The sequence below is a fragment of the Lysinibacillus sp. NPDC093190 genome (assembly GCF_050280425.1).
Lineage (GTDB): Bacteria > Bacillota > Bacilli > Bacillales_A > Planococcaceae > Lysinibacillus.
On the sequence record NZ_JBNNVG010000014.1, the window covers coordinates 57,672 to 115,342 of the forward strand.

At 37.8% G+C, this 57,671-nt stretch carries 53 protein-coding genes, 1 other RNA gene and 1 pseudogene (2 of these 55 cut by a window edge); 45 read left to right on the forward strand and 10 right to left on the reverse strand.

What is annotated here, in order from left to right:
• Both ACQKOF_RS12675 and ACQKOF_RS12680 read left to right on the forward strand, forming a co-directional pair.
• On the forward strand, positions 1 to 331 hold the final stretch of the coding sequence (locus tag ACQKOF_RS12675; protein ID WP_427557393.1) for an efflux RND transporter permease subunit. Its footprint begins 896 nt before the window's first position; only the last 331 of its 1,227 coding nucleotides appear in the window; the start codon falls outside the window, past its left edge; it ends in the stop codon at positions 329 to 331.
• Positions 309 to 848: an efflux RND transporter permease subunit gene (locus ACQKOF_RS12680; protein WP_427557396.1), complete on the forward strand. Its 540-nt coding sequence runs from the start codon at positions 309 to 311 to the stop codon at positions 846 to 848. Before ACQKOF_RS12675 ends, ACQKOF_RS12680 begins: the two co-directional genes overlap by 23 nt.
• 90 nt (positions 849 to 938) lie before the next feature.
• Here ACQKOF_RS12680 and ACQKOF_RS12685 read toward each other — a convergent pair whose 3' ends face one another.
• Positions 939 to 2,969, reverse strand: a complete 2,031-nt coding sequence (locus ACQKOF_RS12685; RefSeq protein WP_427557399.1) for a multicopper oxidase family protein — start codon at positions 2,967 to 2,969, stop codon at positions 939 to 941.
• A gap of 788 nt (positions 2,970 to 3,757) precedes the next feature.
• Here ACQKOF_RS12685 and ACQKOF_RS12690 point away from each other — a divergent pair.
• The 6 genes from ACQKOF_RS12690 to ACQKOF_RS12715 all read left to right on the forward strand — a co-directional run bounded on the left by ACQKOF_RS12690 (position 3,758) and on the right by ACQKOF_RS12715 (position 8,651).
• Positions 3,758 to 4,240 (forward strand): DUF5590 domain-containing protein, encoded by a 483-nt coding sequence (locus ACQKOF_RS12690; RefSeq protein WP_427557402.1) that lies wholly within the window; start codon positions 3,758 to 3,760, stop codon positions 4,238 to 4,240.
• A gap of 16 nt (positions 4,241 to 4,256) precedes the next feature.
• Positions 4,257 to 5,450, forward strand: a complete 1,194-nt coding sequence (locus ACQKOF_RS12695; protein WP_427557405.1) for a pyridoxal phosphate-dependent aminotransferase — start codon at positions 4,257 to 4,259, stop codon at positions 5,448 to 5,450.
• A 28-nt stretch (positions 5,451 to 5,478) separates the two neighbouring features.
• Positions 5,479 to 6,774, forward strand: coding sequence for an asparagine--tRNA ligase (gene asnS, locus ACQKOF_RS12700; RefSeq protein ID WP_427557408.1), 1,296 nt, complete (start codon positions 5,479 to 5,481; stop codon positions 6,772 to 6,774).
• A gap of 162 nt (positions 6,775 to 6,936) precedes the next feature.
• On the forward strand, positions 6,937 to 7,665 hold the full coding sequence (locus ACQKOF_RS12705) for a DnaD domain-containing protein (protein WP_427557410.1): 729 nt from the start codon (positions 6,937 to 6,939) through the stop codon (positions 7,663 to 7,665).
• 12 nt (positions 7,666 to 7,677) lie between these two features.
• Positions 7,678 to 8,340, forward strand: a complete 663-nt coding sequence (nth, locus tag ACQKOF_RS12710; RefSeq protein WP_427557413.1) for an endonuclease III — start codon at positions 7,678 to 7,680, stop codon at positions 8,338 to 8,340.
• The gene (locus tag ACQKOF_RS12715; protein WP_427557415.1) at positions 8,337 to 8,651 is read left to right on the forward strand and encodes a YpoC family protein; all 315 of its coding nucleotides are present in this window, start codon (positions 8,337 to 8,339) and stop codon (positions 8,649 to 8,651) included. Before nth ends, ACQKOF_RS12715 begins: the two co-directional genes overlap by 4 nt.
• A 71-nt stretch (positions 8,652 to 8,722) precedes the next feature.
• Here the strand turns inward: ACQKOF_RS12715 and ACQKOF_RS12720 are convergent, their stop codons facing one another.
• Together ACQKOF_RS12720 and recU are read right to left on the reverse strand one after the other, a co-directional pair.
• The gene (locus tag ACQKOF_RS12720) at positions 8,723 to 11,437 is read right to left on the reverse strand and encodes a PBP1A family penicillin-binding protein (protein ID WP_427557418.1); all 2,715 of its coding nucleotides are present in this window, start codon (positions 11,435 to 11,437) and stop codon (positions 8,723 to 8,725) included.
• Positions 11,434 to 12,084: a Holliday junction resolvase RecU gene (gene recU, locus ACQKOF_RS12725; protein ID WP_427557421.1), complete on the reverse strand. Its 651-nt coding sequence runs from the start codon at positions 12,082 to 12,084 to the stop codon at positions 11,434 to 11,436. Before recU ends, ACQKOF_RS12720 begins: the two co-directional genes overlap by 4 nt.
• 423 nt (positions 12,085 to 12,507) lie before the next feature.
• Between recU and ACQKOF_RS12730 the strand changes: the two genes are divergently transcribed.
• The 25 genes from ACQKOF_RS12730 (at position 12,508) to mdh (ending at position 38,145) form a co-directional block, all read left to right on the forward strand.
• Positions 12,508 to 12,702 carry a hypothetical protein gene (locus tag ACQKOF_RS12730; RefSeq protein ID WP_053482465.1) on the forward strand — a complete coding sequence of 65 codons (195 nt, stop codon included), beginning with the start codon at positions 12,508 to 12,510 and terminating at the stop codon, positions 12,700 to 12,702.
• Positions 12,703 to 13,356: 654 nt separating this feature from the next.
• The gene (locus ACQKOF_RS12735) at positions 13,357 to 13,743 is read left to right on the forward strand and encodes a YppE family protein (RefSeq protein ID WP_427557424.1); all 387 of its coding nucleotides are present in this window, start codon (positions 13,357 to 13,359) and stop codon (positions 13,741 to 13,743) included.
• Positions 13,715 to 15,979: a DEAD/DEAH box helicase gene (locus tag ACQKOF_RS12740; RefSeq protein ID WP_427557425.1), complete on the forward strand. Its 2,265-nt coding sequence runs from the start codon at positions 13,715 to 13,717 to the stop codon at positions 15,977 to 15,979. The genes ACQKOF_RS12735 and ACQKOF_RS12740 overlap by 29 nt, the downstream gene beginning before the upstream one ends.
• Positions 15,980 to 16,493: 514 nt before the next feature.
• Positions 16,494 to 17,750: a ribonuclease H-like domain-containing protein gene (locus ACQKOF_RS12745; protein ID WP_427557428.1), complete on the forward strand. Its 1,257-nt coding sequence runs from the start codon at positions 16,494 to 16,496 to the stop codon at positions 17,748 to 17,750.
• 118 nt (positions 17,751 to 17,868) lie between these two features.
• Positions 17,869 to 18,162, forward strand: coding sequence for a cell division regulator GpsB (gene gpsB, locus ACQKOF_RS12750; protein ID WP_370043473.1), 294 nt, complete (start codon positions 17,869 to 17,871; stop codon positions 18,160 to 18,162).
• A gap of 59 nt (positions 18,163 to 18,221) precedes the next feature.
• An RNA gene (gene rnpB / locus ACQKOF_RS12755) (RNase P RNA component class B) lies at positions 18,222 to 18,602 on the forward strand.
• Positions 18,603 to 18,895: 293 nt separating this feature from the next.
• Positions 18,896 to 20,635 carry an EAL domain-containing protein gene (locus ACQKOF_RS12760; RefSeq protein WP_427557431.1) on the forward strand — a complete coding sequence of 580 codons (1,740 nt, stop codon included), beginning with the start codon at positions 18,896 to 18,898 and terminating at the stop codon, positions 20,633 to 20,635.
• Positions 20,636 to 20,638: 3 nt separating this feature from the next.
• Positions 20,639 to 21,775, forward strand: coding sequence for a THUMP domain-containing class I SAM-dependent RNA methyltransferase (locus ACQKOF_RS12765; RefSeq protein ID WP_427557434.1), 1,137 nt, complete (start codon positions 20,639 to 20,641; stop codon positions 21,773 to 21,775).
• Positions 21,776 to 21,860: 85 nt separating this feature from the next.
• Positions 21,861 to 23,768 carry an ATP-dependent DNA helicase gene (locus ACQKOF_RS12770; protein WP_427557437.1) on the forward strand — a complete coding sequence of 636 codons (1,908 nt, stop codon included), beginning with the start codon at positions 21,861 to 21,863 and terminating at the stop codon, positions 23,766 to 23,768.
• 257 nt (positions 23,769 to 24,025) lie between these two features.
• Positions 24,026 to 25,456 carry a sensor histidine kinase gene (locus tag ACQKOF_RS12775; RefSeq protein ID WP_427557440.1) on the forward strand — a complete coding sequence of 477 codons (1,431 nt, stop codon included), beginning with the start codon at positions 24,026 to 24,028 and terminating at the stop codon, positions 25,454 to 25,456.
• Positions 25,449 to 26,027, forward strand: a complete 579-nt coding sequence (locus ACQKOF_RS12780; protein WP_427557443.1) for an ANTAR domain-containing response regulator — start codon at positions 25,449 to 25,451, stop codon at positions 26,025 to 26,027. The genes ACQKOF_RS12775 and ACQKOF_RS12780 overlap by 8 nt, the downstream gene beginning before the upstream one ends.
• 294 nt (positions 26,028 to 26,321) lie before the next feature.
• Positions 26,322 to 27,584, forward strand: a complete 1,263-nt coding sequence (eutH, locus tag ACQKOF_RS12785) for an ethanolamine utilization protein EutH (protein ID WP_427557445.1) — start codon at positions 26,322 to 26,324, stop codon at positions 27,582 to 27,584.
• Positions 27,581 to 27,922, forward strand: a complete 342-nt coding sequence (eutS, locus tag ACQKOF_RS12790; protein WP_053482454.1) for an ethanolamine utilization microcompartment protein EutS — start codon at positions 27,581 to 27,583, stop codon at positions 27,920 to 27,922. The genes eutH and eutS overlap by 4 nt, the downstream gene beginning before the upstream one ends.
• A gap of 10 nt (positions 27,923 to 27,932) precedes the next feature.
• Entirely contained in the window at positions 27,933 to 28,430 is a 498-nt protein-coding gene (locus ACQKOF_RS12795; protein ID WP_427557448.1) for a EutP/PduV family microcompartment system protein, read from the forward strand.
• A 20-nt stretch (positions 28,431 to 28,450) separates the two neighbouring features.
• Positions 28,451 to 29,875 carry an ethanolamine ammonia-lyase reactivating factor EutA gene (locus tag ACQKOF_RS12800; RefSeq protein WP_427557451.1) on the forward strand — a complete coding sequence of 475 codons (1,425 nt, stop codon included), beginning with the start codon at positions 28,451 to 28,453 and terminating at the stop codon, positions 29,873 to 29,875.
• Between the two features lie 5 nt (positions 29,876 to 29,880).
• Positions 29,881 to 31,251: an ethanolamine ammonia-lyase subunit EutB gene (locus ACQKOF_RS12805; protein ID WP_427557454.1), complete on the forward strand. Its 1,371-nt coding sequence runs from the start codon at positions 29,881 to 29,883 to the stop codon at positions 31,249 to 31,251.
• Positions 31,252 to 31,260: 9 nt separating this feature from the next.
• Positions 31,261 to 32,292 carry an ethanolamine ammonia-lyase subunit EutC gene (gene eutC, locus ACQKOF_RS12810; RefSeq protein WP_427557457.1) on the forward strand — a complete coding sequence of 344 codons (1,032 nt, stop codon included), beginning with the start codon at positions 31,261 to 31,263 and terminating at the stop codon, positions 32,290 to 32,292.
• 11 nt (positions 32,293 to 32,303) lie between these two features.
• A complete protein-coding gene (gene eutL, locus ACQKOF_RS12815; protein WP_427557459.1) occupies positions 32,304 to 32,954 on the forward strand; it encodes an ethanolamine utilization microcompartment protein EutL in 651 nt (216 codons plus the stop codon).
• Between the two features lie 14 nt (positions 32,955 to 32,968).
• Entirely contained in the window at positions 32,969 to 34,459 is a 1,491-nt protein-coding gene (locus ACQKOF_RS12820) for an aldehyde dehydrogenase family protein (protein WP_427557462.1), read from the forward strand.
• A 16-nt stretch (positions 34,460 to 34,475) separates the two neighbouring features.
• Positions 34,476 to 34,754: a BMC domain-containing protein gene (locus ACQKOF_RS12825; RefSeq protein ID WP_053482447.1), complete on the forward strand. Its 279-nt coding sequence runs from the start codon at positions 34,476 to 34,478 to the stop codon at positions 34,752 to 34,754.
• A 295-nt stretch (positions 34,755 to 35,049) separates the two neighbouring features.
• Positions 35,050 to 35,643 carry a phosphate propanoyltransferase gene (gene pduL, locus ACQKOF_RS12830; protein WP_427557464.1) on the forward strand — a complete coding sequence of 198 codons (594 nt, stop codon included), beginning with the start codon at positions 35,050 to 35,052 and terminating at the stop codon, positions 35,641 to 35,643.
• 12 nt (positions 35,644 to 35,655) lie between these two features.
• On the forward strand, positions 35,656 to 36,522 hold the full coding sequence (locus ACQKOF_RS12835) for a phosphate propanoyltransferase (RefSeq protein WP_427557467.1): 867 nt from the start codon (positions 35,656 to 35,658) through the stop codon (positions 36,520 to 36,522).
• Between the two features lie 33 nt (positions 36,523 to 36,555).
• Entirely contained in the window at positions 36,556 to 36,840 is a 285-nt protein-coding gene (locus ACQKOF_RS12840) for a EutN/CcmL family microcompartment protein (protein ID WP_427557469.1), read from the forward strand.
• Positions 36,833 to 37,198, forward strand: coding sequence for a BMC domain-containing protein (locus tag ACQKOF_RS12845; RefSeq protein WP_427557470.1), 366 nt, complete (start codon positions 36,833 to 36,835; stop codon positions 37,196 to 37,198). Before ACQKOF_RS12840 ends, ACQKOF_RS12845 begins: the two co-directional genes overlap by 8 nt.
• Positions 37,198 to 38,145, forward strand: a complete 948-nt coding sequence (gene mdh / locus ACQKOF_RS12850; protein ID WP_370043493.1) for a malate dehydrogenase — start codon at positions 37,198 to 37,200, stop codon at positions 38,143 to 38,145. Before ACQKOF_RS12845 ends, mdh begins: the two co-directional genes overlap by 1 nt.
• Before the next feature lie 343 nt (positions 38,146 to 38,488).
• On the opposite strand, the gene ACQKOF_RS12855 is transcribed toward mdh, so the two are convergent.
• Entirely contained in the window at positions 38,489 to 39,643 is a 1,155-nt protein-coding gene (locus ACQKOF_RS12855; RefSeq protein ID WP_427557472.1) for an MFS transporter, read from the reverse strand.
• Positions 39,644 to 39,706: 63 nt separating this feature from the next.
• Entirely contained in the window at positions 39,707 to 40,303 is a 597-nt protein-coding gene (locus tag ACQKOF_RS12860) for a TetR/AcrR family transcriptional regulator (RefSeq protein ID WP_427557474.1), read from the reverse strand.
• Between the two features lie 194 nt (positions 40,304 to 40,497).
• On the opposite strand from ACQKOF_RS12860, the gene ACQKOF_RS12865 reads away from it, so the two are divergent.
• The 4 genes and pseudogenes from ACQKOF_RS12865 to ACQKOF_RS12880 form a co-directional block, all read left to right on the forward strand.
• Entirely contained in the window at positions 40,498 to 41,322 is an 825-nt protein-coding gene (locus ACQKOF_RS12865; protein WP_427557477.1) for a MerR family transcriptional regulator, read from the forward strand.
• A 24-nt stretch (positions 41,323 to 41,346) separates the two neighbouring features.
• Positions 41,347 to 42,351 (forward strand): serine hydrolase domain-containing protein, encoded by a 1,005-nt coding sequence (locus ACQKOF_RS12870; protein WP_427557480.1) that lies wholly within the window; start codon positions 41,347 to 41,349, stop codon positions 42,349 to 42,351.
• Between the two features lie 219 nt (positions 42,352 to 42,570).
• Entirely contained in the window at positions 42,571 to 43,011 is a 441-nt protein-coding gene (locus ACQKOF_RS12875) for a DUF1453 domain-containing protein (protein ID WP_427557483.1), read from the forward strand.
• Positions 43,012 to 43,125: 114 nt separating this feature from the next.
• Positions 43,126 to 43,344: pseudogene (locus ACQKOF_RS12880) on the forward strand (transposase); the annotation flags it as partial.
• A gap of 114 nt (positions 43,345 to 43,458) precedes the next feature.
• Here the strand turns inward: ACQKOF_RS12880 and ACQKOF_RS12885 are convergent.
• Positions 43,459 to 43,836 carry a hypothetical protein gene (locus ACQKOF_RS12885; RefSeq protein WP_427557486.1) on the reverse strand — a complete coding sequence of 126 codons (378 nt, stop codon included), beginning with the start codon at positions 43,834 to 43,836 and terminating at the stop codon, positions 43,459 to 43,461.
• Between the two features lie 148 nt (positions 43,837 to 43,984).
• Here ACQKOF_RS12885 and ACQKOF_RS12890 point away from each other — a divergent pair, with 148 nt between their 5' ends.
• The 8 genes from ACQKOF_RS12890 (at position 43,985) to ACQKOF_RS12925 (ending at position 54,187) form a co-directional block, all read left to right on the forward strand.
• Complete coding sequence (locus tag ACQKOF_RS12890; protein WP_427557489.1) at positions 43,985 to 46,054, forward strand: hypothetical protein; 2,070 nt, start codon at positions 43,985 to 43,987, stop codon at positions 46,052 to 46,054.
• Positions 46,051 to 46,920, forward strand: coding sequence for an ATP-binding cassette domain-containing protein (locus tag ACQKOF_RS12895; RefSeq protein WP_427557492.1), 870 nt, complete (start codon positions 46,051 to 46,053; stop codon positions 46,918 to 46,920). Before ACQKOF_RS12890 ends, ACQKOF_RS12895 begins: the two co-directional genes overlap by 4 nt.
• Positions 46,917 to 47,570: a hypothetical protein gene (locus ACQKOF_RS12900; RefSeq protein ID WP_427557495.1), complete on the forward strand. Its 654-nt coding sequence runs from the start codon at positions 46,917 to 46,919 to the stop codon at positions 47,568 to 47,570. The genes ACQKOF_RS12895 and ACQKOF_RS12900 overlap by 4 nt, the downstream gene beginning before the upstream one ends.
• A 91-nt stretch (positions 47,571 to 47,661) precedes the next feature.
• Positions 47,662 to 49,158: a carboxypeptidase M32 gene (locus ACQKOF_RS12905; RefSeq protein WP_427557497.1), complete on the forward strand. Its 1,497-nt coding sequence runs from the start codon at positions 47,662 to 47,664 to the stop codon at positions 49,156 to 49,158.
• A 423-nt stretch (positions 49,159 to 49,581) separates the two neighbouring features.
• Positions 49,582 to 50,256: a response regulator transcription factor gene (locus tag ACQKOF_RS12910; protein WP_427557500.1), complete on the forward strand. Its 675-nt coding sequence runs from the start codon at positions 49,582 to 49,584 to the stop codon at positions 50,254 to 50,256.
• On the forward strand, positions 50,253 to 51,620 hold the full coding sequence (locus ACQKOF_RS12915) for a sensor histidine kinase (RefSeq protein ID WP_427557503.1): 1,368 nt from the start codon (positions 50,253 to 50,255) through the stop codon (positions 51,618 to 51,620). Before ACQKOF_RS12910 ends, ACQKOF_RS12915 begins: the two co-directional genes overlap by 4 nt.
• Before the next feature lie 240 nt (positions 51,621 to 51,860).
• Positions 51,861 to 52,811 carry an alpha/beta fold hydrolase gene (locus tag ACQKOF_RS12920; protein ID WP_427557537.1) on the forward strand — a complete coding sequence of 317 codons (951 nt, stop codon included), beginning with the start codon at positions 51,861 to 51,863 and terminating at the stop codon, positions 52,809 to 52,811.
• Positions 52,812 to 53,248: 437 nt separating this feature from the next.
• Positions 53,249 to 54,187 carry an alpha/beta fold hydrolase gene (locus ACQKOF_RS12925; RefSeq protein WP_427557506.1) on the forward strand — a complete coding sequence of 313 codons (939 nt, stop codon included), beginning with the start codon at positions 53,249 to 53,251 and terminating at the stop codon, positions 54,185 to 54,187.
• 268 nt (positions 54,188 to 54,455) lie between these two features.
• On the opposite strand, the gene ACQKOF_RS12930 is transcribed toward ACQKOF_RS12925, so the two are convergent.
• The 4 genes from ACQKOF_RS12930 to ACQKOF_RS12945 form a co-directional block, all read right to left on the reverse strand.
• A complete protein-coding gene (locus ACQKOF_RS12930) occupies positions 54,456 to 56,117 on the reverse strand; it encodes a b(o/a)3-type cytochrome-c oxidase subunit 1 (protein ID WP_427557509.1) in 1,662 nt (553 codons plus the stop codon).
• Positions 56,104 to 56,595: a cytochrome B5 gene (locus ACQKOF_RS12935; protein WP_427557539.1), complete on the reverse strand. Its 492-nt coding sequence runs from the start codon at positions 56,593 to 56,595 to the stop codon at positions 56,104 to 56,106. The genes ACQKOF_RS12930 and ACQKOF_RS12935 overlap by 14 nt, the downstream gene beginning before the upstream one ends.
• A gap of 285 nt (positions 56,596 to 56,880) precedes the next feature.
• The gene (locus tag ACQKOF_RS12940) at positions 56,881 to 57,003 is read right to left on the reverse strand and encodes a hypothetical protein (protein ID WP_255505077.1); all 123 of its coding nucleotides are present in this window, start codon (positions 57,001 to 57,003) and stop codon (positions 56,881 to 56,883) included.
• A gap of 358 nt (positions 57,004 to 57,361) precedes the next feature.
• A protein-coding gene (locus tag ACQKOF_RS12945) for a chemotaxis protein CheX (RefSeq protein WP_049666545.1) crosses the window boundary here: on the reverse strand, positions 57,362 to 57,671 show its 3' portion. The gene runs 146 nt beyond the window's last position; the window shows 310 of its 456 coding nt (coding positions 147-456); the start codon falls outside the window, past its right edge; its stop codon occupies positions 57,362 to 57,364.

Consider the following 57,671-nt stretch of genomic DNA (forward strand, 5'->3'; position numbering starts at 1 on the left):
TGTTGATCAAGTGAAAAAAGAAATAAATAATTTAGCTATTCCCGAAGATTATAAAGTCGAAATCTTACGTGATCAATCCATCGAAATTAATCAATCGGTCCATTCTATGTTACGTGAAGTATTTTTAGGGGCATTAATGACAATGCTCATCACCTTATTATTTTTAAAAAATATTCGTTCAACTATTATTGCCGTCATTTCCATCCCGGTCTCAATTTTTGCATCTTTTCTTTTGTTGAAAGCAATGGGATATACATTAAATATTATGACACTGGCTGGTATTGCAGTAGCAGTGGGACGAGTGGTAGATGATTCAATTGTCGTCATATAAGGAAGGTGTATCTGCTTCAATGGATGATGGTTTCAAAGATTTGTCTATTGCCATTGGAATTAGTGTTTTCTTAGTTTATTTGACTATGGTTTTTACCTTCAAAGAAGGAAAAGCACCGTTTGTTATTTTGTTCGCTATTCCATTTTCTATTATTGGTGCATTAATTGGACTTTATATAATGAAGGAACCAATCGGTATGCCAGCAATGATCGGTTTACTCATGTTAAATGGAATTGTCGTAACGAATGCTATCGTTCTAGTTGATAAGGTGAAGCAGTTTGAAAGATGCGGAATGCCCAAGCAAAAAGCTTTAATTGAAGCAGGGGTCGTACGTATTCGTCCGATTTTGATGACTGCTATTGCCACAATGGGCGCATTAATCCCGATGGCTATTTCGAATGAAATTGGGATGATATCAAAGTCTCTTTCTGTTGTAGTTATAGGTGGACTATCTACTTCTACTTTTTTAACATTATTTATCGTACCTATTCTTTATAGTTTAATTAAAAAGAATTAAAAAATCATAAAAACCACCCCGTAAAAATTAGATTTTGTGTCTAACTTTTACGGGGCAGTTCATTTAAAAGGTGGTTTTATATTTGTGACATTAGTACCATCTTCTCCGACGCCTAGCAGGTATCCTTTGTCGAGGTTGAAACTCAGTAGAGGGGAAAACTGGTTGAGGAATGCTTTCACTATCAGTAACTTTATGAACATTTTGATGTTCCGGGAGTTCTACATTTGAAAAAGTGATATTTTGAGTATTATTCAAAAACGGTGAAGATAGCTGATTATATTCCACATTGTCTTCTAAATAAGCTGTTTCAGTAGAGCGAATAATGTTTTGAGTACTAGTTAAGAGAGGAGTAGTTTGCGGATTATATTCTATTTCGTCTTCTAAATACGTTGTTTGCAAAGAAGCTTGAGAGTATTCTACTATTTCTTCAGTTGGAGTGATGTGTGGAGTATTGATTAAGAGTGGTACAGTATGCTCATTATTGCCCATAACAATAGTCGTGTCTTCGTGATGCTGTTCTGGCGAATGCTCTATTTCATGCTGGATTTCAGCATGTGGCTCTTGCACAGGGTGAACGTCCTTCATGACGAGTATTGGTCGCATCATGTCATGATCTTCATGCTCTAGGGAATGACAATGCCACATATAATGGCCGACATGATCTTTCCAATGCATAATAATTTTCGTAACCTTCCCTGCTTCCGCTTTTACAGTATCCTTCCAACCTTGCTCATAGTTATGCGGTTTTTCAGAGGGACCTGTAAATTCCAGCCTACCTTTATTTTGATATAGCTCCATATCGAAAGGGCGTCGTTCTAGTATTTTAAATTGAATTAAATGTAGATGAATGGGGTGATCAAACTGTGTGGCATTCATAAAATTCCATATTTCTATACTGTCAAGTGCAGGCTTTTCAGTAGCAGGGTCATGATACATACGATTATTTAATAATAACATTGGCCGACCAAAATCATCTGTCGTAGCCGTTAATGGTAAATGTCTCTCGATATGTGCATCGTGTGGATGTAAATCCATTGATACTGCAAGCCTTTCTGGTATTTCACTAGTGTCCTCACACTTTAGAGGAAGACACACTTTAAACTGCATGATTTCTCTTGTATGTTCATCTGTGAAATCTTCATCAGAATTGACTAACGTTATTTCCTGACCTTCATATTTTGAAAAATCGACAATGATATCAGTTCGTTCTGCCGGCAATAACTCAACAGATTGAATTTCTTGAGGAGCTGTTAAAAAGCCCCCGTCTGTTCCGATTTGTATCATAGGCTCACCATTTGAAAGGCTAATGACATAACCTCTTCTATTGGAGCCATTAAGAAAACGAAATCTATATTTACGAGGTTCAACATTTAAATAAGGCCAGACCTTCCCGTTTACAACGATGGTATTACCAACAAAGCCAGGTGTAATAGATGGGTGTACGGGAACTGGGAATGGTGGTTCATCAGGATAGAAAAGAGAGCCGTCTTCATTAAAGGATTTATCTTGAATTAAGATAGGGTACTCATAGTCACCACTAGGTAGGTTAGAACGCTCCTCAAGTGTATCCCGAAGTAAATAAAAACCAGCTAATCCCGCATACACATTTAAACGAGTTAGCGCCATTGCATGATCATGATACCACAGTGTAGTGCCGGGTTGATGATTGGTATATTCATGTATTTCTTTACTGAATTTTGGACCTGTTTGCGCATAATTTCTTGTATACCATGCCTCGGGGTGGCCGTCACTTTCCCAATCTACATTTGCGCCATGTAAATGTGTAACAGTTCTTACTTCCTTTGAATCGTTTGCCGCATGAAGTGTAAAATCTACGGGTAAGAAGTGCTTTAAGGGCAATTGGTTTGTATATCTAACATAAATGCTTTTATCTTTTGTTGCTTCAATTGTCGGTCCGGGATAAAGCCCGTTATAGCCCCAAATGATTGATTTTGGGAAATCTTTATGAAAACAATGCTCTGCTTGCATCATTTTAAGTTCATAATAATCTTTTCTCTGTTGGCCCTTATAGTATTTAGGTTTAGCGGTAACCGGTTTTGGCAGCTCATCCACAAATTTTGGTATTGTTGCTGGATCTGTAGGATTAACTTCTTTAGTCAAAACATCACGTCCCTTTTTCAATTCTTAAAAATTGCTAATTACCTCATCATATGGGTAAAAACACTGGGCAACAAGGACAATAATGTAGATAATTTTTCTAATAAAAAATTATCTACATTCAATAATCTGCAGGAGATCGATATTCAAAGTAAAACAAAGGGTTATCGATTATTAATTGCCAAATGAAACTTTAACGCGAAGATATGTCAATTACAAAAAATATCAATATAAAAATTTATATGAGCACGCAGATTGATACTTGTACCGAGCTAAAAATGACGGTCGTGCGAACTATGTTATTCGTGTATAATCATAGGTATTTTAGCAGTGAATTTTACTTCCTATTTGCAATTGTGAATAGGAATTTTTCCATTGAAAGAGTTATCATTTTTAACTTCTTTCAGCAGGTGTCCAAACACTCGATGAAATAGAGGAACTCAGTCTAAGAACGCCACGTCCTGTGGCAACGACTGAGTGACCAACTTAATGTTGGCCTAAAGCCTCCGGCCGATTCCGGACGCAATTATGCAGAGGCATAATTGATGGACTGAACTAAAAAGCAATAAATTACTACCCGAATCATTTGAAAACGTTATTCTATCAACGTACAATATATGAAATTAAGAAACACGACAGCACAAAATTGTTGTATAATGTTGTGGTATGAGGAAAGAAAGCAGGTTGACAAAAATGGAAAGCAAAATGAATGTATACGCAGTTATAGACATGCAAAAGCATCAGGCGTTCGTGTTAAAGAATACGCTAGATGTGAAACATAAGGTGAATATATGAAAAACTGGTTGATTTTCATTTCTGTCTTTATGGTTTCATTGTCACTTGTCATTTGTATTTTAGTACTCTGGAAAGCCGAGGCTCCATTCCGTTCAATTGAAGAGAAGGCTGAACAGTTGGCACTCGATGCCAAAGCCCTCGCAATTGTCTCGGAGTCTTACACATATAATGGCAAACATTCGTATGTCACTGTGTTCGGGGTAGATGAATATGGTGATAAAAAAGCTGTCTTTGTTCCGACGAATTTAGAAGCTGATTCAATTAAGGACGTACTTTTAAAAGATGGTATTACGGAAAAGCAGGCATTATCGGTTTTAAAAAAAGAAGGCAATGTACAAAAAGTCCTCAATATCAAATTAGGCTATGAGGAGCCAGGTGCTGTTTGGGAAATTACATACCTAAACGATCACGATAAGCTCAACTATGTCTATATTATGTTTAAGGACGGCGACTGGTGGAAGCGCATTACGAATTTATAAGAGGAGTAGATCCCGTATGAAAAATTTATTAGCAAACCGTGTAAAAACTTTAACACCTTCTTCAACTTTAGCAATTACTGCGAAAGCAAAGGCATTAAAAGAGCAAGGTATTGATGTTATTGGTCTAGGTGCTGGTGAGCCAGACTTCAACACGCCACAAAATATTTTAAACGCGGCCATTGACTCAATGGAAAAAGGTTTAACAAAATATACACCTGCTGGCGGTCTTCCAGTACTTAAGAAAGCGATTATCGATAAACTTCAACGCGACAACAATCTTACATACAAGCCGAATGAAGTAATTGTAGGTGTTGGAGCAAAACATATTCTTTATACTTTATTCCAAGTTATTTTAAACGAGGGCGATGAAGTTATTATACCGATTCCTTATTGGGTATCTTATCCTGAGCAAGTAAAATTAGCGGGTGGTGTACCTGTTTATGTGGAAGGCACACGTGAGCAAGGCTATAAAATTACTGCGGATCAATTAAGAGCTGCTGTGACAGATAAAACAAAAGCAGTTATTATTAACTCTCCTAGCAACCCATCAGGTATGATTTATTCTCGTGAAGAGCTTGCTGAAATTGCTGCTGTTGCAGAAGAAAAAGATATTTTAATCGTGTCAGATGAAATTTATGAGAAGCTTGTATACAATGGTATTGAGCATTTTTCAATTGCACAGTTATCTGATGCAGTGAAGGCACGTACAATCGTTGTAAATGGTGTTGCAAAATCTCACTCTATGACAGGCTGGCGTATCGGGTATGCTGCAGGGGATGCAGACATTATTAATGCAATGACTGACCTTGCATCACACTCTACATCAAACGCAACAACAACTGCACAATATGCAACAGTGGAAGCGTATAATGGATCACAAGACGCTGTAGAAGAAATGCGTCAAGCATTCGAATCTCGTCTTGAAAAAATTTACCCACAGGTAAGTGCAATTCCTGGCTTCAACGTTTTAAAACCTCAAGGTGCATTCTACTTATTACCAGATGTAGCAGAAGCTATGGCTCATACTGGCTATGATTCAGTAGATGCATTCGCTGCGGATATTTTAACAGAAGCAAACGTAGCAGTGATTCCAGGTTCTGGCTTTGGTGCACCAACTACAATGCGATTATCTTATGCTACATCTTTAGACTTATTAGAAGAGGCAGTCCGTCGAATTGATACATTTGTAAAATCAAAATGGCAAGACTAATCCTTTTAACCAACTTTGGAGGATTTCTATGAAAAAAATTATGATTCAAGATATGCCAAAGCATATCGGTGAAACCGTCAAGCTAGGTGCTTGGCTAGCGAACAAACGATCAAGTGGTAAAATTGCCTTCTTACAATTACGTGATGGTTCTGGCTTTGTACAGGGCGTTGTTGTAAAAGAAGAAGTAGGCGAAGAAATTTTTGCCATTGCAAAAGGCATGTCCCAAGAAACTTCTATGTACATTATAGGAGAGGTTAAAGCAGATGAGCGTTCAAGCTTTGGCTGTGAGCTTGTTGTAACTGGTATTGAAGTACTACATGCTGCAACTGACTTTCCGATTACGCCAAAAGAACACGGTCCTGAGTTTTTAATGGATAACCGTCACTTATGGCTGCGTTCTCGTAAGCAACATGCGATCATGAAAATCCGTAACGAAATTATTCGTGCAACTTATGAGTTTCTTAACAACACTAGCTTTACAAAAATGGATCCGCCAATTTTAACTGGATCAGCTCCTGAAGGTACTTCTGAGCTATTCCATACAAAATATTTTGATGAAGATGCTTTCCTTTCGCAATCTGGTCAGCTTTACTTGGAAGCGGCTGCGATGGCTTTAGGTAAAGTATTCTCATTCGGCCCAACATTCCGTGCTGAAAAATCTAAAACACGCCGTCACTTAATCGAGTTTTGGATGATTGAGCTGGAAATGGCGTTTGTTGAATTTGAAGAAAACCTAGAAGTGCAAGAACAATACGTGGAGCATATCGTGCAATCAGTTCTGGCAAATTGCAAATTAGATTTAGAGCGTCTTGGCCGTGATACATCTAAACTTGAAAATATTAAAGCACCATTCCCTCGTATTTCTTATGACGATGCCATTAAACTATTGCATGAACAAGGATTTGACGATATTGAATGGGGCGATGATTTCGGTGCACCACATGAAACTGCAATTGCTAATTCATTTGACAAACCTGTATTCATCACTTGCTACCCAGTAGGCATTAAGCCATTCTACATGCAACCACATCCTGACCGTGATGATGTAGTATTATGTGCAGATTTAATTGCACCAGAAGGTTACGGTGAAATAATTGGTGGTTCTGAGCGTATCCATGACTATGATTTATTAAAATCTCGTCTTGAAGAACATCATTTATCTTTAGATGCTTATGCATGGTATTTAGAGCTACGTAAACAAGGCTCTGTACCACATTCAGGCTTCGGTCTAGGATTGGAGCGTACAGTGGCATGGATTTCTGGCACGGAACACATCCGCGAAACGATTCCATTCCCACGTTTACTAAACCGTTTATATCCATAAGCAATAGCTCTCACTGAAAGTTGTGATGGGAGACTTGTACCTGGCGCTTCGCTTTCGGTACAGATAAAATACTGCCCTTTAAAGCAGTTAAAATTAAAAGTCGCGTAGTTATATGTCTACGCGGCTTTTCTACTTACGATGGAAAAAGGAGTCAAGTATAATATGAGCACAAATAACAATCGACTCCGTACATGGACTGAGCAGAGAATGATTCAAATTCCTCAGCTTTTTTTTCAGTTTTATAAGGAGTTAAATATAGAGGATGATGAGGCACTTATTGTTATGCATTTACTTGCGTTCCATATGGAGGGTAATGATTTTCCAACGCCTAATGATTTGATGAATCGTCTCACAATGCCTGGCAATGACATTACTTCACGTCTACAGCGATTAATGCAAAAAGGTTTCCTAGAAATAACAAGCGACGTTGATGCAAGTGGCAAATTATATGAAAAATATTCGGTATATCCACTTTGGGAGCGTATAATGCAGATGATTGAAATGAAGGAACATCAAAAATCAGCAGCATCACTTCGACAAGAAGAGGGTGAAATTTTCCGGTTATTTGAAGAGGAAATGGGGCGTCTTTTATCTCCTTTAGAGCTAGAAAAAATCGGGTCTTGGCTAGATGAGGATAAGCACAGTCCAGCGCTTATTAAGGAGGCGCTTAAAGAGGCTGTGTTTGCTGACAAGCTAAGTATTCGTTATATTGATCGAATATTATTAGAGTGGAAAAAGAAAAATATTACGACACCTAAGGCTGCACAGAAGCAAAGCGAGCAGTTCCGTGAAAAACAAACATTTAACAGACCACCAGTCCGTACAATGCAGCAAGAAACGCAGTCGACAAATAAAGTACCATTTTATAATTGGTTAGAAGAAAGAGAATAGGGGGCTTCCGATATGTTAACAAAAACACAATGGGAGCATTGTCTAGCGGAAATGGATCGTATGTTTCCTGATGCACATTGTGAGCTAGTGCATGACAATCCGTTTGAGCTGACTATTGCTACGTTATTATCGGCACAGTGTACGGATGTACTTGTAAACAAAGTAACGAAAACATTGTTTCAAAAATATAAAAAGCCAGAAGATTATTTAGCTGTATCCTTAGAGGAGCTGCAACAGGATATTCGTTCCATCGGCTTGTATCGAAATAAGGCGAAGAATATTCAAGCATTATGTCAACGACTATTAGAAGAGTACAACGGTGAAATACCAGCAAGCCGAGAAGCACTAGTCACTTTGCCCGGTGTAGGTCGTAAGACGGCTAATGTCGTGTTGTCTGTAGCTTTTGATATTCCTGCACTTGCAGTGGATACACATGTAGAGCGCGTGTCTAAACGATTAGGGCTTTGTCGCTGGAAGGATACAGTGCTAGAAGTCGAAGAAACAATTATGAAAAAAACACCGATGGACAAGTGGTCGAAAACACATCATCAGTTAATTTTCTTCGGTCGTTATCATTGTAAAGCTCAAAACCCTAACTGTCACACATGCCCTTTACTTGATGATTGTAGAGAAGGACAGAAGCGTTTAAAAAAAGGGCTGGTGAAGGAAGCGTGAATGTAGAGGTAATTGCGAAGGAAAAAATAGATGCTTGGTTTGCAGAGTGGACAGAACTAGAAGCCAAAATTCATGCAGCTCATGATGCAAGGAATGGTGAAGCAAAAGGATTGATGGAAATGGCCATTTTATTGTTTGAGCGCTTAGTGCAAGAAGCAGGCGATGAAGTGTTGCCCATCAACGGTATTGAACGATTAACCTTTATAAAAGCAAAGCCTGGCCAATATGCCTGTTATCGTCAGCTCGATGAATTATTTAAGGAAACAAAAAAACGTGCAGCACGGTTACGCTTGCAGGCTGCAAAAAAGTAATACAGAACGGATAGACTCAGCAAATTGAAAGACATAAAAAAACAGAGTAGCGTTATGCTACTCTGCTTTTTTTATTCAGTACTACCGGTACCATCATCCGGTGTGGTTGGTTCAGTTGGCGTTGTTGGTGGCTTGCTACCATTATTGTCGCCATTGTTACCTGGGGGGGTACCGTTATTTCCTGTATTGCCGCTGTTACCATTCCCAGCATTACCATTGCCATTGTTGCCACTGTTGCCGTTATTATCACTGTTGCCATTGTTACCATTGTTACCATTTCCGTTACCGTTGTGGTTACCGTTGTCTCCGTTATTGCCATTTTGATCAGGTGCCGTTGGTTCCTCAACATCAGGCTGATCCGGAGTATCTGGCTCTTTATCTTCATCAGTCGTACCTGTTACTTGGAAGGAAGTTGTTCCAGGTTTACTACGTGTACCATCTACAACTGCTACGACAGAAATCGTGTATTTGCCATCTTCCAGTTGTTTGTTGCTAATTGTTAAGCCTTTGCTTTCCGTTTTACCAAGAGAAATAGTCTCTCCACCTTCTCGTGTAGCGGATACTTCGAAGGTTGTTGGTAGCGGTTCATCTGTTTCCGGATTAAGCATTGCATCATGCTCCCATGAAATATTAATAGATTGACCTTCTGTATCAGGGCTTGCACTTACATTGTATGGTGAAGAAAGTTCTGGCATTGCGTATTCATTTGAAACTTCCTTAGGCTCTGTACCACGTACAAATAGCTCTGTTCGACGTTTCTCACTTGGTGTAAAATTACTTGCTAATTTAAGCGGCTTTGTGCCTACTTCAATTGTAGCTTCCACAACTGAGTTTGGCTTTTTGAAACGTGGTGTTTCAACGTTCGCCGAAATTTCTTTCATAATTTGTTTAAATAAATGTTGTGGTAAACGACGTTCATCCCAAGTTGTAATTGGATCAAAGTGTTTTTCATAACCACTCCAAATAGCGATTGAATAGTTTGTAGTGTACCCAGCAAACCATGAATCCGGTACACTTGTATCCGGTAAATTATGCTTGCTAAAATCAGCAGCTGCGTAGTTTGTTGTACCTGTTTTACCTGCGATATCTAATCCAGATACATTGGCAACAGTACCTGATGCATCAGGCTTATTGCCGACAACGTCACGTAACATATCTGTTACCATATAAGCTGTATAATCGCTCATTGCTACATTAGACTCTGGTGTATAGTCTTTTGTTGTTTTACCATCACGGTAAACGATTTTTGTAATCGCATAAGGATCAGTGTAAACACCATTATTCCCAAATGCTGCATAGGAAGCAGCCATTTGCGTAGGAGACATCGTAATATCTCCACCACCGATTGCATCAGATTCATAAACATTTTTAGCATTAATACCTAAACGACCAACAAATTCTTTAGCTTTATCAATACCAACTTCTTGTAATGCTTTAACAGCTGGAACGTTACGTGAAGCATATAAAGCTTTACGTGCTGTCATTGCACCCATATATTTATTATCCCAGTTTGTAATGTTTTGTTTCGAATTAGAGTAGGTCATAGGTTCGTCCACAAGTGTTTGACCTGTTGACCATTTTAAATTCTCGATTGCTGGTCCGTAATCTATTAATGGCTTCATTGTTGACCCTGGTTGATGATTTAAGTCAAATGCATAGTTAAAACCACGTTCAACCCCGTAATTGCGTCCTCCACCGATTGCTTGAATTTGACCATTTTTCGTATCAACAACAGCCACACCCGATTGAATCTTTTCGGACGGGAAGTTACTGTCATCATTCATAATGTTTTCAACAATTTGCTGTGCATTCGGATCAAGTGTTGTGTAAACTTTAATTCCTTCCGCCATTGCACTACCATCACCGTTTTTCTCTAGTTCATTAATAACGACATCAAGGAAGGCATCGTATTTAGAGCCAGCAAATGGTTGGCGAGTTTCATCGTCAGCGAGGCCGACTTTAACATCTACTTTTTTCGCTTCTTCCATTTCCTCTTTTGAGATTTTACCATGCTGATACATTAGACCTAAAACAGTGTTCCGACGTTTCTCGGCAAGCTCTGGGTATTTTATTGGATTGTATGCATTTGGACGTTGTACTAAACCTGCAAGTAATGCTTCTTCATCTAAAGTTAAATCTTTTAGCTCTTTACCATAGAAATACTGAGCTGCTGTTCCAAAGCCATAAACACGACCGGACATTAGCATTTTGTTAAAGTACATTTCAAAAATTTCTTCTTTTGAATATTTACGTTCTAATTGGAAGGCAAGCCAAGCTTCCTGTGCTTTACGTTTTAATTTTTTCTCATTTTGTAAAAATGAGTTTTTAACAACTTGCTGTGTTAATGTAGAGGCCCCTTGCGCCCCAAAGCCATCACGGAAGTTAGCGAGTATTGCCCCACCAAGACGATAAAAATCCATACCACCGTGCTCGAAAAAGCGTGCATCTTCGGTTGCAAGGATTGCGTTCACCATATCCTTAGGTATATCTTCATATTTTACATATTTACGGTTTTTTGCACCGATTGTAGCAAATAATTCACCGTTTTTATCATAGAACTCTGAAGAAACGGGGTCCTTCAGTAAACTTTCATCTAATTTAGGTGCGGTACTTGCGTAATAGGCGAATATTCCAGCACCACCAATAAAACATGCAGCCATTATTGCTACAAGTGTTAGCGTAATGCGCTTAAACCATTTTTTCTTCGATGGTTTCGGATCGCTTTTTTTATTTTTTTGAGCGAGAGCCTTTTGATGCTCACCGCGTGTCGGACGACGTTCAGTCATTCTACTATCTCCTCACTTTCAGAACCATGGCTTTTTGCTTCAATTAGCTTTTGGACAATCGGTAAATAATCGATACGTGGATAATAGCTCGTAGGAATTTCAAAAGCTTCCTTTTCTATAGTTAAAAAGGGTATCGATTTACGTTCACCGTTTTCCATCGCTAGCCAGGCCTTTTGTAAAACATCGTATGGCACAATAAAATATCGTTCAAAAGCTGAGAAACGAACAATAATAAATGCCACACCATTTTGTTCCGTCACTTGCTGCATATGTGTCATTTGATGTACGTGAATATTCTTTAAGGGAAAACTGGTTTTTGAAGCAGTTTCCTTTGCATCAAAATCAATATAATGCCCGTTCCAAACACCATTGTAATCTGTTGTCGAGGGTGTTCGGAAATAAGCCTCACGAATAACTGCAGCACTTCGTGATGGGTACTCTACTTTGACGATTTGCACGGGAACAGGTTTCTTATGAATGATAGCAAATCGCCTTTTTACATAATAATCGTTTGCTTCATTAATTTCATCTTCTAGTGTTTTTCCTCGATTACTAAAAGAATAATCCTTGTCCTTTCCCTTTTTCACTGTTTTTTGAACAGCTGGATTAGGGGAATACATTTTCCCATTCGGATAACGAATTGTCACTTAGTTCACCCTCTATAATACTGCTATTATACAATAGTTTACCATGATTAAGTAGCAGTTCTCCACTTCTATAGATAGTATGATTGATGCTAGATTAGCAATAGCTAAAATTACCAAAAAATAACCGATCTTTGGGCAATTTTCTATTTTTAAAGTCGAAAAATATCATGTTGCATAATTTATTCTATAACGCGAATCGTCAAAATAACTGATGAAATTTCCACACGAATTTATAAAAAAAACTGGTCTCTACGTTAGTTTCTCTACTTGATAGATGATATTGAAGACAACGAAAATAGATTAGTTCAATTAAATTTTATCGAAATACTTCTTCTTTCAGCTAACTTACGCTTATTTTGTCACGCATGAAGGTAATTTTATACATGCGAGGAATACATAAATTAAAGCAAAGGAGGCGTTATTTTGAACAAGTTAAAACAATTAGTTGCGCAGTTAGATCTAGTCAATCAATTACTGTTAACGAGAGTGTCTTTGGAAAACAATGCTCAAAGCATGAATTTTTTTATGCAGCTCAAATCTGTTAGCCAGAAAGTAAGCTTAGCAGAAAAGAACTGGCAAGTAAAGAATGCTTGTTCGCCTATTAGTAGTGAAAAATGATAGACTTTGGTACACTTATCTCATATGCGATATAAATAACCCAATATGAGCATTTTTCATACATTATTTGCCACCGAGAGTGATATACCTTGAATAAACCTCATCGCCAAAAGTTTGGGATGTCATTTTCTTGAAAGATATGCCATTTAACTAAGCTGATTGGAGAGGTGAGTGGGCGTCTCCCAGGTCACAGATGAGACCTTGAAGAGAACCAGTAAAGGAATGAAGGCAAAAAGTATCATGTCCTGTGATAATGTCTTTATGACCAATATCATGCGCTGTCGTTACGTTTTCATATAGTCGGAACGGAAATTAAATCCCACGTTATGGTGATGAGCCATAAATAAAGGCTGTTTTACATCATTGGAGTAAAATTACTCATATAGCATAAATAATTTTCAATTTTAAAATAGCAGGTTCGAAAAATTAGCTTAAAATGATACTATGCGTTTACGGTAATGTAGATGATTCTTCATTTAAAGGATGGATCCAACCTAAATACAAAAATATTTAAAGGCCCATCACCAAAGTTGGGAAGTTCATTGGGGATCAGGTTATGGATGAACCTTGGAGCGAGGGAGAGTGGAATGAATGCCAACGTAGCCAATCCCACGTTATGGTGATGAGCCTTCATTAATGAAATGAGGTGCGAAATTGTTGTTAATACAGCAAACTTCCAAATTAATAGATGAATGTGAAAAATGTGTTGCACGCTTCTGGCAAATGCGTGAGGAGAATCGTACTCCCGACTTTTTTGAGGAGGTTAAGCCACACGCAGATATCATTCACCAACTTTTAAAGGAATGGCAACAAGAGGCGAATGTGTGGATTCAAAAAAATCGACCAAAATATATGCATACACAACAAATTGCTTCAGCGGTCGAATCGATGGAGCAATTTGTTGTGCAATCCTTTTATAAAGAAACAAGTAAAAAGCGTTTTTTAGATGCGATTCATTCAACCTCGTATACGTTGGAAATTTTCGAACGGGTAGTGAAGGAGACACAAATAGATGTTATCGAAAAAAAGGACCATCAGTGAACTGTTAAACGAGTGGAGATATGATGAAGAACTGAAGGAACGTATTTTACACTGGCAAACGCTTGAAGGGCGTGAAGCTAAATATGCTCCATTCCCAGGAAATTTACATCCTTCACTTGTAAAGGCTCTCCAAACAAGAGGGATAGAACAACTGTATACCCATCAACGTCAGGCATTTGATTACGCTATGGAGGGGGTTTCCTTTACTGCCGTTACACCAACAGCGTCTGGAAAATCATATTGCTACCATTTACCGGTACTTCAAAAAATACTAGAGGATAAAAACTCACGCGCTATTTATTTATTTCCAACGAAAGCTTTAGCGCAAGATCAAAAAAATGATTTAAATGAATTAATCGAACAAAGCGGTGAAGAAATTTTAAGCTATACGTATGATGGGGATACTGCGCCAGGCATACGCCAAAAGGTACGTAAGGCAGGGCATATTGTGATGACAAATCCGGATATGCTTCATTCGGGGATTTTGCCACATCATACGAAATGGGTTTCACTATTTGAAAATTTGCAGTATATCGTCATTGATGAGTTGCATACATATAAAGGTGTGTTTGGCTCACATGTTGCGCATGTTATTCGAAGGTTGAAGCGTATTTGTGAGTTTTATGGGAGTAAGCCAATTTTCATTTGTACATCAGCAACCATTAAAAATCCGAAAGAGCTAGCGGAAGCTTTAACGAATGAAAGTCATGCCTTAATTAGTGATTCAGGGGCGCCTGTTGGGAAAAAGACATTTCTTTTTTATAACCCACCTATCGTCCATAAAACATTTGGCGTGCGTCGTAGTGCTGTTTTGGAGGTGAGTGACCTCGCTAAAAGATTATATACAGCAGGTATTCAAACCATTATTTTTGCTAAAAGTCGTGTACGAGTAGAAATGATTGTGACGTATTTAAAGGAACTTACACGCAATAAGCTTTTAGATGAGTCGGTGCGAGGTTATCGAGGTGGTTATTTACCCTCTGAGCGACGTGTTATTGAACGAGGGCTTCGTGATGGTACTATTCAAACAGTAGTTAGTACAAATGCACTGGAATTAGGCGTCGATATTGGCCAATTACAAGCATGTATCATGACAGGGTATCCGGGAAATATCGCGAGTGCTTGGCAGCAAGCAGGTCGTGCTGGCCGTCGCCAGGACGAGGCGTTAATCATTTATGTAGCGCAATCGGCAGCACTTGACCAATACGTAGTGAACCATCCACTCTTTTTACTTGGCAGTGCACCAGAGGAAGCGCGTATTTATCCTGAAAATATGCTGATTTTAATGGATCATTTAAAATGTGCAGCGTTTGAGCTACCATTTTCCACGCATGATACGTATGGTGAATATGAGATTCAGGAGTTACTGGAATATTTAGCGGAGGAAGGCGTTGTGTTTAAAACGAGTGAGAAGTGGCATTGGATGAGTGATCGTTTTCCGGCACATGATATTAGTCTTCGTTCTGCTTCACAAGAAAATGTTGTAATTATTGATATGACTGTCCCTGCACAAACAAAGGTTATTGGTGAAATGGATCGCCATAGTGCGATGACATTGCTACATGAAGAGGCTATTTATTTGCATCAGGGCATTCAATTTCAAGTAGAAAAGCTTGATTGGGAAGAAAAGAAAGCATTTGTACGAGAAGTAGATGTCGATTACTATACTGACGCTAATCTTGCAGTTGAGATGAAGGTGCTAGAGGAAGATCGGAGTCGAGATTATAAAGGTGGTATTATTGGCTTCGGTGATGTTGGCTTGGTCGCACAGGCAACGATATTTAAAAAAATACGCTTCGGTACACACGATAATATCGGTTCTGGCCCTATTCATTTACCACCAGATGAAATGCACACAAGCTCTTCGTGGCTATCATTCTCTGCGCTAGAAAAATGGTCGGAGGCGGAGCTAACAGACGCCATGACGGGAGCTGCATATGCGATGAATGCGTTCATACCATTGTTTATTCAATGTGATAGTAGCGATGTAGCAGTTGTCCCACAGGTAAAGGCAACTCATAATGAGCAACCGACATTTTTTGTTTATGATAAGTATCCTGGCGGTATTGGATTAAGTGAAAAGGTTTATAACTTATGGGAAGATTTGTTGACTAAGACGCGGGAGCATGTAACGAGCTGTGCTTGTGAATCAGGCTGTCCATCATGTATAGGAGCTCAAGATAGCTTACAGCAAGCGAAGAAAAAAGTAATAGAACTTCTTCAAATTTTAAATTAGAGTACTAAAAGGGCTTGGAAGGAAAAAGTCTAAAAAACTATTCCTACAAGCCCTTTTTTCATTATTATCTAAATCATTTTACGGTTATTACAAGCCAACTCTTTATGTATATTCTTATTCGATTTTAAATAGTTAATTAATTTTAACCTATTGAACTTTTCACGTGTGAACAATATAACACCTTGCTATCAAGTTCTATATTTTAACCAAAATAGCACATCTTCTCTTTGTGCAGAAGCTAAAAGATGCGCTATGATTAATATAGGTTATACTTGCGGTAAAAAAATAAGGACAATCCTCAATTTTGAAAGTGTGATAATCATGTTATAACAAGTGTTTTATCCACTGTTCATTCGGGGGATTTCACAATTTTTTGATGAGCACTCTGATGGTAATGGTAGCAGCATGTAGGCTTGCTGTGATTGTGATTCAGTCCTTCCATCAAGATAGTTTACAGGAACCTAAAAAGTACAATAAGTTTTAGCAATCTTACATGCAGAAAATGGTGAAGTAAATGTCTTACGAAAATAAAATTTTACAAATGAAAAAAATGCTCGGTAAAAAAACGACAACAACTCTAAAAAAAGAGGATAAACCGGCTTATCAAAAACCTGTTGCTCCAAGCTATACTGAGCAGTGGGGAAAAGCTGGACTAACAATTGTAGAAAATGAATTCGGCATTGTTTTTAAACGACAGGTGCGTTATCCGTTTAATTATCAGCATGGTCATTATAAGTTGCAGTCATTTTTTGATGCATTAGTAAAATGGCAAGAGGCAAAGTTCGAACATCCATATGCATTAGAAATGAATGAAAAGGTATTGTTTTTTGATACGGAAACTACTGGCTTAAAGGGTGTAGGCACACAAATTTTTCTTCTAGGCTTTTTAGAAGTATCAGAGGAAAATGAAAGCTTTATTTTAACTCAATATATTTTAGCTGATCCTGCACATGAGGCAGCGTTACTTTTTGAATCAAAGCTTTGGCAAAAAAACGCGACGGTTATTACCTACAATGGAAAAAGCTTTGACTGGCCGCAACTTGAAACACGTTGGACACTCAACCAAAAAGAATTACCTAAACTGCGTACACAACGGCAAATCGATTTATTGCATAGTTCAAAGCGTTTATGGAAAAATGATATGGAAAGAATGAAATTAAAAGCTGTGGAAGAAGAGAAGCTTGGCTTTTCTCGCATTGGAGATATACCTGGATTTCTTGCACCTATTATTTATTTAGATGCAATAAAAAGCGGTGTTCCAGATGCCCTTATGAAAGTCCTTCTTCATAATGAATGGGATTTGCTTTCACTGATTACGCTTTATGTCCATTCTACAAATTTGCTATTTGAAGAGACGAGCGAAGAATCGGCAAAAACATTTACAAATATCGGGAAATGGTATGCTGATTTAAAAGAGAGTTCACAGAGTGTTAAGGTTTTAGAAAAGGTTACGACCCAATTTGATGCACTTGAAGCGGGAAATGCACAATATTATTTAGCGATACAGCATAAAAAAAATAAAAAGTTTAGTGAAGCGATCGATGCATTTGTGGCTGCTCTACATTTCGTTGATCAACGAAAAAAGTTGCATGTATTAGAACAGCTAGCGATGATATATGAGCATCAAATGAAAGATTATGACCAGGCCTTTTATTATACGCAAGAAGGCATAAAATTAATAAAAAAGAATGAGCAATGGAGAGTAGAACAAAAGCAGAAATGGGAAATTTCTTGGGAAAAGAGGTTACTCCGATTAGGAAATAAGAAATAATTTCCCGGGTAAGCGCAAGAAACGACAAGTTTAGCCTTACATTTGATGTTTTCAGACGATATAATGTGATGAAGTATGCTATAATGTAACGCATGTAGTGTGAGGAAGGGCGATGTGAATGGATATTAAATTAACGTCAAAAATGATCCTTGAAAAGGAATTTAAGAAAAATTTTAAAGGCTACAATGTAGAAGAAGTCGATTCATTTCTTGATGAAATAATACAAGACTATGAAACGTTCGAAAAAGTGGTGGCCCAACTTCGTGAAGAAAATAAACAGTTAAAAGAAGAAATTGATAATACGCCTAAGAGACAACCTGTCGCATCGGCAGCTGGTACGACAAACTTTGATATTTTAAAACGTCTTTCAAATTTAGAGAAACACGTATTCGGTAGTAAGTTGTACGAATAATTTTTGTCAATTATATTGTATTTATCATAAAACTCTAGTATAATCTTTTTATCATCATGAAATTCTGGTAATCGCTGCGGCGCTAGACGTCGTAGAGGAAAGTCCATGCTCGCACGGTTCTGAGATGACCGTAGTGTTCGTGCTTACTGAAAAAATAAGGTAAGGCAGCTGTAAAGGCTGACGGCGGAAGGAAAACCTAAGTCTTAATGATATGGTTGAAACTTCCTGAAAGTGCCACAGTGACGTAGCTTGCTTGGAAACATGCAAGGTGGAACGAGGTAAACCCCACGAGTGAGAAACCCAAATTATGGTAGGGGCACTCTCTAAAAGGAATTGAACGGATAGAGGGACAGAGTTCACTCTGTAGATAGATGATTACTACCCGGCCGTACGAGGCGATAGCTGTTTGAGTACTCGGGAACAAAACATGGCTTATGGAATTTTTTGATGCTTATTAATGAAATGACAAGCGCTCTCCAATTTGGTGGAGAGCTTTTCTTTTGAATAAAGTAAGAAAAAGTTACTTGTTAATCATGTCTAGGCATGCGCGATATACGTTTGAGAATAAGGCTGTACACTGTTGGTCATGCCTCTGTTGCTACGATTCGAAACATAAACATCTAATAAACTGTTATCGCAACGATATACATATTGTCTACATACGAGTAGACTGGTGCAAAAGTGCTTTTCTAAAAAATGAGGGTAGTAAAGAGAGATAGGATGGAGTAGAAACATGAACGGTGTGAACGATAGTCTGGAGAAGCTAAATTCGATTTCCAAATATCCTACTGCCTTAATAACAAAGATCTTCGAAAATGTATCTGAAGGCATCATGATCACAGATAAAGATAAAAGAATAGTAATGGTCAATCCTGCTTTTGAATTTGTAACTGGCTATAAGCGTAATGAAGTGATTGGAAAAACGCCAGCCGTTCTACAGTCAGGTGTACATGAATTGCAATTTTATTTAGATATGTGGCAAAAGATACGACAAGAAGGCATTTGGCAGGGGGAAATATGGAATCGTCGTAAAACCGGAGACGTATATCCAGAATGGTTAACAATTGTCGGTGTAGCCAACGATGAGGGAGAGATTACAAATTACTGTGGTATCTTTACAGATTTGTCTGAAAGAAAAATAGTAGAAAATGAACTAGAAAAGCGGTTACTAACTGATTCATTAACGGAAGTATCAAATCGATTTGCTTATATTGAAAGAATGGATAATCTATTAGAATCAACTTCTACTATCTCTCATTCAGTACAGCATGCAGTCTATTTTTTAGATTTAGATCGATTTAAGCAAATTAATGATACGTTAGGTCATGCAGTTGGAGATACTATTCTAGTAGAAGTGGCAAAGCGCTTAAAAACGTTGTTAAAAAATAAAGATATCATTGCTAGATATGGCGGTGATGAGTTTATTATTACGTTAACAAACGTGAAGAATGCTAAAGAAGCCGCAAATTTTGCTGAACAAATTATTGGGATTATTGAAAAGCCTTTGGATATTAATAGTCAAGATATTTTTATTTCGACGAGTATTGGTATCAGCATGTATCCATTAGATGGTGAAACAACGGAGCAATTGATTCATTGTGCTGACAAGGCAATGACTTATTCGAAAAAGAATGGTCTTAATGACTATGCTTTTTATTTTGATGAATTGAAGACTGATTCTCAGCGTGTTTTATTATTAGATTCAGAACTACGGAGAGCTATTGAAAACCGAGAATTTGAGCTGCATTTCCAACCTAAAATATCTGTGGAAAATGAAGAGATTCAAGGGTTAGAGGCACTTGTTCGCTGGAATAGTGAAAGACTAGGATTTGTTTCTCCAGCAGAATTTATTCCTTATGCTGAGGAAACAGGATTAATCATTCCTTTAAGTGAAGTGATTATAGAAAAAGCTTGTGAGGCAGTTAAAGAGATGCGTCGATGTGGTTACAAGACTCCAGTGGCCATCAATATTTCAAGCATTCACTTTAAGCAACAAAACTTTTTAGACTCTGTTCAAGCGATATTAGAGCGTTATAACACGCCTGCTAACAATTTTGAAATTGAAGTTACAGAACGTACTGTGATGAACAGTGCAAATGAAACGGTTAGCAAGCTTGTGCGACTTAAGAAAATGGGCTTTAAAATTTCTATTGACGATTTTGGGACAGGCTATTCGTCTCTTAGTTATTTAGTTCGTTTCCCACTTGATTATTTAAAAATCGATCGAAGCTTCATTCAACATATTGGCTCACTCGATGAAAAACAGGCAGTAGTGGATGCGATTATTCAAATGTCGCATCGCTTAAAAATGAAAGTTGTTGCTGAAGGTGTAGAACAAGCACAACAAGTGGATATACTACGTAAAATGAACTGTGATATAATTCAAGGCTATTATTACAGCAAACCGTTGCCACTTCACGAACTTATTGAGTTTATGGAGTATTGGGAAATTGAGCATCAAGGAAGGAATTAATGTATGGCAAACTATAAATTAGTAGCAACTGCTGCAATGGGATTAGAGTCGATTGTGGCACAAGAGGTAAAGGCACTAGGCTATGAAACAACAGTCGAGAACGGCAAAGTGTATTTTGAAGGTGACGAAACGGCCATTGCACGAACAAACTTATGGCTACGTGTAGCAGACCGAGTAAAAATTGTTGTAGGACAGTTTCCTGCTAAATCTTTTGAACAGTTGTTTGAAAGTGTAAAAGCTTTACCGTGGGAAAAATACTTACCAGTTGATGCAGCTTTTCCAGTATCAGGGAAGTCTGTTAAATCCAAATTATTTAGTGTGCCAGATTGTCAGGCAATTACTAAAAAAGCAATTGTAGAGCGCATGAAACAGCATTATAAACGTTTAGGATTTTTAGATGAATCCGGTGCAACCTATAAAATTGAAGTTTCAATTTTAAAAGATGTGGCTACACTTACTATTGATACATCGGGTGCGGGCTTGCATAAGCGTGGTTATCGTCAAGCACAGGGCGAAGCACCATTAAAAGAAACATTAGCAGCGGCACTCGTACAAATTTCTAAGTGGAATCCGAGTCGACCGTTCGTAGATCCATTCTGTGGTTCTGGCACAATTGCGTTAGAAGCAGCAATGTTTGGACAAAATATTGCACCGGGCTATAATCGTGAATTTATTTCAGAGGATTGGCCATGGATGAAGGCAAAAATTTGGGATGCAGCGCGAGATGAAGCGGATAGCTTAGCGAACTATGATCAACCATTAGAAATTTTCGGATCTGATATAGATCATCGCATGGTGAGTATTGCACAAGAAAATACACTAGAAGCGGGCTTTGGTGATATGATTACGTTCAAGCAAATGCAAGCACGTGATTTTACAACACTGCTAACAGATGGCGTTATGATTGGTAATCCACCATACGGAGAGCGTATTGGTGACATCGAAGTCGTGGAGCAGGTAATTCGTGATTTAGGAAAAGTCATGAAAAATTATCCGACTTGGTCTGTGTACATGTTGTCCTCAATGAAAAACTTTGAGGAATTGTACGGTCGTCAATCGACGAAGAAGCGTAAATTATTCAATGGCTTTATTGAAACGAACTATTACCAGTTCTGGGGACAAAAGTCTAAAAGAGATTAACGAACGATAACGGAAGATAAGATTTTTTCTTATCTTCCGTTTCGTCGCGTATAATAGGACCAGATAGTTAGAGGGGGAACGTCAATTGCGTAAATCTTTACCATTTGTATTAACAAAGGACCGCTCATTTTTTGAGTCATTAGGTGACTGGATGGGGGACGTCCTTTACGATGAATTACCTGAAAAGGGCTTTGAATGCCGTGATGAGCAAATTTTTATGGCCTATCAAATTGAGCAAGCCCTAAAAGAAAAAAACGTGCTTTTTGCGGAGGCAGGTGTAGGGACTGGGAAAACAATTGCCTATTTACTACCAGCTGTATCCTATGCACGCTATACTGGCAAACCAGCCCTTATCGCATGTGCAGATGAAACTTTAATCGACCAGCTAGTAAAAGAGGGCGGCGATATTTATAAGCTACAGAAAACGTTAGGTCTTGAAATTGATGTTCGCCTAGCAAAGTCACGAGACCAATATCTATGCTTAAAGCGTTTTGAGGAAGCTGAAAAAGTGGAAACCGATGAATGGATCGATGATATTGCATTTTCTATACCTGATGGAGTATATGCACAGGGCTCGATGATTGCTATACAACCTTATGGTGAACGCAGCGATTATCCAACTGTCAGTGATGAAGATTGGCAAAAAGTAAATTACAACTCGATTATGCAGTGTTCAGTATGTGATCTACGTAATCGATGTGGTCAAACATTACATCGTGCACATTATCGTAAATCGACGGACTTAATCATTTGTTCGCAAGATTTTTTGATGGAGCATTTAGCAACAAAAGAGTCTCGTGAACGTGAAGGGCAACTAGCTTTATTGCCTGAAGTATCAATGATGGTGCTTGACGAAGGTCATTTATTAGAATATGCTGCGCAAAAAGCAATGACGTATAAAGTACAGGCGACAACAATTGTGACATTGTTAGAGCGTTTAATGGTGGATGGTGTGCGAGAACGTACATTATATGCGATGGAAAAATTACAAGATGACCACGAGCTATTTTTTGACCAGCTACGAGATGATCTAGTAGCTTCTAAAGAAGAGCGTAAACGTATTAATAAATCGCCAAATCTGTTGAAATACGGTAAACAACTTATTGCGGATGTCGAAACATTACTCGAGGAATTTGTTTTTGAATCTGAAATGTATATGATTCCAGAGTATGAATTAAATATGGCAGAGGAGTATTTAGAACAATACGAGGCATCTTTACGTATTTTCATAGCACAGGGAGATGCAGTCGATTGGTTAGAGGAAACGGATGGGGAGGAAACGCTCGTAATTATGCCGCGTCTCATCACAGAAGTTTTAGCAGAAAAATTATTCTCTAAAAAACTTCCAATAGTATTCTCTTCAGCAACTTTATCAGTCAATAAAGATTTTTCGTATATTGCCTATAGTTTAGGAATTCGTAATTATCAATCGTTTTCTGTTCCATCTCCATTTGATTATGAAGAAGTTATGCGAATTTATTTACATGAGCTATCTCAAAAGGGGAAAACGGCGCGTGTTCAACAGCTATTACTTGATGGTGAAAAAACATTAATTTTATTTAAATCAAAACAAGCAATGTTAGATTTCAAAGCGGAACTACCTCTTATGGAACGGATGTATGTAGCGTTTGAGGGGGACCGTGAACTATCAGGAATTGTTCGTGATTTCCAAGAAGGCACAATCAAAACATTATGCTCCTATCATTTATGGGAAGGTCTAGATTTGCCGGAGGAGGCATTAACACGAGTTATTATTTATGATTTACCTTTCCCTCCACATGATCCATTATTTGATGCGAAACGTACATTTGCAGAAAATCCATATGAAGAAGTGGAATTACCGTTTATGCAGCTTCGTTTACAGCAAGGAATGGGGCGTTTAATTCGTACTTCAAACGACCATGGAGATATCCATATTTTGTTGAATGAAGTAGAAGCAAAGCAGCGTGAAACATTTGAAAATATATTAGCTGTTACACCAGAAATAAAGTAGCAAAAAGCGAGTTTGCACCTGTTGCAATCTCGCTTTTTTTGTATATTAAAATAACATTTTTATCGTAAGATAATGATGAGTTTGAAAAAAGTGTTGAATATTTCTCTTTTAAGCTATATAGTTCTTTGTAATGCAACGAAAATTATTAAAATAATTTATTTTTTATATTGAAAATAATTTTGCAAAAGGTTTATAATGATGACAAGAAATTTCAAGAATAATCAATATTAATTTTTGATTATTCCGTGATAGGGGGTTTGAGCCTGTCGAACATTCAATCGTTGTGTCGAAAATATACGAACTTATCTGCAACAGATATAGAAAAGTTAAAAGAAATAGAAGCAACATTATCGTATTATGCTGAATTGACAGATTGTTATATGTTCATAGATTGTATGCTGGAAAACTTACCACATGCAATTGTTGTGGCAGAGGCTTTCCCAAAAACAGAAAGCGGCTTATACGAAAAATCTGTAATTGGCAAATTTGTATTTGAAAGCTTTGAACCAGCAGTATTTTCTGCTTTTAGAAATAAAGAAAAATCGTCAATCACTAGAGCAATCACACAGGAAGGTATAACGGTTGAGCAAAACGTTGTTCCTCTCTTTAATAACCAACAACAGATTATTGCAGTGTTAATCCAGGAAAAAAAGGTGGATATGCAAACTACACCTAAAGATGATTTTCGACATATGCCTTTTGCATTAATTGAGCATATTGTAGAGCCGAATTCTCAACCGATTCCAGTAGTTTCTGATTTACTAGTGGAATCAATTATTCTCACAAATCATGAAAACAAAGTTATCTATAGCAATCCTGCAGGCTACCGATTTATATCGGAGTTATCAGGGCTAGAACGTTTTGACAACGTTGCATTGAATAAGATTTTACCATTTTTACAGGAGGTCTATGATAAAGGCGATGATGTCTTTTTCTTAGAAATTACGATTGATCGTAAAACCTTTATTGTGAAGAAAATTCCTATTCGTGATCAAAACGATAAAGTGACACTCCTCATTATTCATGATCTTACAGAGCTTAAGCTGAAAGAAAATGAACTAATGATGAAAACATTTGCTATACGAGAAATTCACCATCGAGTGAAAAATAATTTACAGACAGTTACAAGTCTATTGCGCTTGCAAATGCGAAATGACTTGTCAGCTTCCAGTGCAAGTGCTTTTCAAGAGGCATTAAATCGAATATATAGTATTTCATCTGTTTATGAACTTATTTTAGAAAATGACGATAACGCTGAAGAGAAAGTAGACGTTATCGCGTTGTCTAAAAAGATTGGACATAAAATGGTTGGGACATCCAATACATCATTTATTCAGTTATCCTTCCATCACGATAATGTACAGTTATTTTGTCATTCAAAAAAAGCTGTTTCGCTCGCGTTAATCATTTGTGAGCTCCTGCAAAATGCACTGAAATATGCTTTTATTGGTCGTGAGGAGGGAACAATCGATATACAATTTCAGCAGGAAGCTTCCACTATTTCACTTCGTATTTCTGACAACGGCGTTGGAATGCAAGAGGTGAAGGCATCATTTGGAATGGAGATTATTACAAGACTTGTTGAATATGATTTAGCTGGCACATTTTCAATTATCCCTAGTGAACAAGGTACACATACTCAAATTCAGTTCCCTGTAAGTGAGGAGGTTTTTATCCTAAATGACTAGGAAAGTTATGATTGTCGAAGATGAGTCGCTCATTGCAATTGATTTGAAGTTTATGCTTGAGGATAATGGCTACGAAGTGGTAGCACAAGCGAATAATGGAGAATCAGCAATTGAGTTGGCTTTTACACATAAGCCACAGTTAATCTTAATGGACATTAAAATGCCTAAGTTAGATGGTTTAAAGGCAAGCAAAATTATTGAACAGCAGCTCGGTATACCGGTGCTATTTATATCAGCTTATAGTGAAAAAGAATTGTTACTGTACGTGAAGCAGGACAATATTTTAGGCTATGTTATGAAACCGTTTTCTGAGAAGAATGTCCTTCCAGCGTTGGAAGTGGCATTTCACCAGATTGATAAGTTCAACCGTCTGAACGGGGAATTGTTGCATAAACAAACAGAATTAGAAAAGCGAAAAATAATCGAACGAGCAAAAGGTTTGCTAATGCAGTCGGAGAACCTAAGTGAGGACGAAGCTTATAAGAAAATTCGCAGTGAGAGTATGCAGACTCAACAGGAAATGGCACTTATTGCAAGGCGCATTATCAATTCCTTACAAGTAAATAGTTAAAGCAAAGACGCTTTAAAGAGATTTCTTCTTTAATGCGTCTTTTTTATTTTCATTCAGCTCTCACCTCTAAAGGTGGTGAGATGAATGTGGTTGTGGTTCCTTTACAGTGGGTGTCCAACACCTGCTGGTTAAATATAAAGCCTCTGATGGATGTCATGGATTTTGAAAGGAATGAATTGTGCCTGCACAATTCAAAATCTAGACGCATTGTTTACCTATGCGAAAGCGAAGCGACACACAATCCAGCCAAGGCGAAATAGATATATAGATAACAATTAAGGGGTGATGAGAAGGATGGCAATGATAGGAACGGTTATCGTTTATATTATTATGATTAGTGCAGTTTTAGGGGCAATCGGAGCAATTCGAGATGCTGAATATGGAATCGGTAAAGAGTTTATGAATGGTATTCATACGGTTGGACATATTTTTGTACCTGCTGCAGGGATCATGGCTGCTATACCTTACTTAACGTGGTTTATAAGTCATTTTATTAGTCCGATTTTTGAATTGATTGGTGCTGATCCAGCTATTGCAGCAACGACAATTTTAGCCTCGGACATGGGAGGATACCAATTAGCGAATGCGTTAAAAGAGTCCTATGAAGGATGGGTCATGGCTCTAGTTGTCGGATTTATGTCAGGCGCAACAATCGTGTTCTCTATTCCAATGGGTCTTGCCATGTTAGATAAACGTGATCATAAATATATGGCTTTAGGTATTATGGCGGGTGTTTTAACAATTCCGATTGGAGCATTTATTTCTTCCATCATGATTGTGACGTTTAATACAGATGTTCGTGAAGTGATTAGTACAACAGCTGCACCAACATACGTGTTTGCCATTTCTGTTTTACAAATATTAATTAATTTATTGCCTTTATTTATTTTCGTAGTGTTAATTGCGTTAGGTCTTAAACTAATTCCAAATGGCATGATCAAAGGCTTCATGATTTTTGGACGCGTGATGGATGCTGCTATCAAGCTTGTGCTAGTGTTCTCGATTGTAGAAATTTTCACAGGTATTTTTACAAAAATTTTCGGTGCATGGGGCTTTGATCCGATCATGGCAGATAAAGTCGATCAATTCCGTGCATTAGAAACAGCTGGGTATATTGGTATTATGCTAGCGGGAGCATTCCCAATGGTGTACTTAATTAGAAAATATGCATCGAAACCTCTAGAAGCAGTAGGAGGAAAATTAGGCTTATCATCAGTAGGAAGCGCAGGACTTTTAGCGACGATTGCCAATATTTTAGCCATGTTTACACTCGTTCGACATATGCCGCCTAAAGATAAGGTTATTAACATTGCCTTTGGTGTTTGTTCAGCCTTCCTTCTAGGAGATCATTTATCGTTTACAGCTAACTTCCAGCCGACAATTATTTTACCTGTTATTACAGGTAAGTTTTTAGCGGGTGTGATCGCAATTATTTTAGCCTATAAACTATCTGTTCCAACAGCTCTAAGGCTAGAACAAGAGGATCGCAAGGCAGGCATTATTAAAGAAGGTGAATATTTAACAGATAAAAATCTTGAAAGAGGTGATGACGTGTGAGTGAAGAAAAGAAACGGTTTATTCAGGAATTTGTGCCAGGTAAGCAACTAACATTGAGTCATCTAATAGCAAATCCTGATCCTGAGATGTTTCAAAAGCTGGGCATTCAAGAAGCAGGTGCACTGGGCATCATGACATGTACACCGAGTGAGACAGTTATTATCGCAGGGGATTTAGCAACAAAGGCAGCCAATGTAAGACTAGGTTTTTTAGATCGCTTTACTGGCAGTCTCGTTATTGTTGGTAGTGTCTCCGAGGTTGAAATGGCAATGTTAGAGATTAATCGTTTTCTATCAGAGATGCTAGGCTATACGCCATCAAAAATAACTAAGTCATAGGATGTGCTGTATGAAAAATCGAGTAATGATCATAGGTGGTGTGCAAGCAGGTAAGTCGACACTGATAAATGCGTTATTGGGGAAAGAAAGACAAGCCAATAAAACACAGGCGCTCGTTTATGATGACTGGATAGTTGATACACCCGGAGAATATATAGAAAATCCGATGTATTACAGAAACATTATGGCAACATCGCTTGAAGTGACACATGTGATTTATTTGCAGGATGCCACCTCATCAAAGAGTGTTTTTCCACCGCAATTTAGCTTAGGAATTCCTAAAATACAAATTGGTGTCATTACTAAAATTGATGCACCCCTTGCAGATGTAGAAAGAGCAATAACGCTATTACAAAATGTCATGACGCAAGGTCCTATTGTGAAAACCTCTTCGTGGCAAAAGCTAGGTATTGAATTTATTGCACCACTTATACAGCTCAACTCTAAGGAAGAAATTCGTCAATTTGTGAAGGATCGTGATAGTCCTTATCTCATGTATTGCCCGTAATGGCGAGAGGGGAGAGTAAATTGAAGACAGAAAAAATTTATAGTGCAGGCATTGATATTGGTACAAGTACAACAAAGATGGTTGTCAGTAGTTTTCTGTTGAAAAACGTTGCAGGTGTAACGCATGTGCCACGCATAGAAATTATTGAAAAAACGGTTTTGCATCAAAGTCCAATTATTAAAACACCGTTTATCAATAAAGAAATTATCGACATGGAAAAAATCGAGCAATTTATTTTTCAGCAATATCAATTGGCCCACATTTCACCGGCAGATATTTCAACAGGTGCCATCATCATTACAGGCGAATCTGCAACAAAGGAAAATGCCAGCGAGGTTGTTCATGCGATTGCAGATACAGCCGGGCACTTTTTAGTTGCTACTGCTGGACCCGATTTGGAAGGCATTATTGCAGCAAAGGGCGCAGGTACCTTACAGCAATCTAAAAATACTGCCAAAGTTATCGCTAACATCGATATCGGTGGTGGTACAGCAAATATTGCGGTAATGCAATTCGGAGAAGTAATTGGTACGTGTACATTGCATGTCGGTGGAAGACTTATAGAATTTCATAACGGAATGATCCAATCGATTTCACCCCCCATTATGAAACTTATGGAGAAATGGTCAAAGCCATTAAAGGTTGGTGATTCAGCAGAGGATGTACGTGTCACACAACTAATCCAAGAAATGGTGGATTTAGTAACGAAGACACTAAGCGGACAATTAACAGATGAACAGCACCCATTATTGCTAGGACATTTGCCAACTTGGGATAAACCAGTTGAAGCAGTCGTTTTTTCCGGTGGAGTAGCCGCCTGTATTTATGAAAATGAATGTACAAACCGTCAGTATGATGATATTGGCGAAAAATTGGCAAAAAGTCTTTTCCAGCATGAAGAGCTACAATCCTTTTTATGGTTAAAACCAGAGGAAACAGCGCGGGCAACTGTGACTGGTGCGGGTACGCAAACAACTGAGATTAGCGGTGCAACGATTCAGGTAGATGCGGAAGTATTGCCTTTAAAAAATGTGCCTGTTTTCAATTGCCATATGGATACGAACAGCAAAGAATTCGACAATACGGTGAAAACAGCTGTAGAACGGGCTGATGCTCTATTTTCTATCCAGGAGAATCGCTCTCCGTTTGCACTCTATTTTAGTCAGTCACCATATTTAAGTTTCCAGGATGTCCATGCATTATGTCAGGCCATTTTGAAGCACTTAGCGACGAGAAGCTCCAAGGAAATACCAATTATCATAGTCATTCAATCAGATTATGCAAAGGTTATTGGGCAAACGATACGAGCGATCAATCAAACAGTTCCAATCATTTGCATCGATCAAATTAAAGTAGAAACAGGTGATTATATTGACATTGGGGAAGTACTACCATCTGGTGTTGTCCCAGTCGTTGTAAAAACACTTGCTTTCCACTCAAAGTAAGGAGGATGAATGTGAATCTATCGATGATATTTGGTGGAGAAAAATATAATTTTAAATCATTAAAAGATGTAATGGCCAAGGCCAATGAAGAAAAATCAGGAGATCAGCTAGCTGGAATTGCGGCTGAATCTGTACAGCAACGAATTGCGGCAAAGGCCGTTCTCAGTGAGCTGTTAGTGAAGGATATAAGAGAAAATCCATTAGTTCCTTCTGAAAATGATGAAGTGTCACGCATTATTGAAGGTGATATTAATGAGCAAATTTATGGAGAAATTAAAAATTGGAGTATCGAGCAATTAAGAGAATACATTTTATCAAATGAAACAGGCGATCGGGAATTAAAACGATTAAGCAAGGGCATGAATTCAGAAATTATTGCGGCTGTTACAAAGCTGATGTCCAACTTAGATCTTGTCCATGCTGCTAATAAAGTGGAAATTCTGTCGACTTGTAATATTACGATCGGACAAAAGGGCACACTTTCCTCAAGATTGCAGCCGAATCATCCAACAGACAATATTGACGGTATCATTGCCTCATTAAAAGAAGGATTGTCCTATGGTATTGGCGATGCGGTCATTGGAATTAACCCAGTAGATGACTCAGTTGAAAGTGTGAAAAAAGTATTGCAAGCCACTAAGGAGTTTATCAATGATTGGTCGATTCCTACACAAAACTGTGTGTTAGCGCATATTACAACACAAATGAAAGCCATTAAACAAGGCGCACCAGCCGATATGATTTTCCAAAGTATTGCTGGAACAGAAATTGCTAATCGCTCGTTCGGCATTTCTGCTGACCTAATAAGAGAAGCAGAAGAGCTTGTGAAAAAGCAAGGAACAGGAACTGGCCCGAACTTATTCTATTTTGAAACTGGACAAGGTTCGGAGCTATCTGCTGAGGCTCATATGGGTATTGACCAAGTAACACTTGAATCGCGCAATTACGGCTTTGCTAGACATTTTAATCCGTATATTGTGAATACGGTTGTTGGCTTTATTGGACCTGAGTATTTATACAATAACAAACAGGTTATACGTGCAGGACTAGAAGATCACTTTATGGGCAAAATGCACGGCATCCCAATGGGCGTTGATATTTGTTATACAAACCATATTAAGGCAGACCAGAATGATGTTGAAGATTTAAGTGTTTTACTAACAGCAGCTGGTGTCAATTTTATTATCGCTGCACCTATGGGTGACGATGTCATGCTGAATTATCAGTCAATGAGCTTCCATGATGTCGCTACATTACTTCAAACGTTTGGTAAAAAACCAGCACCTGCATATCTAGAGTGGTTAGAAAAAATGGGCATTTATGAAAATGGTCGTCTATCTGCGAGAGCTGGCGATTTATCTATATTTGAAAGGTAGGTGAGTCCATTGAATGAACAACTAGTATCGATGATTACACAGCTCGTTATGGAAAAGATGGGCACTAATGCGTCAGACAAATCTTCTGTTGACACAACTGTGCCAACAGAAGACCAAAAGGAAACACTTATTAAGTTTCACGATACGGTAGCTAATGCTAATTATGCTGATGAAGTAGCAAATCCGAGCACAATAGAACAATCGAATGAACCATTAATTAAGCTTTATCATACTGAATCAAGTAATCATGAACAATCATATTACAGCGCAAGTAATGATGAATCGACTTACACTTCAGTACCTATCAAAGCCTTTAAATTTGAAGAGGATGAAGTGTCTGAAAGTGTACAAGCTGCTAAAAAGCATACACCAGCAAGAATAGGTGTTGGGAGAGCCGGGACAAGACCAAAAACAAAAACTTGGCTAAAGTTCCGACTCGATCATGCAGCGGCAGTAGATGCAGTTTATGGAGAAGTGACTGAAGGGCTACTACAAAAGCTCGATGTCTTTCAAGTAACATCAAGAGTGATAGATAAGGAAGAATACATTACTAGACCGGATTTAGGTCGTCGTTTATCAGATGAAGCAAAGACACTTATTCAATCGAAGTGTAAAAAAAATCCAAAGGTACAAATCATTATTTCTAACGGATTAAGTGCAAGTGCGATTGAAGAAAATGTGCAAGATGTTTTCTTAGCGTTACAGCAAAGCCTTCGTAATTTAAATATTGAAATAGGAACTACTTTCTATATTGATAAAGGGCGTGTTGCTCTTATGGATGAAATTGGCGAACTTTTACAAGCAGAAGTGATCGTTTATTTAATCGGTGAGCGTCCTGGACTTGTATCGGCTGAGTCAATGAGTGCCTATATATGCTATCAACCTAGAATGGGCACAGTAGAAGCTGATCGAATGGTCGTTTCGAACATTCATAAAGGTGGTATCCCGCCATTAGAGGCAGGTGCTTATTTAGGAACAGTCGTTCAAAAAATATTGCATTACAAGGCAAGTGGAGTAGGTCTTGTGGCAAAAGAAGGTTAGGGGGCCAAACAATGAATCCTCAAAAAATTATGGCAGAAATTTTGGCAATGCAAATCATTCCAAGAGTGAATAGTGAATTAGCGGAGCAATTAGATTTAAAGCCATATCACAATAGCATTGGACTCGTAACTCTAACAATAGATGATGTTGGATATGTAGCGTTGGACGAAGCTACGAAAAAAGCAGATGTTGATGTTGTTTATGCAAAAAGCTTCTATGCTGGAGCGGCACATGCATCTGGGCCATTATCTGGTGAGGTCATTGGCATCATTGCGGGTAGCTCGCCTGATGAAATTCGCAGTGGTTTCGATGCGATTCAGCAGAAAATCCACTTTGATACGTATTTTGAAGCCATTCTTCAAAATGAAAACCACGCTCTTTTTGCACATACTGTAGCAAGCTGTGGTACGTATCTGGCTGAGCTAGCAAACGTTAAGGTTGGAACAGCTCTTGCTTATTTAATAGCACCGCCACTTGAAGCTATCGTTGGTTTAGATGCTGCATTAAAGGCGGCAGATGTAGAGCTAAAGGTTTTCTTTGGTCCACCATCTGAAACCAATTTCGGTGGCGGTTTAGTAAGTGGTAGCCAATCTTCCTGCCAAGCTGCTGCCGATGCTTTTAGAGAAGCTATTGAGAATTTAGCAAGAAATCCAGTTGTTTAGAAAGGAGGGGCTTTATGGCCACACTAGATAAAGATTTATTAGCAATTCAAGAAATGAGAGACGCCGTGAGACGTGCCAATATTGCACAGGCTGCTTACATGCAGTATTCACAGCAGCAAGTAGATAATATCGTCAAGGCTGTTGCGGATGCCGCATTTAAAGAGGCAGAACGTTTGGCAAATATGGCCGTTCAGGAAACAGGGATGGGCATACCTAATCATAAAAAAATGAAAAATGAGGTAGCCTCTAGAGATGTCTATGAAGATATTAAAGATTTGAAGACTGTTGGTGTCGTTGGTGTCGATCGAATGAAGAAAGTGACAGAGATTGCTAGTCCGTTTGGAGTAATAGCGGGCATTGTACCAACGACAAATCCAACATCAACAGCAATCTTTAAAACACTTATCTCATTGAAAACTAGAAATGGTCTCGTGTTAAGCCCACACCCATATGCGGTTGATTGTACAAAGGAAGCTTTAGAGATTTGTAGAGTAGCTGCAGAAAAAGCAGGAGCACCAGAAGGATTGCTACACTGTTTAACAATGTCTTCTATGGAAGCTACACAGCAATTAATGAAGCACCCAGATATTCACTTAATTTTGGCTACTGGTGGCGGTGCGCTAGTAAAAGCTGCCTATAGTTCAGGCAAACCTGCTTATGGCGTAGGACCAGGAAATGTTCCAGCTTACATTGAAAAATCGGCGAATATCTCCAAATCTGTTCGTCAGCTTGTACAAAGTAAGTCTTTTGATAACGGCACGATTTGTGCGACAGAGCAATCAATTATCGTAGATAAAGTCATTGCAGAGCAAGTTTTAACAGAGTTAAAGAAAAACAATGCGTATATTTTGAGTGATGAAGAGAAGGTGAAGATGGAGAAGTTGATCTCTCCTGTTCCTGGGAAAGTAAATCCTCAAATTGTAGGTAAATCAGCAGCTTGCTTAGCAGATTCTATCGGTATTACCGTGCCAGAAGACACAAAAGTACTTGTCGGTATGGAAACAATGATTGGCAAGAACATTCCTTTTTCACTTGAAAAACTATCACCGATATTTGCGCTATATACAGTCGAGGACAGTACAGAGGCAAAACAGGTGATGATTGATTTACTAAACATTGGTGGACGCGGACATACATGCTCGATTCATACAGAGAATACAGCTTTAGCTGAGCAGTTTTCAGTCGATTTACCAGTGTCCCGAATTGTTGTCAATACATTATCATCTATTGGCGCTGTTGGCGGAACTACTGGATTGGCACCATCCTTTACATTAGGGTGTGGTACGTTTGGAGGCAATATTACGTCCGATAACATTACAGCGAGACATTTATTGAATATTAAACGTATGGCATATGGCATTAAAGATGTAGAAGTGCCAAAACCAGAATTCTTAGTACAACCAGTAGTAGAGAATATCAAGGCACAAGATCCATCTTTGGATACAGCAGTAGTTCAACAAATTGTTGATCAAGTATTAAAACAAATAACATTACAAAATAAATAATTTGGAGGAATGACAAATGAGTACAGCATTAGGAATGGTAGAAACAAAAGGATTAGTAGGAGCAATTGAAGCAGCGGATGCAATGGTGAAAGCTGCTAGCGTTAATTTAGTAGGTAAAGTACATGTTGGTGGCGGTATTGTCACTGTATTAGTTCGTGGTGATGTAGGCGCAGTAAAAGCAGCTACTGATGCAGGAGCAGCAGCGGCCCAACGCGTTGGAGAGCTTCTATCTGTTCATGTAATCCCACGCCCACACCATGAATTAGAATTAATTTTACCAAAAGCAGAAGCTTAATTTTACTTCAGTCCGGACAAAGGCGACGGGAAGAAGAGTCGAAGCGACGGAATGAAGGTTCGAGGCGACGGAAGTAAAAGCCGGAGCGACGGAAAGAAGAGCCGGAGTGACGGAAAGAATCATCGAAGCGACGGAAAGAAGTCAAGGTGACGGAAGGAAGAGCCGAAGCGACGGAAAGAATCCCCGAACCGACGGAAAGAACATCATAAACGGAAGGGCAGGATGTTACACATTGCGCTTCATCCTGCTTCATTTCCTATAAAAATATAGCTAGAAAGATATAGAGGTGGCTAACTTGAATACAGCGACAAAAACATTTCCTGTGGCCATTTCAGCTCGTCATATACATGTAAGTGAAGAGGATTTACAGGCACTTTTTGGCCCGAATGCGACGCTAACGAAGGATTTTGATCTTTCGCAACCAGGACAGTTTGCAGCTAAAGAGCGTGTCTCTATTGAGGGACCAAAAGGTGTTCTTCACAATGTACGTGTACTAGGTCCAGTAAGAGCGGCAACACAGGTGGAAATTAGTCGAACAGATGCAATGAAATTAGGATTAACCCCTCCTTTGAGACAATCGGGTGATATCGAAAGTTCAGCTGGCATCAAATTAATCAATCAAGAACAAGAACAAGAAATAATCATTAAGCAGGGGGTCATTATTGCGCAGGCACATATTCATATGACAGAGGAAGATGCATTAGCATTGGACGTACAAAATAATGAATTAGTATCTGTTGAAGTTGATAGTGAGAGACCTGTGACATTTCGTGGGGTTGTAGTTCGTGTATCAAACGATTTTAGTCTAGAGATGCATATTGATACAGATGAAGCGAATGCGGGCTTTATTGAACAGCAAACACAAGGAAGAATAATCAGATCATCATAAGGAGGAGGTTAGATGCAGGAAAATTTAATCCAAAAAATTGTTGAAGAAGTATTGCAACAAGTTTTAAAAAATCAGCCTTCCTCTCAACATGACGGTAAAATCCCTGTAGGTGTATCAGCACGACATGTTCATCTGGCTCAAGCGGAAGTGGAGCAGCTTTTTGGTGAGAATTATCAATTAACACCGAAGTTTGAGCTTTCACAGCCAGGACAGTTTGCTGCTGAGGAAACAGTTGTTATTGCTGGTCCAAAGGGTTCCATTGAGCGGGTACGTATTTTAGGTCCAGCCCGTTCATTATCTCAAGTGGAAATTAGCTGGACAGACGCGATGAAATTAGGAGCTAAGCCCCCTTTAAGGGTATCAGGCGATATAAAAGGCTCTAGCCCCGTTACACTTATTGGTCCAAAGGGTAGTGTCGTGCTACATGAGGGACTCATTATTGCACAAGCACATATTCATATGTCACCAGCTGACAGTGCTCGGTTCCAAGTAGTGGACGGACAATCGGTACAAATTAAAGTAGAAGGTATAAGACCGATTATTTTATCAAATGTAATGATTCGCGTTTCAGAGCGTTATCGATTGGAGATGCACATCGATACAGATGAGGCAAATGCCGGGTTAATCCAACAAGGTGCATTTGCGGAAATTGTCAATGCTCAAGCTAAGGAACAAATAAATGTCAAAGAACTTCCGCCAGTCGTAAGTCAGGCTGAAAAACCAGAAAGCTATCAATTTGATAAGAAGTTACTTTCGCAAGTAGAAGTACTTGAAATAGAGGCGCAGGAAATTGTTGTTCCTAAAAAGACAATTGTCACAGCATTGGCTTATGACAAAATACGAGAGTTGAATAAGACGTTAACAATTCGCTCTGAGTAATTATAGTCCATGCGGGATAAAGAGGTGAAGTTCATGCAGATGGGAAGAGTGATAGGTAGTGTATGGGCAACACGTAAAGAAGAAGGGTTGAATGGCTTAAAATTATTAATTATTCAACCAATCGATTCCAATCAACAGCCGATTCGTACAGAAATTGTAGCAGCTGACCGTATCGGGGCAGGAATCGGAGATGATGTGCTCATTACAAGTGGTGGATCATCCCGATATATTATGAAAGAAAATCCGTTGCCTATCGATGCGGTCGTTATAGGTATTATTGATTCTACTGAAGTTATGCGAGGTGAGAATAATGAGTAGCGCAATTGGAATGATTGAGACAAAGGGATTAGTTGGTTCATATGAGGCGGCCGATGCAATGATAAAGTCTTCAGATGTAACCATAGTGAAACAGGAATTTGTTGATGGTGGCATCGTTACTGTAGTTGTCAAAGGTGATGTTGGTTCAGTTCAAGCAGCTGTAGAGGCTGGTAAAGAGGCGGCTATGCGCGTTGGAGAACTATTAGGTGCTCACGTAATTCCGAGACCAGATGAAGATGTTTTTCAAATGATTAAAGGACCAGAAGTACCAAAGAAAAAGCCAGCATCAGCTTCAACATCAACGCGTGCTAAAAAAACGACAGAAACAGCAGCTACAGAAAATCGAGGTGAGGCATAATGACATTTCGAAAAAGTAAAATCGCTGTAATTGGAGCTGGTCATACAGGTGCAACTTTAAGCTTGTTTTTGGCACAAAAAGAGCTAGGCGATGTTGTGCTGTTAGATATTCCAGAAGCAGAAAATCCAACAAAGGGAAAGGCGCTGGATTTATTACAAACAGGACCAATCGAAAAGTTTAATGTTTCTATTAAAGGAACGAGCAATTATGAGGATATAGCTGGAGCAAGTATTGTCATTATTACAGCTGGTATTCCCCGTAAACCAGGCATGAGCCGAGATGACTTAGTGACGACAAATGCAAAAATTATTCAACAAGTTTCTAGACAAATAAAACACTATGCTCCGAACAGCATAGTCCTTATATTAAGCAATCCAGTTGATGCCATGACCTATGTTTGCTATAAGGAAACAGGATTTCCTAAAAATCGTGTCATTGGTCAATCAGGTGTGTTAGATACCGCACGTTTCAATACATTTGTAGCACAAGAGCTGCAAATTGCACCGGAGGATGTGTCAGGATTCGTCTTAGGTGGACATGGTGACGAAATGGTCCCTTTAATTCGATATTCCTATGCTGGAGGTATCCCATTAGAAAAACTGATTCCTCAAGACAGACTACAGCAAATCGTAGAACGTACACGTAAAGGTGGCGGAGAAATTGTTGGTTTGTTAGGCAATGGTAGTGCTTATTATGCGCCAGCTGCTGCATGTGCACAGATGGTCGAAATCATCATGAAAGATCAACGTAAAATAATTCCTTCTATCGCCCTTTTAGAAGGAGAGTACGGTTACCACGAATTATTTTTAGGGGTGCCGACAATATTAGGTGGCAATGGCATTGAATCGGTCATTGAATTGCACCTTACAAATGAAGAACAAACGGCGCTCCATCAATCGGCAGAAGCTGTCAAACAAGTATTAACAATTTGTCAAAACATAGGGTAATCAGACTCTATACAACAATAAGATATGTAGGATCCCCAACTATATATTTGTTGTTATAACATTTAGCTCTTGAAAATGTTTGATTGGAAACCGAACATTGCACTTGAAAGCTAGTTAAAATTCCCCCGAATTTATATAGAATAAGAAGCTCTCTTTGATCGTGAAAACGATGAGGAGAGCTTCTTTAGTTTACTCATATTAAATATTTCTTGGGCATACGGACAAGAAACTACGAGTTGAGCCCATAGAAACAGAAGAGAGGGATAGAGCATCATAAAGGGAGGCGTTGTCGCTGGAACGTTTGAAGAAGAAGCGTCACAAAGCTACACTCCAACTTTTGTATCTATTTAGAAACATTATTATCCTTCCTTTTTTGTAAATATGGGAATAATGATAGTAATCCTAGAATAGCTAAACAAACGCCAATCCACAGTGGTGATATATAGCCATATCCTTTACTAATACCTAGGCCGCCTAATGATGAACCAATAACAATACCAAGCGTAATAAAAGAACTATGAATGGTATTTATCATAGTGCCATTATTAGCTGTTTTCATCACTCTCGCCACCATAGCTGGATTCATTGCTACACCAGTGAAGCCAATAAAAATAGTAGTAATAACTGCAATATATTTATTTTCAGCGCCTAAAGCAAATAAAGACAATGCTACGATTAAAATAATCAATCCACTCAAAAGTGTTTCCATTGTATATTTATCAGCAAACTTGCCAATCACTATATTCCCAATGACTGTTGCACTACCATAGAGAGCAAGTAAATAGGGAATACTTGCGCTTGAAAAGCCTGTGATATTTGTAAAGATAGGCGTGAAATAACTAAATGCTGCAAACGTACCACCTATAATAAACATACTTGTTATGTACGCTGCCCAAAGATGAATATTTTTAAAGCGCATGAGCTCGTCTTTCCAGTTTAATAGTTCTTTGTTTGGCGATGATGGTAGTAACAATTGAATCATAATCCCGGAAACTAGTACGAGAATAGAAACAAACCAAAAACTCGTACGCCAGCCAAAATTTTGCGAGATAACTGTTGTTATAGGTAAGCCTAGGACTGTTGCGATCATTAAACCTGCAAGAACAATAGATGCAACTTTTCCCCTTGAATTAGGAGGAACCAATGTTGCAGAAAAGGATATGGCAACACCAAATGCTGAAGATGAAGCAATACCGGTAATAATGCGTGAAACCATCATAATATCATAGTTCCAAGCAATGCCTCCAAGTGTTTGACCAATTAAAAATACAAACATTAAAAATAATAATGCTTGTTTACTACGTATTCTTAAGAGAATTGCCGTTAAAATGGGACCTCCTATCACCATTGCTCCAGCATAAGCTGTAATTAAATACCCGATTGAAGATACAGAAACCTGAAATGCATGAGCAAGCTCGTTCATCATACCTGCAACCATAAATTCAGATGTAGTCATACAAAAAATCGCTAAAGCTAGTAAATAAATAATCGATGGCATAAAAACACTCCTTATTTTATTATTGTAACGTTCGGTACAAAAATTATGCTAAAAAAGAGCGCACTAAGCGCCAAAAATAGATGCCAATGTTCCGTTCATAATTTGCTCAGACAACATCCGATTTTGCATCGAAACATTCAGAACACGAAACCCGTAATAACTGCTTAAAAATAGACTAGTTAATTCCTCAGCTGTTTGCTTTTTTGAAATTTCGCCAGTTTGCAATCCTTCCTCCATTACTTTTTCAATAGCTTGTTTAAGAAGCTCGACATGTCGTGAGAAAATTTCTTGAACTGCTGAATCGTTTTGAGCTCGTTCCACGCCGGCATTGATTAATAAACATCCTTTTTGATCACTGTTCTCAAAGTCTTCTTTCAATGCCCATTGAAAAAAATTACTTAATCGTTCTTTAACTGGGATTGGAGCATCTAGCAATTTCATTTGTTCCCTAATCCCAGTTTCATGATAGCGTTCTAATACTTGTTGATACAGTTCGTGTTTACTACCAAAAGTATTGTATAAGCTCCCTTTCCCAAGTCCAGTATCATTGCATAAATCCTGTGTAGAACAACCCTCATACCCTCTTACCCAAAAAGTTTTCATGGCGACATCTACAATTGAGGAATAATCAAACTCTCGGGGTCTGCCTCGTTTATTCAAATTTATCCACCTCTCATTTATATGAATAGAATATCCTTTTTGTACTAATCGGTCAATAAAAATTTTCAGTCAAGGAAAGTAAAAGATAAAGGGAATAAAGCATAAGTCTTGATTGACTTTGCCCTAAGGGGAAGGTGTATAACAGAATAGAGGAAAGAAATAGTAAATGTTTAGTTGAGTTGGGAGGTGCTATTTTGCTATCAATAGGAGAATTCTCAAAAATATGTGGTGTCTCCACAAAAACACTTCGATATTACGATGAGATTGGATTAATTAACCCAGATGAGATTAATGCTGAAAGCGGTTATAGGTATTATTCCATCGAACAACTAAAAAGGATGCTCTATATCAATCGATTAAAGTCCTATCATTTTTCTCTTGAAGAAATTAAAACTATGCTGGAATTAGAAGAGGACCAATCCGAAGAAATGCTTTGTTCAGCGCTTAACCATAAGAGAAATGAAATTCAAGAAAAACTAAAGGCTTTTGAATATCTTGTAAAACAACTAAGTCATGATATTTTAAACTTAGAAAAAGGGGTACCAATCATGTCGTACCTTGACGATATCGAAGTACAACTAGTTGAAACAAATCCCGTGAATATCCTTTATAAGCGACTAATAATGAGTAGTGATGACTATGCATCGGGATATGGACATTATTTTAGCCTGCTATATGAAAAGATTGCGAAGGAGAAGCTCACTTTACTTGATAAGCCAATGACGATTTACCATAGCCCAGAATTTAATCCTGCTGGCAATGATACTGAGTTCGCCATTCCAATAGTTGAGTCTATTAAAGGAACGAGAGATTTGCCTGGTAGCCTATGTGCTAAATCCGTTTTAAAGGGGGCTTATCCAGAATTAACAGCTGTCTATGCTAATTTGATGAAGTGGATTGAAAACGAGGGTTATGAACTGATATCGCCACCATATGAAATATATGTAACAGATCCACATCAAGCAAACGCCCCTGAGGATTATGTTACTGAGGTATATTTTCCTGTAAAGAAAAAATGACTAAACTACAATTTGGAGGTTCCTATGCAAACAACAATAAATTGGCACACGGTAAAGCCAGAAAGCATATATATGAACAATGAAAAGCTTTCCAAGTTAGAGCAGACGATAAAAAGTGATTATAACAATATAAATGGCATTGTTATAATTAGAAATGGTCATTTAGCCTATGAAAAATATTTTAATGGCAAAGGTCCTGATGATTGTCACCATGTGGCATCTGTAACCAAAAGTGTACTATCTGCACTTATAGGCATCGCTATCGATAAAGGATATATTAAAAGCGTTGAAGAAAAAGTGCTAGATTTTTTCCCTAAATATATTTCTGATGCTGATAAGCAGAAACAACAGATTACTATACGACATCTTCTCACGATGACAGTACCATATCCATATGAGGATTGGCAGGAGCCGCTAGATGTTCTATGTCAACAGCAGGATTGGATAAAATATACACTTGATATAATGGGAAAAAGTGGGGATTTAGGCGCTTTTAAATATTCGACAGCTGGAGCACATTTATTGTCAGCTATTCTTACTCAAAGTACAGGCAAGAGTGCACGAGCGTTCGCCAATGAACATTTGTTTGCACCGCTTGGCATGAAAGAAATTCCCGACTATCAAATGAACGTCTATGGGTTTGATGATTTATTCGGGAAAAACGTCAAGGGGTGGGTTCATGATCCAAACGGTCATTCGACAGGCGGATGGGGACTAACATTAACTACCCGTGATATGGCACGATTTGGCTACCTCTATATAAACAATGGCGTGTGGAATAATAATAGAGTCCTCTCAGAGGCATGGATTCGTGAATCAACGGAGATGAACCAAAACAATTACGGGTATTTATGGTGGCTACGACAAGAAGATGAACTTTCTACATATTCAGCACTAGGGGATGGAGGCAATATGATTTGTTGTATACCGAAAATGAATATGGTTGTGGCAATTAGTTCAGAATTCATTATGAATCCACGAGATAGATGGCCATTAATGAAAGAGTATATAATCCCAGCAGTAATATAAATTTTATGTTTTACAGAAAAGAAGATATATGATTTATCCAAATAACAACTTCTTATATCCAATCATACAATTAAGTTTATCCTCTCTGAGTAGAATGAAAAGGTGCTAAAGTCATTTACATTCCTATCTGGAGAGGTTTTTTTATTGAATTACCAATTTAGTCGTTTCTTAGGTACTTCTTTGACACTAAGAATTTATATAAAAGAGAGGGAAAGAAAAATGAGTAGCTACTTGGTTGTCCTTTTAGTCATTATTCTTATTATGTTAAGGGAGAAAAAAGTTAGACCAACTCGATTGTGGATAATACCGATTTTGTTAATTTGGATAACAAGTACTTCTATTTTAAGTTCAGATAATTTAACGCCGAAAAACTTTATCTTGTATTTCATTTGTTTAACAATTGGCATAGGGATCGGGATTTGGAGGGGAAAATTAGAAAAAGTTCGTGTTAATCATGAAAGAGGAATCGTAACTACACAAAGTACTTTAGCTGGAGTTATTTTATTTCTTGGCATTCTTCTTTTGCGTGTGCTTGCAGAAAATTGGGGGAAAGAGCATGCTGTCATAGCGTTAACGAATGCTCTTATGTTTATACCGCTAGGGAGTGTATGTGCTCGTCGATATATTATTTATAAAAGTTATAAACAACTTACGGGATGAAAAATTATGAACCATAATATTTAATTGAGAAGGGTTATTTTAATCCTTTGATAGTATTCTATCGAATCGAGAACACATTCTGCTTATTACGGATAGCTTTTATATAAAAGGAACAAAAAATATGTAAGAACAAAGCTTTCAGATGAAAAAATGGGTGCTATTTATCGATAATGAAAAATTGATGAAGAGCCAATTTGGGGATTCTAGAAGGCTAATTTGCGTTTTACTCGATTTTATGTCCGTGAAAAATCGAAGGTAGAAAACAAAATGGGGTTTGCGTTAATGGTAGTAAATTTTCGGAAATACAAGGTCATTAACAGAGAAATAGAATAGAGAAAATGAAATAGCTCAAAGAATCCAAGAAAAAAGAGAACTCGAATGAAATCGATTTCTCTTTTTTCTGGATGTCAGCTAGTTTTGTCCCAGCCTCTTTCCATAAGTATTTTACTAATTACTTTGCCCAGCAGATACATACCCGCTTAAATATGCAGCACCACCGCTCGTATATTCTGCAGCAGCATAATAATTCCCATTTTGATTATTATTAGTAGTATAAAATTCATCTCCAGGACTCATTGCAGAAGATGCAATAACAGAATCAAATCCCCATGAATCTTTTTTAGACATAGCTTTAAAACTTGCAGAACCGCTATAATTTTGAGCTGCTGTCGCTAGTTTCCCATTAACTGAAACTGTTGAACCAACAGGATTAATATTTTTTGAAGAGATTTGGGCTATAGAACTACCAGCTGCTTGTGCAATATTTGTTCCTATGAAACCAATAATAGCTAAGGAACATACAACTTTTCCTACTTTTTTTAACATAATAACTCACCTCCTGAATAATAATTTAACATACAGATTATTATTTTGCAAATATTTTCCTCTTTATCTATTATATTGTTAATTTGACAATATGTGATATATAAATTATATTTTAAAAATATATATATATAGTGAAGGTGGATAAATTATGAAGGTTTTATATTCTTTAAAATTTCAGTTAAGACAATTATGCCTAAGTTATTTCATTCCAATTGCTTATATTGGACTTATCATTTATGCGTTTCTAGGTTTCTATATATATTCCTTAGAAGGAAGTCCTGGCAATGCCTTAACATCATCAAGTACTGTAGTCCAAATAGGAGCGATTGCCTATCTCCTATTTGGAGTTTATAACGTACGATTAAGCGATAAATACGATCTTAAACAATTATTTAGTTCAATTAAAAATGGATATATTATCCATCGATTAGGGTCGCTAATTGTAGGGATTACCTCCATTTTTATTTTTGTGATTTTTACATTTAGCTTTTATTTATTCGTAATGTGGAAATATATATCTAGTAATCCATCATTCATCTTAGATGCATTTCTATATATTTCCTTATACTATGGACTAGCCTTTTTAGTTTGTTATTTAAGCGGTTTTATGTTATCAACCTGGATAAGAGGAAAATTTGTATTTCCTCTCATATTACTTATTTATGTAACGATAACACCACTTAATTTTATGTTCTTAAAAAAAAGCAACAATTCGTTTTTTTCATGGGATAAGTTTCTGAATGTTGGAGAGCCAAATCCAACAATGGCCTTTCATCCACTATATGGACTATCCATTTCACATGACCACCTGGCAAAACAATTACTATTTATATGCATTCCTATACTATTTTTGTTTTTATATAACGTAATGCATGGTTTCCTACAGAAAAATAAATATGTCATCGTAACTTTTTGTTTATTATTGATATTCACTATATCCTGCCTTTTTTCTAATTTAAATGGAGGGCAAATTCTCTTAGATAATGATACGGAGTTACATAACTATTATAAAAATTACGATATTACGCACAGTTGGGAACAGCAGCCCTATAAAATCAATGAAATGAATATATCGCTAAATACTAAAAAGAATTTATCTGCTGAAGTTTGGTTTTCATTTATTTATGAAGGACAACAAGCTACTAATGAACTCATTTTCAGTCTATTTCATGAATTAAAAGTAAAAGAAGTACTAATAGATAAAAAGCAGGTGAATTTCAATCAAAACGGAGATCAATTAAAAATTATATTAAATGGATCTATTGAACGAAATGATATGCTAAATATTTCATTAAAATATGAGGGTTTAAAAACTAATTTTTATTTTGCTAATCAACAGGCTGTGTATTTGCCGAGTTACTTTAATTGGTTACCTAGTATCTATGATAAACCTTCTTTTATAGTCTTAAACGAATCTAATTTATTACAACGTGTCAATCATCAGCTTACTCAAAATGTAGCATATAACATAGCCTTTAAGCATCGAGAGAAAGAAGTATATAGTAATTTACCAAAAACAGAAAAAGACGAATGGACTGGTGAAAGCTTCAGTGGTGTTACTTTAGCATCTGGACTTTTAGACGTTTATACAAAAAATGACACTCAATGGGTAATTCCTTTCACATGGAAAGGTATAGTGGATGATTTTCCTACTATAGAAGCTGATGTACAAAAATTAACAAGCATTATCAACAATTCCCGATTATTACCGACAGAGGTTTCTGTTCCTAGTAAAATATTCTTTCTACCTAATCTAAATACAGTTGATAGAAATGAATTTCAAGGCACTTGGTATAGTCAAGATCATTTAATTTTAGGCACGCACGTAACAGTAGAGCATCCAGAAGAATATTTTACAACTTTTAAAAACAATTTTTTCGTTAATATAATCAATAGCTTTTTCATTAATAACGCTTCTCTTGGGGAAATTACAGATTATCAGTTTGCAATTTTATATCGAGCATTTATAACAGATATCCTACTGGAACAAATTAATATCCCTTCAGCTGAATTTCAGCAATTGTTGGAATCTGGTCAATTAAAATCTGATAATCATACATTAGATGAACTGATAAGCCAATTAAATAGCTTTAAAAAAAGTCCAGTATCAAAGGATTTAAACAGTTCATTTTATAAAGAGTGGGCTAAACTGCTTTACACGAATAACCCATGGGAAAGCTTAAAAAATTTATTAGAAAAGGTAGAGGGTTCAAATTGAAGATAATTCATGTAAATAATATACAGAAACGTTTTAACAAAGAGTTGGTCTTGAACGACATAAACATCGATATAAAAGGCTCATTCGGTCTTCTTGGACCAAATGGTGCAGGCAAAACGACATTGATTCGAATACTTTGCTCGATTATACAACCAAACAGTGGAGAAATTTACGCTGATAATCAGTTGAATTGGAAAGATAGTAATGCTGTCAAGTCTAATGTTGGATATCTTCCACAAACATTTAGTTTTTTTAAGAATGCCTCTGTTTATCGTGTTTTAGAATATATTGCGAAATTAAAGGGGATTTGTAAGAGTGAGCTCACGAATGAAATTACAAAGGTTTTAGAAGAAACCAATTTAATTCCTCAAAAAGATAAAAAAGTAAAGCAACTATCTGGAGGTATGTTAAGAAGACTGGGGATTGCTCAAGCTTTATTGGGTAATCCTAAATTACTAATTGTTGATGAGCCTACTGTAGGACTAGATATTGAAGAACGTGTCCGATTTAGACAGCTTTTAAGAAAACTAGGTAAAGACCGAATTGTTCTTATTTCTTCTCATATAGTAGAAGATATTGAAACTACATGTGATCACATATGTATCTTAAAAGAGGGAAAGGTTGTTGTGACAGGCGAATTAAATGAATTGTTAGCTTCTATTGATGGAAAAATTAAAGAGACCTTTTTATCTACTGAACAGTTGAATACTCTTTCAAATGAAATTATTTCAATTAAAGAACTTGGAAGCGAGTATAAAGTACGGTACTTACTCTCAAGCAATTCTAATTTATTTCAGGGGACACCTGTGAGTCCGACTTTAGAAGACTTTTATGTATATAACATGAACCATGGTGATATACAATGAGGGATTTGAACAAACTGAACATTCGCTTCGAAATACACAATATGGGCCTTTCCTTTTTTATTCCTATATTTGTTACTCTGATTACTTCTATCTATGTTTGCACCACTATTCATGATGAGGGATGGGAATATAACGCTGCTTTAGCATTAGAATTTTTAGTCTGCCCGTTTGCAGCGTGGTGGGTTAGTTATTTATATTATGATACATTTGAAGATAACAATGAAGAGCTTTTAATTTCACTTCCTATTTCAACCAAATACTTTGGTATTTTCCGTTCAGCTGTATTTTTTTTGTTTTTTTTACTATTGCTTGCTGTCCAACTTTTTGTACTAGATATTATCTCTGAAATACCATTAAATATCCTTTTTCTATTGTTCAGGTTTGCTTCACAGGGATTTGTCTACGCGGGTCTCGCGTTTGTTTTAATGATGTTATTTAAAAATATTATGGTTCCTATACTAACCATCGTAGTTTTCCTATCCCTTACTTTCTTTACGGGTGGGATGCCTTTTGTTTTAACTTTTAGTCCACTTACTCAAATAAATGAAGAGGTGTTTACAATATTATGTACTAATTTAATAGTAGGTTTTATTTTTTTTGTCTTAGGACATGTACTATTGAAGTATAGAATGCGAAATATAAATTCATAGAATTCCTATCTATAAAAATACTATAAAGTCCATAATATACAAAATTTTCGAAAATATGATAAACTAGTAGCGTGAAAAGGAGGATGTTAGCATGACTGTTCAACAATTTACTGATTATGTAAAAAAAATGCAGCACTACGGAGAAGCATTAAGTGTGATTTATTGGGACATGCGCACAGGTGCACCTAAAAAGGGGTTAGCTCAGCGTTCAGAGGTAGTTGGAACATTATCTGCCTCCTTATTTGACATGCAAACTAGTGAAGAGTTAGGGCAATTACTAACAGATCTAGAGGGGCAAAAGGCAGATCTCGATTATGTTACGCTGCGTGTAGTAGAGGAAGTACGTAAAGAGTATGATCAAAATAAAAAAATTCCGGCTGATGAATATAAGAAATTCGTCATTCTACAATCTAAAGCGGAAACAGCATGGGAAGAAGCAAAGGAAGCTAATAATTTTGCTTTATTCCTACCTTATTTAGAGGAAATTATAAGCTGGCAGAAGAAATTCATTCAATATTGGGGTATTAAAAACGGTTCTCCGTACAATACATTACTAGATTTATATGAACCTGATATGACGACTGATGTTTTAGATCAAGTTTTTGGTGAATTACGTGAAACAATCGTTTCTCTTGTGCAAAAAACTGGAGCATCACCAAATAAACCAGATACAAGCATATTATTTAAGCATTTCCCACGTGAATCTCAGCGTGCATTATCATTAGAAATATTAGCACAACTTGGCTATGATTTTGATGCAGGTCGCTTAGACGAGAGTGTCCATCCATTTATGATTGGCTTAAATCATGGAGATAATCGTATTACAACGAAATATGATGAAAATGATTTCCGCTCAGCAATTTTTGGAACAATCCATGAGTGTGGGCATGCCATGTATGAACAAAATATCGATGCGAAGCTTGATGGTTTACCGTTAGCAACGGGTACGTCGATGGGAATACATGAATCTCAATCTTTATTTTATGAAAATTTTGTTGGTAGAAACGAAAAGTTCTGGGAGCATAACTACGAACGACTGCAAAAATATTCACCTGCCCAATTTGGTGATGTAGCATTAGCTGATTTCCTGCAAGCGATTAATATGGTGGAACCTTCGTTTATTCGCATTGAAGCAGATGAGTTAACATATCCACTACATATTATGATACGCTATGAAATTGAACGTGACCTATTCAATGGCGATCTTCAAGCGAAGGATCTTCCACAAGTATGGAATGATAAATACGAGGAATATTTAGGCATTCGTCCTGAGACAGATGCAAAAGGGGTACTACAAGATATGCACTGGTCAGGGGGCATGTTTGGTTATTTCCCATCTTATGCTTTAGGAATGATTTACGCTGCACAATGGAAGCATGCAATGGATAAAGATATTCCAAACTTTGATGAGCTGTTAGAAAAGGGTGAGCTCTTGCCAATTCGAGAGTGGTTAACAGACAAAGTCCATCAATACGGTGCACTGAAGAAGCCGTTCGAATTGCTCCATGAGGCGACAGGAGAAGGCTTAAACGCTAAATATTTAGCAAATTATTTACAAGAAAAATATACGAAGCTGTATCAGCTCTAAAGCCCAAAGCGATTTCTCGTAACAGAGAAATCGCTTTTCTAAAAGCAAAATGGTCAAGAAAATTACTATGAATGTTGTATCGCTTTCAATGAATGTGATTTTTGTTCCAGGCTACTCGCTTTCCCTCAGGCAAAATCCTGTTCCTTCAGTAGCGTTGCATAAATGTCGATATCATAAGTTGTAGTAGTTATCTGTGAATTATCACGTCTGGGCAATGGCTTTAACCGAAGGATCACCACGTAGGCAGTTTGTGTCCATTTAGTATTTCCATCCATATCAAGTTCGTCGTTCCGGTAATCGAATAAGCAAACGAGGGTGCATTTAATGATATTCCAGTCCTTAATTATAGGATGAATAGGGGTAATTCAATTTAATTTATAGTATAATGATTATTTCAATAATGCGATGGAAAAGAGGGAACGGATGCCTACTATACTGGTTGCTGACGACGACGCGAACATTCGCGAACTCGTCTGTTTATTTCTACGCAACGACGGATTCGCAACAGTCGAAGCCGCGGACGGCAAGGAAGCACTGGCCATCTACACATCAACGCATGTCGATCTTGTCGTGCTCGACATTATGATGCCGATTATGGATGGTTGGACGTTATGCAAGGAGCTCCGAAGGGCCAATCCTGATCTTCCGTTACTTATGCTGACTGCAAGGGGCGAAACATGGGAAAAAGTGAAAGGATTTGAACTTGGAGCGGATGATTATTTGACTAAACCATTCGATCCGTTGGAGTTGTCGGTTCGTGTTAAGGCACTATTGAAACGATTCCGAATTGGCTCCACGCAGAAAATCCAGTTCGGCAACGTCATCCTTGATCGACAGACCTATAAGGTGATGAGGGGGACGGAGTCGCTCACGTTACCGCTCAAGGAGTTCGAATTACTTTATAAGCTCGCCGGAACACCCGGGCAAGTCTATACGCGAGTGCAGTTGATCGATCAAATTTGGGGAATTGATTACGCTGGAGATGATCGAACGATAGACGTACATATTAAACGTTTGCGCGAACGATTCGCGACTACAGCCGATTTTCGTATCGAAACGGTACGTGGGCTTGGTTACCGCCTTGAGGTGCACGAATGATCAAATCTTTATATACACGCGTAGTCCTGATATTTCTAGTCTCCGTAATCGGGGGCACGATCATTGCTTTTTTTGTAGCAACTTGGGTATTTGAAGATAAATTAAACGAGAACCTGCAAATCCCCTTACTTAACTTTGGTCAGGACATCGCCCGGATTTATGAGACATTACCGTTAAGTGAAGCGAACACATTCGTAAGTGGAATGAATCAGCTCAAATCCTATCATATTCGAATTTATGAAGAAACGGGTCAGTTCCAGTCTTATGGAGCGCTTAACGGAGACAAACCTGCCACAGTGACGATGGAACAGGTGACAAAAGTACTGGGTGGGGAAATTGTTCAAGTCAATCCGAGTGGTGTTTCTACTGTTCTCTTAGGGATGCCGTTGACAACTGAAATGGGAACGAAAGCGATGTTTGTAGAACCGATCGCCCTCCCTTCCACCTCTTTTGTAATAAAGTGGATTTTGAACTTTTCAACCTATTCGTTGATAGCAGGAAGCCTATTGATTCTGGTTGCTGCCATGTTCCTAGTCAAACCAATCCAAAAGCTGACAAAAGCGACTAGACATATAGCAGGTGGAGATTTTAACGTTAAGCTGAATATTAAGCAAAAGGGTGAGCTAGGTACTTTAGCTCGCAGCTTCGAAGAAATGATGCACGATCTGCAGCAACTTGAGCAGATGCGTAGGGATTTCGTATCGAATGTGTCGCATGAAGTTCAGTCGCCGCTTACCTCGATATCCGGTTATGCTTTAGCGCTCAAGCAAGTAAACCTCGCAGATAACGAGCGGAGCCGTTATCTCGATATTATCATCGCTGAAGCAGATCGGATGTCCAAGATGAGCGATAGCCTGCTAAAGCTGAGTTTGCTTGAATCGCAGTCACAGCAACTGCGGCTGGTCACGTTCAGCCTTGATGAACAGATCAGACGAGTCATCGTCGCTATCCAGCCGCAATGGTCGGCTCGCAACATCCGTTTCGAGCTCAATTTGAACGCTGTTTACCTAATGGCTGATCATGATCAATTAAACCAGGTATGGACGAACATAATCGGCAATAGTATCAAATTTTCCAAAGATGGCGGAGTTATTAACATTAGCATCAAACAAGATATCAAAAATGTGACAGTCCGAGTATCCGACACTGGCATTGGTATTTCCTTAGAGGATCAGAAGCGTATATTCGAGCGGTTTTTTAAGGCTGATCGTTCCCATAGTCGTAAGTATGATGGCAGTGGTATGGGACTCGCCATCGTTAAACAGATCGTATCGCTTCATCAAGGCGACATTCGAGTGGAAAGCGAGCCTGGCCGAGGAACGACTGTCATTGTCACTTTGCCAATCACAACACCAACAGAGTAATTAGATTCATGTTGTACATTCGAATTATTTAACCGTCCTCGTATTTCCCATGTTACGGCGTCATATGCAAACTTTCTTGCATGTGACGCCGTAACTTTTTTTGTTTGTTCATATTCCGTTCATATTGTTGTCATAGGGAGTACATCTTCGTCCTATAAGCTATCCTTAATGGCCCATATAAGATGTCTAGTAAATAGCTAAGAAAAGGAGAAGATGAGAGTGAAACTAAAAGAAGAGGTAATGAAAATGAGGATGGGTAAACTACTTATCTTTATACTTAAAGCAATAGGAGTTATAGCTATTGCAATAGTACTTTTTCTAGTCATTGTTTTTATTGTTAATATTGTCTGTAACAAATCGGAGCAAAGAAAAATAGAATCTTATGGTCAGTCTGTAACAGTAGACGAAAAAAATATGAATGTGTTAATTCAAGGAGAAGGCGAAGAAACCATCGTGCTCCTACCTGGCTATGGAACATCTGCACCAGCACTTGATTTTAAGCTGCTCATCGATGAATTATCTCCATTTTACAAAGTTGTCGCGATGGAGCCTTTCGGATATGGATTAAGTGATGAAACCGATAAAGAACGAAGCACTGAGAATATTGTCAGTGAAATGCATGAAGCTTTACAGCAGCTTAATATTGACCATTTTACGCTAATGGGCCACTCCATTGCAGGTATTTACGGCCTTGATTATGTCAACAAATATCCAAACGAAGTGAGTGCATTTGTAGGCATTGATACTAGTGTTTCTACACAAGGCGGTATGGATGTCAAATTTCCATTAAAAACATTCGCGTTTCTCGAAAAATCAGGTCTTTTGAGATTAATCAAGAAAGTAGGTACAGACCCCTATGCTGAACTAATATTTGATGATCAAGCCAAAGAGCAAATGAAAATGATTTCAAATAAAAACTCGAATAATGCCACTACCTTGAATGAGATGGAACATATTTCTTCTAATTTTAAAAAGGCTCAAAATTTAACATTCCCTAAAGATCTTCCGCTTCTTTTATTTGTACAAGCAAATAATACGGACAGAGAAAATTGGGTATCACTGCATGAAGAGCAAGCTAAAGAGTCAATGCATGGAAAAGTAATAACATTGGATGGATCACATTATTTACACCATAGCAAATTCAAAGAAATCGCTGAAAACTTTAGAGAATTTATGAAAGAAGTAAATTGAGTGTGTACTGAGAAAGGTCCATCCACGATATTATCCCGCATTAACGGTCAGTAAGACGCCCACCTCAAGTGGAAAGATGAGAACGAGTTAACTAGGTGGGCGATCAACAAACGTAAAAGCCCGATTGATTCAACTAACAATCAATGGAGGATGAATAAAACCCCTACTGATTGGAGTTTCACTTTTTATTTATAAAAGCGAACCCATTCGAGATTCAAATTGCATACCGTAGCATTTTTTCTTGTTCATACTCCGTTCATATTGTTGTCATAGGGGGTACATCTTCGTTGTATAAGCTGTTCTTAACGGTTTGTGAAGGTAGTCGGAATACACTGATGTGGATAGAAGATACAAATAGAGAATGAAAGGGAGGGAAGGCACGAGTACAGGTAGAAAACGAGCTTCAATTGCCGCTTTACATCACTCGTGCAAAAATAATGAAAAAAGCGTTTAACATTATAGTTAAATTATTAGGAGTTTTAGCTTTAGCAATAGTACTTTTTCTAGCTATTGTTTTTATAGTGAATAAGGTTAGCAACAAATCGGAGCAAAGAAAAATAGAATCTTATGGTCAGTCTGTAACAGTAGACGAAAAAAATATGAATGTGTTAATTCAAGGAGAAGGCGAAGAAACCATCGTGCTCCTACCTGGCTATGGAACAGCGGCTCCAGCACTTGATTTTGAGCCGTTAGTGAAAGAGTTGTCTCCTTATTACAAGGTCGTAGTAATCGAGCCTTTTGGTTATGGACTAAGTGATGTAACGGAAAAGGAACGAACCCTGGAGAATATGGTAAATGAAATTCATGAAGCATTGCAGAGTCTAAACATTGACCGATATACTCTAATGGGCCACTCCATTTCAGGTATTTACGGACTGGATTATGTGAACAAATATGAAAACGAGGTAAGTGCATTTGTCGGGATCGATAGCAGTGTTCCAACGCAGGGTGGTACGGATGATCTATTTCCATCAGGAACATATAAATTGCTCAAAAAATCAGGTTTCTTCCGAGTGTTAATGAAACTGAGCCCTGACCAATTGGTTGCACCAACTGTAGATGATGAAACAAGAGAACAAATCAGAATCCTTACGCTCAAAAACATGTTTAATCCGAACATCCTAAGTGAAGGCGAACATTTTAGCCCTAATTTTAAAGCTGCTGAAAACTTGACCTTCCCCAAGAATCTTCCTGTTATTTTCTTTTTACAAGCAAATGATACCGAAACGGAAGGATGGATACCACTGCATGAAGAGCAAGTCAAAGATTCTGTACATGGAAAAGTGATAACATTTGAAGGAGGACATTATTTACACCATACCAGATCAAAGGAAATCGTTGAAAACTTCAGAGAATTTATGAAAGAAGTAAAGTGAATGTACTGAGTAAGGTTCCTCCACGATTTTATCCGGCATTTACGGTCAGTAAGACGCCCACCTCAAGTGGAAAAATGAGAGCGAGTCAACTAGGTCTAAGAAACACGACGCCTCCAGGAAACCGCCCAGTCGGAACGGAAATCAACCACTCGTTTTTGCTGAAGAGCCAACTCTATGTAATATGATACCTTAATTTCATTGGCATAGATTTTCAGCAAAGTGAAAAGCGATTTCTCAACTAGAGAAATCGCTTTTTTGCAAAAGATTGTTACCAAAGCTTAAAGCCTTTAGAGCCAGGAGGAGAATTAGAAATAATATCGATAATTGGAATAGTATAAGCAAATAAAATTAATGCTACTAAAATAACAAGCCATACTTTAAAGTTCTCTAAGATAGCTGGAGTAGTACCACCGTTTTCATGTACTTCACCCACTGGGAATTCCTCTTCGCCTTTTGGTGCAAACCATGCTAATTTCACCACAATATAAAGTATGATTAAGATAGCGATGAACAGGATTGTGCCACCAACAGCTTGAGCGATTTGATAAGGAATCCAATCATAGGCTTGTTGAGCACCGCCATACTCAGAATAATCGGATCGACGAGGTGCACCGATCAGACCAGCGATATGCATAGCAGTAGACATAATTATCATACCAGTAGCCCATAAAATAGCTGCAAAATTACCAAGATTGTTTAAAGGTTTAGTCAGTGTGCGACCTGTTAAATGTGGAATTAACCAAAATGCCGCACTGAAATAAGTTAATACGACTGTTGTTGCAATTGTTAAATGGAAATGTCCTGTAACCCAAATGGTATTATGGATTAATTGGTTCATTTGGTAAGAAGCATTGATGATACCGCCTGCGCCACCAGGAATAAATGCTACCATACCGATAAATGGCACGAAGAAACGAGCATCTTTCCATGGTAATTTTTTAAACCAGCCGTAAAGACCTTTCCCACCTAATTCACGACCACGTAATTCAAACATTGCAAACATCGAAAAGGCAGTCATTAAGGATGGTACGATTACGGCAAATGTTAAAACAACTTGTATGAATTTCCATGTACTATCAATACCTGGCTCTGTTAATTGGTGATGGATCCCAACTGGTACAGAGAAAATTAAGAACAGCATAAATGATAGTCTTGCTAAAGAATCAGAGAAAATTTTTCCACCAATAACCTTCGGAATAATGACATACCAAATCATATAAGCTGGTAATAACCAGAAATACACAAGAGCATGACCAAAATACCAGAATAATGTACGGGATAGTGCTATATCAATACGTTCGATAAAGCCTAAAGACCATGGAAGTAGCTGGAATAGAACAGAAGCAGCTACACCTAGAGTTGCTACGAACCACATTAAATTATTGACAACAACCATAAATGACAATAATGGGCTTCGTTGTCCGCTACCTTTGTTTTCTTTACGCCACTGTGCATATCGTAAAATTTGACCTGCGCCGCCAACCCAAGAACCAACAACGACTAATGTAAGGCCTAAATAGAATATCCAGTGAGCTTTCAATGGAGCATAGAACGTATATAAAACAGATGCTTCGTTCAGTAGAACCATTACTGCAGCTGCTGCTGTACCGATAGTCATTAACCAGAAGCCAATCCAGCCCAGACGACGTTGACCTTCTGAAAAAGTCCCTGACGTACGGCTAACACTGGCAATTTGGAAACCAAAAATAAAGAATGTTGTTAAAATAAGACCGAGTAAAACACCATGTACAGTTAAAACTTGATAGTAACCAATGCCTGCTGGTAATGTAAATTGACCAGAACGAACGAAAACTTGTAATAAACCTGCAAGACCCCCTAATAACAATGCGATGAATGCCACGTAAATATGGGCCATTGCTAGCTTCGCATCACGACGATCCACTTTTGCCAAATTATTATTTAGACTCATTTGGATCCACCACCTTTAGCATAGAGTGCATCATCGTATGTCCTGTACCACAGTATTCATTACATACGATTAAAAACTCTCCTACTTTATTTACTTCTGTCACATATTCAGAAATGTAACCAGGTTCAAGCATCATATTAATATTTGTACCTGCAACTTCAAAACCATGCATTACATCCGCACTTGTTGCGATAAATTTCACCTTAGCTCCAAGTGGAACTTCAATTTCTGGAGGATTGTAATTAAATGCTGATGCTAATACAACCACTTCATAATCCCAATCCTTACCTTCTACTTTATGAACACCAGGATTATCGAAGGGTGCAAATTCATTTACTTTCTCATAATCTAGTGTTTTTTTACCATTGTTCGGATGGGAACCTTGATGGAATGCACCGATGCCTAGAATGATAAGGAATACTACTAAAGTAGCAACTCCGAACACAAGCCAATACTTCTCATACTTATGTAAGTGCATATGTCTCTGTCCTTTCTTAGTAGAATCAATTATGCCTCGGCATAATTGCGTCTGGAATCGGCTTTGTGCTTGCACAAAGAACTCCTTTCCGATTCCGTGACATCCGCCGGAGGCTTTAACTTCTTTCAGCGGGCGTTTGGATACTCGCTGAAAAGTAGCTTAAATCCGCATTCATCCACCACTTATAGAGGTGGAGACTCTTGTAACTGACGTTTCACTTTCGTTACAAAGAACATTTGTAACTGACGTTTCACTTTTGCTACAAAAAACAATTGCTGAAAGAAGTTAAAAACGATTGATGAACAAATCGAAGCAGTACACCCAAAGCAAGATAATGATGATTCCTACTCCAAATACCGCATAGAGTGAACCTTTTAAATTTTCATCTGACTTTTTTTTATTTGCCATTTTTGCTCCTCCTACGCTTTTATTGTGTCTTTCTTATTGTCATGATATATAAATAAATTTCTTTTTGATGTGAAAAAAATCACACATCTTAGCGAAAAATGTGAAAAAAATGTGAAGAATTGAGGAGGAAATAAAAAATAGCCACCTCAATAGTCATTGAGATGGCCACTTATTGGCTAGAATTAGAGTAATTTTTATTAAAATCGCTTATTTTTCAAGAAATTTTACTAATTGAAATTTAGACTTGAGCCTAATGGAACATCCTCTGTTAATTAAAGAGAATGAAAAAGAGTGTTCATAAATGTTTGATGTATTAGCATAGGATATATCATTTGGAACAGTTCAATATTCTAGTACTCTATTCTTCTTCAATTGTTAAAAGAACTGTCAGCGGACCAACGTTTGGAATTGTAACAGGGAGTACAAATGCTTTTTCAAAGCCGTATAGCTTTGTGTTGCCAACCATCACTGTTGGCGGTGTGATATCAATTTCTAAGCTTTCTTGTCCTACGGTAGTACATAAATTCCCTGCAATCATATTTCCAAATTCCCCTGTAAAGGATTCCAACATTTCTCCTTCAAGAGGCATACCAAACATCGTATTACCGATGCCACTGAATATTTCAGGAGAGGAATCAATGATTACACGGCCCTTTAAATCTCCTATT

What these genes read in the sequence shown, in the direction of transcription:
- ACQKOF_RS12900 (WP_427557495.1), top strand. Translation starts at nt 46,917, where the DNA reads ATGAGGGATTTGAACAAACTGAACATTCGCTTCGAAATACACAATATG.
- ACQKOF_RS12680 (WP_427557396.1), top strand. Translation starts at nt 309, where the DNA reads ATGATTCAATTGTCGTCATATAAGGAAGGTGTATCTGCTTCAATGGAT.
- eutL (WP_427557459.1), top strand. Translation starts at nt 32,304, where the DNA reads ATGAATCCTCAAAAAATTATGGCAGAAATTTTGGCAATGCAAATCATT.
- ACQKOF_RS12920 (WP_427557537.1), top strand. Translation starts at nt 51,861, where the DNA reads ATGAAAATGAGGATGGGTAAACTACTTATCTTTATACTTAAAGCAATA.
- ACQKOF_RS12760 (WP_427557431.1), top strand. Translation starts at nt 18,896, where the DNA reads ATGAACGGTGTGAACGATAGTCTGGAGAAGCTAAATTCGATTTCCAAA.
- ACQKOF_RS12795 (WP_427557448.1), top strand. Translation starts at nt 27,933, where the DNA reads ATGAAAAATCGAGTAATGATCATAGGTGGTGTGCAAGCAGGTAAGTCG.
- ACQKOF_RS12845 (WP_427557470.1), top strand. Translation starts at nt 36,833, where the DNA reads ATGAGTAGCGCAATTGGAATGATTGAGACAAAGGGATTAGTTGGTTCA.
- ACQKOF_RS12925 (WP_427557506.1), top strand. Translation starts at nt 53,249, where the DNA reads ATGAAAAAAGCGTTTAACATTATAGTTAAATTATTAGGAGTTTTAGCT.
- ACQKOF_RS12940 (WP_255505077.1), bottom strand. Translation starts at nt 57,003, where the DNA reads ATGGCAAATAAAAAAAAGTCAGATGAAAATTTAAAAGGTTCACTCTAT.
- ACQKOF_RS12885 (WP_427557486.1), bottom strand. Translation starts at nt 43,836, where the DNA reads ATGTTAAAAAAAGTAGGAAAAGTTGTATGTTCCTTAGCTATTATTGGT.
- ACQKOF_RS12745 (WP_427557428.1), top strand. Translation starts at nt 16,494, where the DNA reads ATGTCTTACGAAAATAAAATTTTACAAATGAAAAAAATGCTCGGTAAA.
- ACQKOF_RS12890 (WP_427557489.1), top strand. Translation starts at nt 43,985, where the DNA reads ATGAAGGTTTTATATTCTTTAAAATTTCAGTTAAGACAATTATGCCTA.
- ACQKOF_RS12835 (WP_427557467.1), top strand. Translation starts at nt 35,656, where the DNA reads ATGCAGGAAAATTTAATCCAAAAAATTGTTGAAGAAGTATTGCAACAA.
- ACQKOF_RS12820 (WP_427557462.1), top strand. Translation starts at nt 32,969, where the DNA reads ATGGCCACACTAGATAAAGATTTATTAGCAATTCAAGAAATGAGAGAC.
- ACQKOF_RS12690 (WP_427557402.1), top strand. Translation starts at nt 3,758, where the DNA reads ATGAAAAACTGGTTGATTTTCATTTCTGTCTTTATGGTTTCATTGTCA.
- ACQKOF_RS12905 (WP_427557497.1), top strand. Translation starts at nt 47,662, where the DNA reads ATGACTGTTCAACAATTTACTGATTATGTAAAAAAAATGCAGCACTAC.
- ACQKOF_RS12930 (WP_427557509.1), bottom strand. Translation starts at nt 56,117, where the DNA reads ATGAGTCTAAATAATAATTTGGCAAAAGTGGATCGTCGTGATGCGAAG.
- ACQKOF_RS12915 (WP_427557503.1), top strand. Translation starts at nt 50,253, where the DNA reads ATGATCAAATCTTTATATACACGCGTAGTCCTGATATTTCTAGTCTCC.
- gpsB (WP_370043473.1), top strand. Translation starts at nt 17,869, where the DNA reads ATGGATATTAAATTAACGTCAAAAATGATCCTTGAAAAGGAATTTAAG.
- ACQKOF_RS12740 (WP_427557425.1), top strand. Translation starts at nt 13,715, where the DNA reads ATGTTATCGAAAAAAAGGACCATCAGTGAACTGTTAAACGAGTGGAGA.
- ACQKOF_RS12780 (WP_427557443.1), top strand. Translation starts at nt 25,449, where the DNA reads ATGACTAGGAAAGTTATGATTGTCGAAGATGAGTCGCTCATTGCAATT.
- ACQKOF_RS12840 (WP_427557469.1), top strand. Translation starts at nt 36,556, where the DNA reads ATGCAGATGGGAAGAGTGATAGGTAGTGTATGGGCAACACGTAAAGAA.
- ACQKOF_RS12695 (WP_427557405.1), top strand. Translation starts at nt 4,257, where the DNA reads ATGAAAAATTTATTAGCAAACCGTGTAAAAACTTTAACACCTTCTTCA.
- asnS (WP_427557408.1), top strand. Translation starts at nt 5,479, where the DNA reads ATGAAAAAAATTATGATTCAAGATATGCCAAAGCATATCGGTGAAACC.
- ACQKOF_RS12855 (WP_427557472.1), bottom strand. Translation starts at nt 39,643, where the DNA reads ATGCCATCGATTATTTATTTACTAGCTTTAGCGATTTTTTGTATGACT.
- ACQKOF_RS12910 (WP_427557500.1), top strand. Translation starts at nt 49,582, where the DNA reads ATGCCTACTATACTGGTTGCTGACGACGACGCGAACATTCGCGAACTC.
- ACQKOF_RS12825 (WP_053482447.1), top strand. Translation starts at nt 34,476, where the DNA reads ATGAGTACAGCATTAGGAATGGTAGAAACAAAAGGATTAGTAGGAGCA.
- nth (WP_427557413.1), top strand. Translation starts at nt 7,678, where the DNA reads ATGTTAACAAAAACACAATGGGAGCATTGTCTAGCGGAAATGGATCGT.
- ACQKOF_RS12705 (WP_427557410.1), top strand. Translation starts at nt 6,937, where the DNA reads ATGAGCACAAATAACAATCGACTCCGTACATGGACTGAGCAGAGAATG.
- ACQKOF_RS12870 (WP_427557480.1), top strand. Translation starts at nt 41,347, where the DNA reads ATGCAAACAACAATAAATTGGCACACGGTAAAGCCAGAAAGCATATAT.
- ACQKOF_RS12720 (WP_427557418.1), bottom strand. Translation starts at nt 11,437, where the DNA reads ATGACTGAACGTCGTCCGACACGCGGTGAGCATCAAAAGGCTCTCGCT.
- eutH (WP_427557445.1), top strand. Translation starts at nt 26,322, where the DNA reads ATGGCAATGATAGGAACGGTTATCGTTTATATTATTATGATTAGTGCA.
- ACQKOF_RS12805 (WP_427557454.1), top strand. Translation starts at nt 29,881, where the DNA reads ATGAATGTGAATCTATCGATGATATTTGGTGGAGAAAAATATAATTTT.
- mdh (WP_370043493.1), top strand. Translation starts at nt 37,198, where the DNA reads ATGACATTTCGAAAAAGTAAAATCGCTGTAATTGGAGCTGGTCATACA.
- ACQKOF_RS12765 (WP_427557434.1), top strand. Translation starts at nt 20,639, where the DNA reads ATGGCAAACTATAAATTAGTAGCAACTGCTGCAATGGGATTAGAGTCG.
- ACQKOF_RS12875 (WP_427557483.1), top strand. Translation starts at nt 42,571, where the DNA reads ATGAGTAGCTACTTGGTTGTCCTTTTAGTCATTATTCTTATTATGTTA.
- ACQKOF_RS12935 (WP_427557539.1), bottom strand. Translation starts at nt 56,595, where the DNA reads ATGCACTTACATAAGTATGAGAAGTATTGGCTTGTGTTCGGAGTTGCT.